General features: G+C 60.7%; 47 protein-coding genes. 27 read left to right on the forward strand and 20 right to left on the reverse strand.

Going from position 1 to position 45,993, the window contains the following annotated elements:
- The 14 genes from WC392_14450 to WC392_14515 form a co-directional block, all read right to left on the reverse strand.
- Nucleotides 1–154: biopolymer transporter ExbD (locus WC392_14450; protein ID MFA5243564.1), on the reverse strand; the 154-nt coding region annotated here is incomplete at its 3' end.
- Nucleotides 141–785 carry a MotA/TolQ/ExbB proton channel family protein gene (locus tag WC392_14455; protein ID MFA5243565.1) on the reverse strand — a complete coding sequence of 215 codons (645 nt, stop codon included), beginning with the start codon at nt 783–785 and terminating at the stop codon, nt 141–143. The genes WC392_14455 and WC392_14450, both read right to left, overlap by 14 nt.
- 46 nt (nt 786–831) lie before the next feature.
- Entirely contained in the window at nt 832–1,704 is an 873-nt protein-coding gene (locus WC392_14460; protein MFA5243566.1) for a hypothetical protein, read from the reverse strand.
- Between the two features lie 126 nt (nt 1,705–1,830).
- Complete coding sequence (locus tag WC392_14465) at nt 1,831–2,310, reverse strand: Spy/CpxP family protein refolding chaperone (GenBank protein ID MFA5243567.1); 480 nt, start codon at nt 2,308–2,310, stop codon at nt 1,831–1,833.
- Between the two features lie 304 nt (nt 2,311–2,614).
- Nucleotides 2,615–3,655: a virulence RhuM family protein gene (locus WC392_14470; GenBank protein MFA5243568.1), complete on the reverse strand. Its 1,041-nt coding sequence runs from the start codon at nt 3,653–3,655 to the stop codon at nt 2,615–2,617.
- 96 nt (nt 3,656–3,751) lie between these two features.
- Nucleotides 3,752–4,960, reverse strand: coding sequence for an ABC transporter permease (locus tag WC392_14475; GenBank protein ID MFA5243569.1), 1,209 nt, complete (start codon nt 4,958–4,960; stop codon nt 3,752–3,754).
- Nucleotides 4,960–5,676: an ABC transporter ATP-binding protein gene (locus tag WC392_14480; protein ID MFA5243570.1), complete on the reverse strand. Its 717-nt coding sequence runs from the start codon at nt 5,674–5,676 to the stop codon at nt 4,960–4,962. The genes WC392_14475 and WC392_14480 overlap by 1 nt, the downstream gene beginning before the upstream one ends.
- Entirely contained in the window at nt 5,673–6,965 is a 1,293-nt protein-coding gene (locus WC392_14485) for an efflux RND transporter periplasmic adaptor subunit (protein MFA5243571.1), read from the reverse strand. The genes WC392_14480 and WC392_14485 overlap by 4 nt, the downstream gene beginning before the upstream one ends.
- Nucleotides 6,962–8,401 (reverse strand): efflux transporter outer membrane subunit, encoded by a 1,440-nt coding sequence (locus WC392_14490; protein MFA5243572.1) that lies wholly within the window; start codon nt 8,399–8,401, stop codon nt 6,962–6,964. The genes WC392_14485 and WC392_14490 overlap by 4 nt, the downstream gene beginning before the upstream one ends.
- A 247-nt stretch (nt 8,402–8,648) precedes the next feature.
- Complete coding sequence (locus WC392_14495) at nt 8,649–10,262, reverse strand: efflux transporter outer membrane subunit (protein ID MFA5243573.1); 1,614 nt, start codon at nt 10,260–10,262, stop codon at nt 8,649–8,651.
- The gene (locus tag WC392_14500) at nt 10,255–13,380 is read right to left on the reverse strand and encodes an efflux RND transporter permease subunit (GenBank protein ID MFA5243574.1); all 3,126 of its coding nucleotides are present in this window, start codon (nt 13,378–13,380) and stop codon (nt 10,255–10,257) included. The genes WC392_14495 and WC392_14500 overlap by 8 nt, the downstream gene beginning before the upstream one ends.
- 156 nt (nt 13,381–13,536) lie before the next feature.
- A complete protein-coding gene (locus WC392_14505) occupies nt 13,537–14,643 on the reverse strand; it encodes an efflux RND transporter periplasmic adaptor subunit (GenBank protein ID MFA5243575.1) in 1,107 nt (368 codons plus the stop codon).
- A 227-nt stretch (nt 14,644–14,870) separates the two neighbouring features.
- Entirely contained in the window at nt 14,871–15,476 is a 606-nt protein-coding gene (locus tag WC392_14510; GenBank protein ID MFA5243576.1) for a TetR/AcrR family transcriptional regulator, read from the reverse strand.
- 353 nt (nt 15,477–15,829) lie between these two features.
- The gene (locus tag WC392_14515) at nt 15,830–16,540 is read right to left on the reverse strand and encodes an EF-hand domain-containing protein (protein MFA5243577.1); all 711 of its coding nucleotides are present in this window, start codon (nt 16,538–16,540) and stop codon (nt 15,830–15,832) included.
- A 343-nt stretch (nt 16,541–16,883) separates the two neighbouring features.
- Here WC392_14515 and WC392_14520 point away from each other — a divergent pair, with 343 nt between their 5' ends.
- Together WC392_14520 and WC392_14525 are read left to right on the forward strand one after the other, a co-directional pair.
- Nucleotides 16,884–17,570 carry a response regulator transcription factor gene (locus WC392_14520; protein MFA5243578.1) on the forward strand — a complete coding sequence of 229 codons (687 nt, stop codon included), beginning with the start codon at nt 16,884–16,886 and terminating at the stop codon, nt 17,568–17,570.
- A 2-nt stretch (nt 17,571–17,572) separates the two neighbouring features.
- Nucleotides 17,573–18,703, forward strand: a complete 1,131-nt coding sequence (locus WC392_14525) for an ATP-binding protein (GenBank protein ID MFA5243579.1) — start codon at nt 17,573–17,575, stop codon at nt 18,701–18,703.
- Here the strand turns inward: WC392_14525 and WC392_14530 are convergent.
- The 4 genes from WC392_14530 to WC392_14545 all read right to left on the reverse strand — a co-directional run bounded on the left by WC392_14530 (nt 18,687) and on the right by WC392_14545 (nt 21,906).
- On the reverse strand, nt 18,687–19,532 hold the full coding sequence (locus WC392_14530) for a DMT family transporter (GenBank protein MFA5243580.1): 846 nt from the start codon (nt 19,530–19,532) through the stop codon (nt 18,687–18,689). The genes WC392_14525 and WC392_14530 overlap by 17 nt on opposite strands.
- 168 nt (nt 19,533–19,700) lie before the next feature.
- A complete protein-coding gene (nadC, locus tag WC392_14535) occupies nt 19,701–20,534 on the reverse strand; it encodes a carboxylating nicotinate-nucleotide diphosphorylase (protein ID MFA5243581.1) in 834 nt (277 codons plus the stop codon).
- Nucleotides 20,535–20,638: 104 nt separating this feature from the next.
- Nucleotides 20,639–21,139 (reverse strand): TlpA disulfide reductase family protein, encoded by a 501-nt coding sequence (locus WC392_14540; GenBank protein ID MFA5243582.1) that lies wholly within the window; start codon nt 21,137–21,139, stop codon nt 20,639–20,641.
- On the reverse strand, nt 21,136–21,906 hold the full coding sequence (locus WC392_14545) for a hypothetical protein (GenBank protein MFA5243583.1): 771 nt from the start codon (nt 21,904–21,906) through the stop codon (nt 21,136–21,138). Before WC392_14545 ends, WC392_14540 begins: the two co-directional genes overlap by 4 nt.
- A 240-nt stretch (nt 21,907–22,146) precedes the next feature.
- On the opposite strand from WC392_14545, the gene WC392_14550 reads away from it, so the two are divergent.
- From WC392_14550 to clpB, 3 genes are all read left to right on the forward strand, one after another.
- On the forward strand, nt 22,147–22,365 hold the full coding sequence (locus WC392_14550; GenBank protein MFA5243584.1) for a hypothetical protein: 219 nt from the start codon (nt 22,147–22,149) through the stop codon (nt 22,363–22,365).
- Nucleotides 22,355–22,768 carry a PIN domain-containing protein gene (locus WC392_14555; protein ID MFA5243585.1) on the forward strand — a complete coding sequence of 138 codons (414 nt, stop codon included), beginning with the start codon at nt 22,355–22,357 and terminating at the stop codon, nt 22,766–22,768. The genes WC392_14550 and WC392_14555 overlap by 11 nt, the downstream gene beginning before the upstream one ends.
- A 109-nt stretch (nt 22,769–22,877) precedes the next feature.
- Nucleotides 22,878–25,460, forward strand: coding sequence for an ATP-dependent chaperone ClpB (clpB, locus tag WC392_14560; GenBank protein MFA5243586.1), 2,583 nt, complete (start codon nt 22,878–22,880; stop codon nt 25,458–25,460).
- A 133-nt stretch (nt 25,461–25,593) separates the two neighbouring features.
- Here the strand turns inward: clpB and WC392_14565 are convergent.
- Nucleotides 25,594–26,705, reverse strand: a protein-coding gene (locus WC392_14565; GenBank protein ID MFA5243587.1) for an IS3 family transposase whose coding sequence is annotated in 2 segments (ribosomal slippage) — nt 25,594–26,444 and nt 26,444–26,705 — 1,113 coding nt in all. Because the reading frame shifts where the segments join, the coding sequence is not laid out codon by codon here.
- 94 nt (nt 26,706–26,799) lie between these two features.
- Between WC392_14565 and WC392_14570 the strand changes: the two genes are divergently transcribed.
- From WC392_14570 to WC392_14590, 5 genes are all read left to right on the forward strand, one after another.
- On the forward strand, nt 26,800–27,006 hold the full coding sequence (locus WC392_14570) for a hypothetical protein (protein MFA5243588.1): 207 nt from the start codon (nt 26,800–26,802) through the stop codon (nt 27,004–27,006).
- Nucleotides 27,007–27,027: 21 nt separating this feature from the next.
- Nucleotides 27,028–28,044 (forward strand): hypothetical protein, encoded by a 1,017-nt coding sequence (locus WC392_14575; GenBank protein MFA5243589.1) that lies wholly within the window; start codon nt 27,028–27,030, stop codon nt 28,042–28,044.
- Nucleotides 28,045–28,250: 206 nt separating this feature from the next.
- Nucleotides 28,251–28,529: a hypothetical protein gene (locus tag WC392_14580; GenBank protein ID MFA5243590.1), complete on the forward strand. Its 279-nt coding sequence runs from the start codon at nt 28,251–28,253 to the stop codon at nt 28,527–28,529.
- A gap of 8 nt (nt 28,530–28,537) precedes the next feature.
- Nucleotides 28,538–28,957 carry a secondary thiamine-phosphate synthase enzyme YjbQ gene (locus WC392_14585; GenBank protein MFA5243591.1) on the forward strand — a complete coding sequence of 140 codons (420 nt, stop codon included), beginning with the start codon at nt 28,538–28,540 and terminating at the stop codon, nt 28,955–28,957.
- Nucleotides 28,958–28,962: 5 nt separating this feature from the next.
- Nucleotides 28,963–29,820 carry a TlpA disulfide reductase family protein gene (locus tag WC392_14590; protein ID MFA5243592.1) on the forward strand — a complete coding sequence of 286 codons (858 nt, stop codon included), beginning with the start codon at nt 28,963–28,965 and terminating at the stop codon, nt 29,818–29,820.
- Between the two features lie 57 nt (nt 29,821–29,877).
- Here WC392_14590 and WC392_14595 read toward each other — a convergent pair whose 3' ends face one another.
- On the reverse strand, nt 29,878–30,687 hold the full coding sequence (locus tag WC392_14595) for an inositol monophosphatase family protein (GenBank protein ID MFA5243593.1): 810 nt from the start codon (nt 30,685–30,687) through the stop codon (nt 29,878–29,880).
- A gap of 63 nt (nt 30,688–30,750) precedes the next feature.
- Here WC392_14595 and WC392_14600 point away from each other — a divergent pair, with 63 nt between their 5' ends.
- From WC392_14600 to WC392_14680, 17 genes are all read left to right on the forward strand, one after another.
- Nucleotides 30,751–31,479: an RNA methyltransferase gene (locus tag WC392_14600; protein MFA5243594.1), complete on the forward strand. Its 729-nt coding sequence runs from the start codon at nt 30,751–30,753 to the stop codon at nt 31,477–31,479.
- Between the two features lie 59 nt (nt 31,480–31,538).
- Nucleotides 31,539–32,291, forward strand: coding sequence for a serine O-acetyltransferase (gene cysE / locus WC392_14605; GenBank protein MFA5243595.1), 753 nt, complete (start codon nt 31,539–31,541; stop codon nt 32,289–32,291).
- A 56-nt stretch (nt 32,292–32,347) separates the two neighbouring features.
- Nucleotides 32,348–32,815 (forward strand): Fe-S cluster assembly transcription factor, encoded by a 468-nt coding sequence (locus WC392_14610; protein MFA5243596.1) that lies wholly within the window; start codon nt 32,348–32,350, stop codon nt 32,813–32,815.
- 2 nt (nt 32,816–32,817) lie between these two features.
- Entirely contained in the window at nt 32,818–33,966 is a 1,149-nt protein-coding gene (locus WC392_14615) for a cysteine desulfurase family protein (GenBank protein MFA5243597.1), read from the forward strand.
- Nucleotides 33,967–33,982: 16 nt separating this feature from the next.
- Nucleotides 33,983–35,191, forward strand: coding sequence for an IscS subfamily cysteine desulfurase (locus tag WC392_14620; GenBank protein MFA5243598.1), 1,209 nt, complete (start codon nt 33,983–33,985; stop codon nt 35,189–35,191).
- Nucleotides 35,192–35,277: 86 nt separating this feature from the next.
- Entirely contained in the window at nt 35,278–35,694 is a 417-nt protein-coding gene (gene iscU / locus WC392_14625) for a Fe-S cluster assembly scaffold IscU (GenBank protein ID MFA5243599.1), read from the forward strand.
- 2 nt (nt 35,695–35,696) lie between these two features.
- A complete protein-coding gene (gene iscA, locus WC392_14630) occupies nt 35,697–36,020 on the forward strand; it encodes an iron-sulfur cluster assembly protein IscA (protein ID MFA5243600.1) in 324 nt (107 codons plus the stop codon).
- A gap of 5 nt (nt 36,021–36,025) precedes the next feature.
- Nucleotides 36,026–36,559: a Fe-S protein assembly co-chaperone HscB gene (hscB, locus tag WC392_14635; GenBank protein ID MFA5243601.1), complete on the forward strand. Its 534-nt coding sequence runs from the start codon at nt 36,026–36,028 to the stop codon at nt 36,557–36,559.
- Between the two features lie 98 nt (nt 36,560–36,657).
- Complete coding sequence (gene hscA, locus WC392_14640; GenBank protein ID MFA5243602.1) at nt 36,658–38,520, forward strand: Fe-S protein assembly chaperone HscA; 1,863 nt, start codon at nt 36,658–36,660, stop codon at nt 38,518–38,520.
- Between the two features lie 107 nt (nt 38,521–38,627).
- Nucleotides 38,628–38,969: an ISC system 2Fe-2S type ferredoxin gene (gene fdx / locus WC392_14645; protein MFA5243603.1), complete on the forward strand. Its 342-nt coding sequence runs from the start codon at nt 38,628–38,630 to the stop codon at nt 38,967–38,969.
- 1 nt (nt 38,970) lies between these two features.
- Nucleotides 38,971–39,165 carry a Fe-S cluster assembly protein IscX gene (gene iscX / locus WC392_14650; protein ID MFA5243604.1) on the forward strand — a complete coding sequence of 65 codons (195 nt, stop codon included), beginning with the start codon at nt 38,971–38,973 and terminating at the stop codon, nt 39,163–39,165.
- 77 nt (nt 39,166–39,242) lie between these two features.
- A complete protein-coding gene (flhB, locus tag WC392_14655) occupies nt 39,243–40,385 on the forward strand; it encodes a flagellar biosynthesis protein FlhB (protein MFA5243605.1) in 1,143 nt (380 codons plus the stop codon).
- A 19-nt stretch (nt 40,386–40,404) separates the two neighbouring features.
- The gene (flhA, locus tag WC392_14660; GenBank protein ID MFA5243606.1) at nt 40,405–42,489 is read left to right on the forward strand and encodes a flagellar biosynthesis protein FlhA; all 2,085 of its coding nucleotides are present in this window, start codon (nt 40,405–40,407) and stop codon (nt 42,487–42,489) included.
- Nucleotides 42,486–43,844, forward strand: a complete 1,359-nt coding sequence (gene flhF / locus WC392_14665; protein ID MFA5243607.1) for a flagellar biosynthesis protein FlhF — start codon at nt 42,486–42,488, stop codon at nt 43,842–43,844. Before flhA ends, flhF begins: the two co-directional genes overlap by 4 nt.
- Nucleotides 43,837–44,733 carry a P-loop NTPase gene (locus tag WC392_14670; GenBank protein MFA5243608.1) on the forward strand — a complete coding sequence of 299 codons (897 nt, stop codon included), beginning with the start codon at nt 43,837–43,839 and terminating at the stop codon, nt 44,731–44,733. The genes flhF and WC392_14670 overlap by 8 nt, the downstream gene beginning before the upstream one ends.
- An 8-nt stretch (nt 44,734–44,741) precedes the next feature.
- Nucleotides 44,742–45,464 carry an RNA polymerase sigma factor FliA gene (locus tag WC392_14675; protein MFA5243609.1) on the forward strand — a complete coding sequence of 241 codons (723 nt, stop codon included), beginning with the start codon at nt 44,742–44,744 and terminating at the stop codon, nt 45,462–45,464.
- On the forward strand, nt 45,449–45,993 hold a 545-nt coding region (locus WC392_14680; protein MFA5243610.1), incomplete at its 3' end, for a flagellar motor protein. The genes WC392_14675 and WC392_14680, both read left to right, overlap by 16 nt.

Below are 45,993 nucleotides of genomic sequence, written 5' to 3' on the forward strand. Positions count from 1 at the left end.
CTTTTCCCTGCGGCAGGTTCACCTGTAGCGAGTCAAGATTCTGCATCGCCAGCGAGGACAGCATGAAGGTCGCCAGCAGGAAGAACATCACGTCGATCATCGGGATGATTTCGATGCGCCCCTTGCGGTACGCCCGGGGTTTACGCAGCTTCATGGGCGTTACCCTGGTCGAGGCGGATGTGGTCGATCAGGCGCGTGCCGAGGCGCTCCATTTCATCCATGGTCTGGGATTGCACGCGCGAGAAGTAATTGAAGCCGAACAGGGCAACCAGCGCGATCAGCAGACCGATGGCGGTTGCAATCAGCGCCTGGGCCACGCCGCCGGTCACCCCGGTGGGGTTCACGACCCCGCTGCCGCCGATGATCTTGAAGGCATCCATCATTCCGCCGATGGTGCCCATCAGCCCGAGCAGGGGCGCAGCGGTGACGATGGTTTCCAGCACCCACAGCCGGCGGGCCAGGGCGGTTTCGATCAGCTGGGCTTCGTCCGCCGCCCGCGATTCGGTCCACCAGGCGGGGTGGCGCCGGTTGGCAATCACCACCTCGAAAAAGCGCCTGAAATAATGGCGCTCATGCAGGCCGTAAAGCCGCTTCTCCAGCTCCTCCCAGGCAAAGCCGTAAGTCTCGGCCAGCCTGAGCAGGTCAAGCGGCAGGCGGGCGTAACGCCAGTAGATGAAGGCTTTCTCCAGCATGATGGCCAGGGCGATGACCGCCAGCAGCGATAGCGGCAGCATGATCATTCCGCCGAGCTGTATGGCGATCCAGGTTTCTTGCAGGTCTTGCATGGGTGTCTCCGAATTGGGGGGGGGCCGCTGCTGCTCGGGAAATTGACTATTGTACGGTGTTTGTTCCGGGCTTCACCCGGTCGTAAACAAGCTGGTAGGAGACCGCTTGTTTTTCCGGCAGGCTGACCGCCGTAATGATCATGAGCTGGCCGGTGCTGGCGTCGATCTGGTAGTTCTGAACCCGCCTTGAACCGCCGGGCATTGTGGATTCGACCACCAGCGCGGCGTTCTCCCAGCCCGCAATGCTCACCCGCTGCTGCAGGCCGCCGCTGGCGGAAACGCTGGCGCCGCGAAAATCGGTGAAAAGGCGCTGGCGCTGACCGTTCTCGTCGGTGATCAGCAGCATCGGATCCTCATGGCTGATGTCGAGTTTTTCCGCAGTGACCATCAGTGCTGACAGTTCCCCGGACGGCTTCTCGCCGCGCCCGCCCATGGCGTCCGGCGATCCGCGCCCCTGGCGTCCGCCACTCATGCCGCCACCCATGCCACCGCCACCCATGCCACCGCCACCCATGCCACCGCCACCCATGCCACCGCCACCCATGCCACCGCCACGTCCCCCTCCGCCCATGCCGGGTCCGCCGCCTTTGGCTTGTTGCAGCGTTTTCATGGCTTCCCTGATTTTTTCCTGCGGGTCATCGCTGGCCTTGGCGTTGAGCACCCACTGGCCGGAAAAATCCGGCCTGGATTGCGGGGCCGCGCCAAGCGTCATCGGGGCTGTAGTGGTGGAAGAGGCCAGCGACGGGCCTGCACCGGCGGCCAATGCCAGGCCGAGACAGAGCGCTGCCGCCGCGGCGCGTGCCGCCTCGTCGCCGAACAGCACCGCGCCGCCTTTCCTGATGGTCAGCTGGCCGAACCCGGCAGCGGCCAGTGAAATGGCCCAGACACGGATTCCACGGGCTTGAGTGGAAGTGTTCATGAAACTGCTCCTGTGTAGTGAGGTGAAATTCTGACAGGGGGATTGAGGGGGAGTACGTTGCGGCGTATTCATTCGACATGAATTTTCATGTCTTCATGAATGCGCCTCTTCAATTGGTGGAGAGTTTTACGGCATGTCCAGCGGCTGCTGGCGCGCCTGCAGCTCTTCCATCCGTTTGCGCTGCTCCGGCGTCAGCAGCAGGTAAACCTGGTGGCTGGCGCTGGCTTGCAGCTGCCCCATTCTTGCCATGGCCTGGGCGTTGGCGTCGGCGAGCGCCTTGGCTCTGGCTTCGCTGTATTCGTCTGACATGCCGAGCTGGCGCAGTTCCATCTGCGACTTGCGCATGGCCTTGGCCTGCTTGCGCATGGCGGGCGCCTGGGCCTGCATCAGGTCAAAAATCCTGTCGCGCTGGGCCTCGCTCAGCTTCAGGTCGCGCAGGAAAGGCGGCAGATGTTCCCCGCCGGGCATGCCGCGCTCGCCCATCATCTGCATCGGGCTGCCGCATCCCTCCGGGCCGCCCATCATGGGACGGGCGCCGGCGGCGAGGGGCAGGCCCAGCGCGACGCTGCTGGCGAGCATGAAATGGATCAGTGTGCGTTTGTTCATTTTGGACTCCTGGCTGAATTGGATCATTGGCAGGCCCTAGCCTGTTGCATGAAATTCTGACCGAAGCGTCCGTAAATCGGGGTTAGCGCCGTGTAAAGATGAGTAAAGGATTGAACGTCGAATATGGTGAGTCGAACCAACCCGACGCGATCCGGGTGGCGCGCTCAGGATCGCTCTCACACGTTGCCAGCCATGCATCGTGAAGCAACTCGATCAACGTCACCCAATCGCGGAAACCCCGGTCCTGCCAATGAGGGCTGATCGATGGCAAGTCGCAGTGTGACCGGTCACTGTACGGGTCGCGTTATTCATCATTGTTACCGGGCTTACGCTCAGCATCGGCCTGCTTGATCACCCTGTCGAAATCACTTTCAAATAGCCGGTCCTGCACGATGCGGTATTTTTCGAACTCGCTTTCTGCGTGGGCTTTGGCCATTTCAGAGGTCACCTTGCCGCCATCGCGCAAGACCTCACGGTCGGTGAACTCCAGAAAGGCATCCAGCCGTTTGGCCCAGTCTTCCATGGTCATCGGGATCTTGCGCTGGGCACGGTCTTCGGCCAGGTCGAGATATGCGTTGACGATGCGACCGAGGGATTCCAGCTCATCTTTATCGAGGTAGTTCTTGGCGACGGCCACGTCGGCCTTCAGTATCTTGCCGTCTGGCGCACGCTCCCATGAGGTTATGCCCATATGCGGCTTGTTGCTGTCGGCACGCTGCACGATCAATTCGGCCGCCGTGTGGCCGTGGATGGCGTAATGCAGCTTATTCTGCACCTTGGCGAAGAAGGCCTTGGTCGTCGGAGCATCCCGGTTGTAATCAACCGCCGTGGCGTAGATGTCGGTGATCTTCTGGTAGAACTTGCGCTCGGAAAGGCGAATCTCGCGGATTTCGGCCAGCAGGCGTTCGAAATAGTCCTCGCCCAGAAAGCTGCCGTTTTCCATGCGCTGCTTGTCCAGCACATAGCCTTTGATGGCGAACTCGCGCAGCACCCGGGTGGCCCATTGCCGGAACTGGGTAGCACGCACCGAGTTAACTCGGTAGCCTACCGAGATGATGGTGTCGAGGTTGTAGAACTGTGTCAGGTAGCTTTTTCCGTCGGCGGCAGTATTCCGGAATTTCCGGACAACTGAATCTTCGGCCAACTCTCCGCTGCCAAAGATGTTCTTCAGGTGCTCGCTGACCGTACGGACATCGACAGCAAAAAGCTCGGCCATCAGCTTCTGCGTCAGCCAGACGGTTTCGTCTTCGTAGCGGGCTTCGATGCTCTGCTCACCTGCCTGACCGGTAAAGATCAGAAACTCGGCAGTGCTGTTGTGGATCAGTTTTTTTTCGTCGCCGCTCATGGCGTAACTCCTCCGATGCATTTCGCCTTGATGAACCCAAAAACGGCCTAAATGGCTCAAAGCACAGGCCATGCAAGGCGGAAAGTATTTTATACGTTATTCGTGCCGCAGCGCTTCTATCGGGTCGAGCCGGGCTGCTCGCTGTGCCGGAAAATAGCCGAAAATCACCCCGATGGCGGCTGAAAAAAGGAAGGACAGCAGGTTGATGCCGGGGTTGAAGAGGAAGGGCACCTGCATCAGCTGCGCCAGCCCGATCGAGGCCAGGGTGGCCAGCGCGACGCCGACCAGACCGCCGAAGGAGGACAGCGCTACCGCTTCGATCAGGAATTGCAGCAGCACTTCCCGCTCCAGCGCGCCGATAGCGAGCCGGATGCCGATCTCGCGGGTGCGTTCGGTCACCGACACCAGCATGATGTTCATGATGCCGATGCCGCCCACCAGCAGGCTCACCGCCGCCACGGCGCCGAGCAGGCCGGTCATGATGCGGATGGTGCCGGAAAGGGTTTCGGCGATCTGCTTGGTGTCGAGAACGTTGAAATCGTCCTCCTCGTTGTCCGAAATCTTGCGCCGTTCGCGCATCAGCAGGTTGATCTGCTCGATCACTTTCGCCGTGGAGGCGCTGGCCTTCACCGAAATCATCAGCGTGCTCACGTCCTGGTTGCCGGTGAGGCGCCGCTGCACGGTGCGCAGGGGCATGATCACCGTGTCGTCCTGATCCATGCCCATCGCGCCCTGGCCTTTCGAAGCCAGCAGGCCGATGATCTCGCAGGAGAACTGCTTGATGCGGATCTCGTTGCCGAGCGGGTTCTGGTTGCCGAACAGCTCGCGCCGCACGGTCTCGCCGATGACGCACACGGATTTGCCTGCGCGCTCCTCGGCTTCGCTGAACACGCGCCCGGCGGCCAGTTTCCAGTTGCCGGTCTGGAAGTAGGCGTTGGTGCTGCCGTTGATAGTGGTGGACCAGTTCCTGGTGCCGTAAACCACGGTTACGCTGCGGCTGACGGCTGGCGCTACGGCATCCAGGCCGCTGATTTGGGCGCGAATGGCATCGGCATCGGCGATCTTGAAGCTGGGGGCGCCGGCGGAATCCCGCCCCGGCCCGAGCCGCTTGCCGGGGCGCACCATCAGCAGGTTGCTGCCGAGGCTGGATATCTGGTCCGACACCACCTTGGTGGCGCCGTTGCCCAGGGTCACCATGGTGATCACCGCGCTGACGCCGATGACGATGCCGAGGATGGTGAGAAAGGAGCGCATCAGGTTGCGCCGGATTTCGCGCAGGGCCAGCAGGAGCGTGTTCCACAGCATTAAATATTTCCCCCGTTGCGAGTGTCGCTGTCCACCCGGCCGTCCACGAAACGCACGATGCGATGGGCATACTGAGCCATTTCCGGCTCATGGGTCACCATCAGGATGGTGATGCCCTGGTCGCGGTTGAGCGCGGTCAGCAGTTCCATGATTTCGCGGCTGGTCTTGCTGTCCAGGTTTCCGGTGGGCTCGTCCGCCAGCAGGACGGCCGGTTTGGTGACGATGGCGCGGGCGACGGCGACCCGTTGTTGCTGGCCGCCGGAAAGCTCGGCCTGGGTATGGTGCTCCCAGCCTTTCAGGCCGACGGATGCCAGCGCGGCCCTGGCCGCCGCATGGCGTGCCGCCGCGCTTTCGCCGCGATAGAGCAGGGGCAGTTCCACGTTCTCCTGGGCCGAGGTGCGCGCCAGCAGGTTGAAGCCCTGAAACACGAAGCCGAGGTAATTGCGCCGCAGCAGGGCGCGCTGGTTGCGGCCCAGCTCCTCCACATGGACGCCGCGAAAGCGGTAGGCGCCGCTGCTGGGGGTGTCGAGGCAGCCGAGGATGTTCATCGCCGTGGATTTGCCCGACCCGCTCGGCCCCATGATGGCGACGAACTCGCCTTCCTGGATCGCCAGATCGATGCCGCTCAGGGCCTGGAACGCAACCTGGCCCTGACCGTAGGTCTTGGTGATGGCGCTCAGTTCGATGAGCGGGGCGGCTGTGTTGTCGCCACTCATTTCTGTGCGGCCACGCTTTCGGTGATGACCTGCATGCCCGGCTTCAGTTCGCCTCCGGTCACTTCGGTCTGGCGCCCGTTGCTTACCCCCACGCTGACCGGCACGGCCACGGGCTGGCCGGCGCGCAGCACCCACACCTGCTGCGTGCCGCTCATTGCCGCAGCCGGTTTTGCCGAAGCGCTGTCGGGCGGCTTGGGAAGCAGGCTGGAAACAAAACTGCCGTTCTTTTTATTGCCATTGCCGGATTGCTTGGGCGGAGTGAAGCGCAGCGCGGCATTCGGCACCAGCAGCACGTTTTCGCGCCGGGTGGTGGTGATCTCCGAGGTGGCCGTCATGCCAGGACGCAGGCTGAGGTCGTCGTTGCCCACCTTGAGGATGGTCTTGTAGGACACCACCCCGTCCTTGGTCTGCGAGCCATAGCCGACGCGGGTGATTGTCGCCGGATATTTTCGTCCCGCGTAGGCATCCACGTTGAAGGTGGCGGACTGGCCCGCGCGCACCTGGCCCACGTCGGCTTCGTCCACGTCCACCTGGAGCTCCATCTGCGCCAGGTTTTCGGCCAGGGTGAACAGCACCGGCGCCTGGAGGGAAGCGGCGACGGTCTGCCCCGGCTCCACCTTGCGCGCCAGCACCACGCCGTCGATGGGCGAGCGGATCGAGGCCTTGGCCAGGTTGGTCCGGTCGGATTTGAGCGTTGCCTGCGCCTGTGTCACCGCGGCGCGGGCGCTCGCCTCGCTGGCGACGGCCCGGTCAAGGACGGCCTGCGCCGTATCGAGCTCGGTTTTTGACGGCACCTTGCCGCCGGAGAGCTCGGCCACCTGGCGCAATCGTGCCAGGTTGGCGCGGGATTCCGCGACGGTCGCCCGCATCTGTTCCACCTGGGCTTCGGTGGAGACCAGCGCGGCTCCGGATTTGGCGACCTGGTCGTTGAGCTTGGACAGGTCGAGCCGGGCGAGGAGCTGGCCCTTCTGCACCCGGTCGTTGTCGTCCACCAGGACTGCTTCGATGGTGCCGGAAAGCTCGCTGCCCACGTCCACTTGGTTGGTGGGCTGCAGGTTGCCGGTGGCCGATACCGTGACGGTGAGATTGCCGCGCACTGCTTCCTCGCTGAGATATTGGGGGGCTGAAGCAGTGCTGCGGGCACGCAGGTAAAAGGCCCCGCCCGCCATGAGCAGGACCAGGACGGTGATCAGCCAGACGCGGCCGGAGAGGCCCAGAAAGCGCGCCGATTTTTCCGCCGCGACGATTTTGGCCAGCGGGTCTTTTTCATCGGTGGAAGTGTTGTTCATGATGTGCTGCCTTGCTGAATGGGTTGGTCTGTTTCACTGGCAACGGCCTGCCAGCCGCCGCCGAGTGCCTTGTAGAGCCGGATCAGGGCGGAAATGCTTTCCGCCTGCGTGGTTTTCAGGCTGTCCTGAACCGTGAGCAGGGTGCGCTCGGTGTCGAGCACTTTCTGGAAATCAATAATCCCGCTTGAATAGCGCTGGCGCGCCATGAGCACGGCGTTATGCGCCGCATCCGCGGCCTCGCGCAGGGCCTGTTCGCGCCTGCGGCTGCTGGCGAGGGATACCAGCGCGTTTTCCACCTCTTCCAGGGCGCCGAGCACGGTTTTTTCGTAGCTGACCAGGGCCTGTTCCTGGATGGCGTTCTGGATTGCGATGCGCTGGCGGATGCGGCCGCCGTCGAACAGGGTGGCGGCGACGCTGCCGAGCAGGGAGCGGGTGAGGCTGTCGCTGCCGCCCAGCGTGCCGAAGCTCAGCGCCTCCCAGCCGATCGAGCCCGAGAGCTGGAAGCCGGGATAGAGGGCCGCCGTCGCCTCCCCGATGCGGGCGGTTTCCGCCGCCAGCTTGCGTTCCGCGACGCGCACATCCGGGCGCTGGCGCAGGGTGTCGGCGGGGATGCCGATGGCGACATTGTCCGGCGCCGCCGGAATCGGGGCGGGCGCTGCCAGTTTGTCGTGCAGCGCGCCCGGCGCCTGCCCGAGGAGGATGGCGAGGCGGTGCTCCGCCTGGGCGAGTCCGGATTCCAGGCTGGGGATCTGGGCACGCGTCTGTTCCCGGTTGGTGCGTGCCTGCTCCACGTCAAGCGAACTGGTCAGCCCGGCCTGCGTGCGCCATCCGGTCAGCTCCAGGGTTTCGCTCTGGCTCGCCAGATTGGATTGGGCGATGGCAAGCCGCGCCTGGTAGGCGCGCAATTCCACGTAGTTGAGAGCCACTTCCGCCAGCAGCGAAACCCGGGTGCCGTGCAGGCTGGCCTCGCTGCCTTCCAGATCGGCCTGGGCCGCCTCCAGCGCGCGCCGGGTGCCGCCGAAGATGTCCGGCTCCCAGCCCGCGTCGAAGCCCGCGCTGTACAGCTCGCGCGTCAGGCCGGTGCCGGTTGCGGCGCTGGATTTGCTGCGGCTTTCGGATACGGAGGCAGTGACGGTAGGAAACTGGTTTGCGCCGGCAAGCCCGCGCCGGGCGCGTGCCTCGCGCAGCTTTGCCTGCGCGCTGCGAAGATCGGGGCTGGCCTGGAGTGACTGCTCGATGAGGCCGGACAGGAGCGGGTCGCCGAGCTGCAACCACCAGCGGGAGAGGTCCTGCGCCGCAGCGGCCTGTGCCGGGGCATTGTTCCAGTTCGCCGGAACCGGCAGTGCGGGCTCGGCATAGTCAGGCCCGACGGCGGCGCAGCCGCCCAGAGCGGCTAGAAGGATGGCTGGCAGGACAAGGCCCGCGTGTATTTTCATCCTTAAACCCTCGGTTCGATAACCACGGAGGGCACGGAGAAAGGCAGTTTGCAGAAATTCATAGTCTCACCCAACGGGTGAATGCCAAATATCATGCTATCTATTGTTTTTACTCCGTGTTCTCCGTGAACTCCGTGGTTAACTGCTTTTTCTAGGTTCATGACTGTTTTTGCCTGTTTATCTGTGCATGAAAGTCTGACAGAAGCGTCCGTAAATCGGGGTTAGCGCCGTGTAAAGATGAGTAAAGTCACCCCCCGCCGCCCAGCGCCTTGTAAAGCTGGGCGGCGGCGGCGAGCCGGGCGCGCCGGGTCTGTACCGTGGCTTGCTGGGCGGAAAAGGATTCGCGCTGCGCATCCAGCACTTCGAGGTGGCTGGAGATGCCTGCCTTGTAGCGGGCTTCCGCCAGGCGCAGGCGCTCGCTCTGGGCCTTTTCCGCGGCTTGCTGCGCGCGCAGTTGTTCGGCCAGATAGGCGCGGGCGGCGAGGAGATCGGCCACTTCGCGGAAAGCTTGCTGGATGGTCTTCTCGTATTCGGCCACGGCGATGACCTTGCGGGCCTCGGCGAGGTCCACCCCGGCGGCGCTGCGGCCCGCGTCGAACAGCGGCAGGCGCAACGACGGCTGGAAATTCCAGGCGCCGCTGCCGCTCTCGAACAGGCCGGAGAGCGCGCTGCTCGCCGTGCCCAGGCCGGCGGTCAGGGAAATGCGTGGCAGGAAGGCGGCGCGCGCGGCACCGATATTGGCGTTGGCGGCGATCAGGTTTTGCTCCGCCGCCAGCACGTCGGGGCGCTTGAGCAGCACTTCCGCCGGCAGGCCCGCTGCCAGATCGGGAACGATGTCCTGCGCCGCCAGCGTGCGCCCCTCCGGCAAGGCAGCCGGCTGCTGGCCGACCAGCAGGTCGAGCGCATTCGCGGCGGCGGCGCGCTGGCGCTCCAGGCTGGCAAGCTCCGCGCGCGCCGCTTCCAGGGCGCCATCCGTCGCGAGGAAGTCGAGGTCGCCAGCCAGCCCGACATCGCGCCGGCGGGCGATCATCATGCGGGTTTCCTCGCGTGTCTTGAGCGTTTCGCGCGTCAGGGCCGTACGCTCATCCATTTCCAACAAGGTCAGATAGGCGTTGGCGACATCGGCAATCAGCGAGAGTCGCAGGGCGCGCCGTGCCTCATCACTGGCAAGATAGCTGGCCAGCGCCGCCTGGTTGAGGCTCTTCACCCGGCCCCAGAAATCCAGCTCGAAAGACAGCAGCGAAAGTCCCACGTCGTAGCGGCGGCTGATGACGGCGTTGCCGCTGGAAGCGAGGTCGCCCGGGGTGCGCGCCGCCGTGCCGCTTGCCGCCGCATCCACGCCGGGGAAACGGTCGGCGCGCACGATGCCGAACTGGGCGCGGGCTTCCTCGACCCGCGCGACGGCGATGCGCATGTCACGGTTGTGGTCGAGCGCCGCCGCGATCAGGGCTTGCAGGCGCGGATCGGGAAAGAAGCTGCGCCAATCGAGCGCGTCGGACTGGCGCGTGCCTTCGGCCGGGGCGGCTTGCGGCCATTGCGCGGCCACCGGGGCTTCGGGGCGCTGGTAGTATGGGGTCAGGGAGCAGCCGGTGAGAAGGGCGCCGAGGAGCATGCAGCCCGCCACCTTCGTTTTTACCCCCTCTCCCCTTGCGGGAGAGGGCTGGGGAGAGGGGGACGCGGTCGATTTTCCGGCATTCCCGCCTGCGCCCCCTCTCCCCCGCCCCCTCTCCCGCAAGGGGAGAGGGGTGTGTGTATATTCGGAAGTATTGCCCACCGCCTCCTCCGCAGGTTCTCCCCCTGACCAGGAAGCCGCCGGGGGTGGGCAGGAAAATGAAGCATCAATAATTGAAGACTTACGCATGGTCGTTCTCCTGATGAACACGGGCATGGCCGGGGAAGATTTTCCGTACCACGACGAAAAACACCGGCACCAGGAATATCGCCAGGAAGGTGGCCGCGAGCATGCCGCCGATGACGCCGGTGCCGATGGCATGGCGGCTGTTGGCCCCGGCCCCGGTTGAAATCGCCAGCGGCAGCACGCCGAGGATGAAGGCGAATGAGGTCATCAGGATCGGCCTGAAACGCAGGCGGCAGGCTTCCAGGGTGGCCTCGACCAGCCCCATGCCTTTCTCCTGCAGGTCGCGGGCGAATTCGATGATCAGAATGGCGTTCTTGCTGGACAATCCAATGATGGCGATGAGGCCGACCTTGAAATAGACGTCGTTGGGCAATTCGCGCAAGGTCACCGCCAGGGTTGCGCCGAAGATGCCGAGCGGCACTACCAGAAGCACGGCAAAGGGAATCGACCAGCTTTCATACAGCGCGGCCAGCGCGAGGAAAACCACCAGCAGCGACAGGGCGAACAGGAAGGGCGCCTGGCTGCCGGAGAGCTTTTCCTCGAAAGAGGTGCCTGCCCATTCGAAGCCTGAACCCGGCGGCAGCTTTTTGGCCAGTTCCTCCATGGTCTGCATTGCCTCGCCGGTGCTGTGGCCGGGTGCGGGCATGCCGGCGATTTTCATGGCGGGCAGGCCGTTGAAGCGGTCCAGTTTGGGCGAACCGACGATCCAGCGCGGCGTGACCAGTTCGGCCAGCGGCACCATTCCCCCGGCCTTGTTCCTGACCGACAGGCGCAGGAGCATCTCCGGCGTGGTGCGCAAATCCGCCTCGGCCTGCATCTGCACGCGCAGGATCCGGCCCTGGCGCTCGAAGTCGTTGATGTAGGCGACCCCCAGGGTGGATTGCAGGGTTTCGTTGAGGTCGGCAATGGAAACGCCGAGGGATTCAGCCTTGCGCCGGTCGATGTCGAGCAGCAGCTGCGGCCCGGCCTCCTGACCTTCCGGCCGCACCCCGGCCAGGTTCGGGTCCTGCCCGGCCATCCCCAGCGCCATGTTGCGCGCCTCCAATAGCTTCTCACGGCCAAGACCGGCGCGGTCCTGCAGGCGGAAGTCGAAGCCGCCGGTGGAGGCAAGTTCCGGAATAGGCGGCGGATTAACGGCAAAAATCATCGCCTGCTTGATCTGGAAAAACGCCATGTTGGCGCGCTGCACCAGCGCGGTGGAGGAATGCTCCGGGCCCTTGCGCTCGTCCCAGTCCTTGAGCCGCACGAAAGCGAGGGCGGCGTTCTGGCCGCGACCGAAAAAGGAGAAGCCGACCACGCCAACGACCTTGGCCACTTCCGGCTGTTTGAGGTAATACTGCTCGACTTGCTTGAGCACCTCGATGGTGCGCTCCTGCGAGGCGCCCGGCGGCAGTTGCACCATGTTGATGAAGTAGCCCTGGTCCTCGTCGGGCAGGAAACTGCCGGGCAGGTTCATGAACAGCCAGCCGGTGGCGCCGATGATGGCGGCGTAAAGCACCAGGTAGCGCCCGGTTTTTCCGATCGCGCGCGCAACCCAGGATTGATAGCCCAGCGTGGTGCGGTCGAAGAAGCGGTTGAACCAGCCGAAGAAGCCCGTGCTGGGGCGATATTCCTTGCCCGGTTCATGCTTGAGCAGCGTCGCGCACAGGGCCGGCGTCAGCGTCAGCGCCATCAGGGCAGAGAACAGCATGGTGAGGATCAGGGTGACGGCGAACTGGCGGTAGATGACGCCGACCGAACCGCCAAAGAAGATCATCGGCGCGAACACCGCCGACAGCACCAGGGTGATGCCGATGATGGCGTTGAAGATCTGGTCCATCGCCTTGCGCGCAGCTTCCCGGGGCGCCAGCCCTTCCGAACGCATGATGCGCTCCACGGCCTCCACCACCACGATGGCGTCATCCACCACGATGCCGATGGCCAGCACCATGGCGAACAGGGTGAGCACGTTGATCGAGTAGCCGAAGACATAGAGCCCGGCAAGCGCGCCGGTCAGGGCGACCGGCACGACGATGGTGGGAATCAGGGTGGCGCGGAAATTCTCCAGGAACAGAAACATCACCAGGAACACCAGCACCACCGCCTCCGCCAGGGTCAGCAACACTTCCTTGATGGAAATGTCGACGAAGCGGGAGGTGTCGTAGGGCACGTCCCAGGTCACGCCCTTGGGAAAGTAGGGCGCCATCTCGGTCATTTTGGCGCGCACTGCCTTGACCACATCCAGCGCATTGCCGTTGGGCGCGACGCGGATGGCGATGGCTGCGGTCGGCTGTCCGTTGAGGCGGGCGAAGATGTTGTAGTCCTGCGAACCGAGTTCCACCCTGGCAACGTCCTTCACCCGCAGGGCGGAGCCGTCAGGCTGGGTGCGGATGAGAATATTGCCGAACTCCTCGGGCGTCGACAACCGGCTGCGCGTGACGATTACCGCGTTCAGTTGCTGGCCTGCTGCTGCCGGCGCCTGTCCCAGTTCGCCGGTGGCGAGTTCCACGTTCTGGGCGCGCACCGCGCGGGTCACGTCGGCGGGTGAAAGGTTGTAGGCCTGGAGCTTCTCCGGCTGGAGCCAGAGGCGCATCGAATACTCGGTGCCGAACAGGAGCGCCTCGCCCACGCCCTTGACGCGCCGCAGCGGGTCAAGCACGCTGGCAGCGGCGAAACTGCCGAGATCGACGGCCTTCAGGCTGTTGTCCGGCGAGTGCAGGGCGACGAACATCACGTAGTTGCGCGAGGGTTTGGTGACCGATACCCCGACCCGCCGCACGTCGTCGGGCAGGCGTGCCTCAATGCGTTTGTAGCGGTTCTGCGCTTCCACCGAGGCGATGTCGATATTGGTGCCGGGCTCGAAGGTCAGGGTCACCGTGCCCGTGCCCAGTTCCGAGGCCGACTCCATGTAGAGCAGGTGTTCGATGCCGTTCATCTCCTGCTCGATCAGGGTGGTGACCGTATCCTCGACCACCTTGGCCGAGGCGCCCGGATAGACGATGTTGAAGGCGATGGAAGGAGGGGCGACCGCCGGATACTGGGACAGCGGCAGCCCCCTGATGGCGAGGCCGCCGGCGAGCATGATCGCCAGGGCGATGACCCAGGCGAAGACCGGACGGTCGATGAAGAATTTGGCGAACATGGCGAACCTTTTACCCTTAAAACCTACAGTTATTAACCACGGAGAACACGGAGGGCACGGAGGATGATGATCCTGTGCCTCTTAAACTGACTCACCCGGTTCTTTGTTTTTACTCCGTGTTCTCCGTGAACTCCGTGGTTAACTTGTTTTTCCAGCTTATTTATTTTGCCCAGCCGGTAGCGGCACGGCTTTGACCGCTGTGCCGGGACGCGCCTTCTGCAGGCCGTTGACGATCACCTGCTCACCGCCCTTCAGGCCTTCGGCGATGACGAAATCGCCGCCGCTCATGCCGCCGGTTTTCACCGGCCTGGGCGCCGCCTTGCCTTCGCTGTCCACGATCATGACGATCTGTCCCTGCGGACTCGGCAGCACGGCGCGTTGCGGCACCCGGATAGCCTGGTCGAGCAGGGCTTCCGGGAAGCGGATGCGCACGAAGGCGCCGGGAAGCAGTTCATGCCCGGGGTTGGGAAACACGGCGCGCAGGGAAACGCTGCCGGTGGCCGGATCGACCGCAAGGTCCGAGAACATCAGCTTGCCCGGTTGCGGATAGAGGCTGCCGTCTTCCAGCACTATTTCCACCCTGGCCTGTTCAGCCATCTTGAGCTTGCCCGCCTTCACGGCCTGCCTGAGCCGCAGCAGATCGGCGCCGGGCTGGGTAAAGTTGGCGTAGATGGGGTCAACCTGTTCGATGGTGGCGAGATGGGTCGCGTCGCCCCTGCTCACCAGCGCTCCCTCGGTCGCCAGGGCGCGGCCGATGCGGCCGGAAATCGGCGCAGGCACGGCGGTGTTCTCCTGGTCGATGCGGGCGCGTGTCAGCGCCACTTCGGCCTGTTTCACTTTTGCCTCGGCCAGATCGGCTTCCTGCTGGCTCACCGCCTTGATTTCGAGCAGCGGCCGGTAGCGCTCCAGAGTCAGGCGGGCGACCGCCAGGTCCGCCCTGGCCGCATCGAAAGACGCCTGGTAATTGCGCGGGTCGATGCGAAACAGGGTGGCGCCTTCCTTGACGTCGGTGCCTTCGGCAAACAGGCGCTTTTCCAGAATGCCATCCACCTGCGCCCGCACCTGCGCGGTGCGAAAGGCCTGCAAGCGGCCCGGCAGCTCCTGGGTGAGGGTGGCCGAACCCGGCGTGACGGTGATGACATCGACTTCCGGCGGCGGCATGGCCGGACCGCCGGGGCCAGCGGCGGGCTTTTGGCCGCCCCCCTTACCGCAGCCCGCAAGCGCGACCGTCAGCAGGAGCATCAGCAGAATATTTCGGTTCATGTTCGGTTCCTTGTTAGCGTAATAAACGGCACAGTCATAAGCCTTTATGTAGGTTGGGTTAGCAGCTTTATCGCGTAACCCAACAAACCTGAATTTCAAAAACTTTTTGTTGAAGGAATCTTGGGTTTGTTGGGTTACGGCGCAAAAAAGCCGCGCCTAACCCAACCTACATTCCTGTGTAATCTGTTGAGAGCGACTCCATGTTTAAATTAATTTCACCTGATCAGTTATTGATTTGGATCATAAGCGCGCAGAAAGCAATCCACAATTTTACCGATTCGTGATTCTTCCATAGCTTCAGGCAGCGGGGTGTTGCCGCTGATGCGGCGAAAATGGTCGATGTTGTTGAGCATGCCCAGCAGCATCTCGGCGGCAAAGCGCGGGTCGTCCTGGCGCAGCTTGCCGGTTGCCATGGCCCGGCCAATAAAATCCGCCAGCCGTGCGGCGGTCAGTTCCGGGCCCTTGTCGAAGTACGCCTGGGCCAGGGAAGGGAAGCGGGCCGCTTCGGCCATGAGGGTGCGAAACATGGCCAGCCCCTCGGCGCCATGTACCTTCTGGCGGAAGGTCGTGCCAAAGCGGAGCAGGGTGGTGCGCACGTCATCCGTCTGGCCATCCAGGGAAACTGCGATGGCATCTGAAATCAGACCGGCTGACTCGCTGAACAGTTCATCCTTGCTCGGGAAATGGTTGTACAGCGTCTGTTTTGCCACCCCGGCGCGGGCTGCGATGCCATCCACGCTGGCCCGGTAACCTTCTTCCATGAAGGCTTCCCTGGCCGCATGGATCAGGCGGGTGCGGGTTTCGCTGGCGACGCTGTCCTCGGCAGGGGACATGGTTTTCCTTTTAACCTATAAAAAGCAGTTAACCACGGAGAACACGGAGTAAAAACAATAGATTGCATGATGTTTGGCAATCACCCGTTGGGTGAGGCCTTAAATGACCGCAAACTGCCTTTGCGAGTTGGGCGACAAGTCGCCCATCCCTGCCTACCCCGCTTCTCCGTGTTCTCCGTGTCCTCCGTGGTTATCGAACTGAGGTTTTTAGGTTTAAGTTAATATGGACTGGACAGTCTAGTCTACTAAATTCTGGAAATCAACTGCGTCGATGATGCGGGTATCGCACCATGATTTTAAGAGGGCGAAAAAAAGGCCGGAGTTTCCCGGCCTTTGCTGGTGGAGAGAGGGATTTATGCCGAAACGGACAGGGTTCCTGTCGTGGAATCCTGGCTCGAATCCTGGCTTGTGTCGCCATAGGCTCTCACCAGCTGCATGATGTTCATCATCACCTGTTCCTCGCTGCTTGCGCTGCCGGATGCGCCACCTGCCTGGGTGGACTGATTGTAGGCAATGGCTTCCTGTGCGCTGACTTTTCCATCCCCATTCGAATCCGCCTCGTCGAAATTGCTGATCAGATTCGTCAGGGCGCTATTCTCAGAGCCTGTTTCATTTGCCATGCTGGTGAGCTGATCCTGGGTGAGGCCTTCGCTGCCACCCATGCCACCCATGCCACCCATGCCACCCATGCCACCCATGCCACCCATGCCACCCATGCCACCCATGCCACCCATGCCACCCATGCCACCCATGCCACCTTTTCCGCTCATGCGCATGCTGTTGAACTGGCTGTCGAGTTGCTCCGCCATCTTGGTCAGGCTGTCGGACATCTCCTGTTCGGTGATTTTGCCGTCGCCATCGCCGTCCAGTTTCTTGAAGACCTCGTCGACACTGGCCGAGTTGCCGGAACCCGAAATCTGGTCGAAGGCGGATTGCAAATCGCTTTTTTCGATATAGCCCTGGTTCTTGCTGTCCAGTTTCGAAAACATCTTGCTTGCCATTTGTGACGGATCGGGGCGCTGCATCATTGATGCAACCGAGCTATTGCCAATACTGCTTACCATGATTAACTCCTTTGTTTTGCCAGTTGTAAAAATTGCGCGGGGTGCGCTTAACGGCCCTCGCACAACGCTTCCATGCAATATATCGGCCAGATTAGCCCAGACTTGGCGCCGGTTGGTGTAAAGCGAGGTAAAGTTGTGTTAAGACTTTCCGGATTTTCGGGGCGGATTTGGCGGAATGTCTTGGAAAAATGCCTGGATTGCGAGATTTTTCCGGCCGGGGAGGACGGGCGGCAATTTTTGCCGGTGAGCGTAAATTAATGTAAATCCGGCTGCCTGGTACTGTCCCCGGTGGCGGTGCTTCGCTATCATCGCTGCATTCCTTTCTATGGCGATGCGCATTGCAATGTCCAAGATTTTGCTGGTGGATGATGATATCGAGCTGGTCGAGATGCTCAAGGAGTACCTGGAGCAGGAAGGGTTCGACGTGACGGCGGTTCATGACGGCGAGGCGGGCGTCTCGGAAGCCTTGTCCGGCCAGTATGCGATTGCGGTGCTGGATGTGATGATGCCGCGTATGGGCGGCGTTGAAGCCTTGCGGCGCATCCGCCTGAAAAGCACCATGCCGGTGATCATGCTCACCGCACGGGGCGACGATACGGATCGCATCGTCGGGCTCGAACTCGGTGCCGATGATTACGTGCCCAAACCCTGCACGCCACGGGAACTGACGGCCCGTATTCGCGCCATCCTGCGACGCACCCAGGGCGCTCAGGCTGAAAACGAACCCGTCCTGTTGACGGTCGGGGCTTTGAGCTTATGGCCGGGGCAGCGCCGTGTCGAGTGGGCAGGGGAAACGCTGGATCTGACCAGCACGGAATTCAACCTGCTGGAGGTGCTGACCCGCGAGGCTGGCCGGACAGTCAGCAAAAATACCCTCTCCGAACAGGGGCTGGGGCGCCCGCTGGCCCGCTTCGACCGCAGCATCGACGTGCATCTGAGCAGCATCCGCCACAAGCTGGGCACGCTGGCGGATGGCCGCTCCTGCATCCAGACCGTGTACCGTCTGGGCTACCAGCTGATAAAGGAGTAGAGATGGGCCGGCTGTTCTGGAAATTCTTCTTTTTTATCTGGCTGGCGCAGTTGTCGGCCATTCTGGCGACCAGTGCTACTTTCTGGCTGGCTCACCGCGCTGAGAATGAAAGGCTGGTGAGCCTGGACCAGGGCCAGCCCGCCAGCCCGGAATTTTGGCCGGAAGGCCGTCTGCCTCCTCCTGGCAAGCACCCACATCCGCCCGGACCACCTCGTCCGGGATATCCTTTTGTCCCCATCGTGCCGCTGATTGCGACGCTGCTGGCCAGCCTGGTTTTTGCGGCATTGCTGGCCTGGTATTTCTCGAAGCCGATTCGCAGCCTGCGTTCGGCTTTCGAGAGCATGGTCGGCGGCAAGCTGGAAACCCGCCTTGGCCCCGCCATGGGCAAACGTCGCGACGAACTGGCCGATCTTGGCCACAATTTCGACCGCATGGCCAGCCACCTGAACGATCTGATCGACAGCCAGCGGCGCTTGCTGCACGACGTTTCACATGAATTGCGCTCTCCTCTGGCCCGCCTGCAGGCAGCGATTGGCCTGGCGCGCCAGCAGCCGGAAAAGCTGGAGTCCTCGCTGGAGCGCATCGAGCGCGAAAGCGTGCGCATGGACAAGCTGGTGGGGGAACTGCTGACCCTTTCCCGTCTTGAAGCCGGCGTGATGGGCGCGATGGAGGAGGAGATCAACGTGGCTGAACTGCTCGCGGGTGTGGCGGCGGATGCCCGCTTCGAGGCGGAAACGAGCGGACGCGTGGTGGAATTTTCCGGTTGCGGCGAGGTGATTGTCAGGGGCGAGGCCGAATTACTGCATCGCGCGCTGGAGAATGTGGTGCGCAATGCGCTGAGGCATACCCCGGAAGGCGGAAAAGTGTTGCTGGAAGCTCATCTGGGCGCAAATATGAACGACTTGCGGCTTGCTGTTTCAGATCAGGGGCCCGGGGTTTCAGAACAGGAGCTGAGTGCCATTTTCGAGCCGTTTTATCGTGGTGGGGGCGCGCAATCCACCGCTGGACACGGCCTCGGGCTGGCGATCGCGCGGCGGGTCGTGGAGGCGCATGGCGGTTCGGTGCGCGCTTCCAATCGTTCCACTGGCGGCCTGTGCGTCGAAATTGTTTTGCCTGTCAAACAGGCAGTTTAGGCGCTGCGCGCAGAACGATAACGCCGCTCAGGACGATCAGGGCAATTCCCAGCCAGCTGCCGAGGGGCAGGATTTCCCCCCACAGCAGAATGCCCCAAAGGCTGGCGAAAATCACCGTGACATAGGCCAGGCTGCCGACCACCAGCGTATTGCCGATGCGGTAGGCGCGGGTCATGGCGAGCTGCGCCAGTGTTGCCGTGGTGCCCATGCCGGCAAGAAGGAGAAGGTTGCGCAGCGTGACCGCATGGAAGGTGTGAAACGCCATCCAGAGGCCGCCGCCCAGCGTCGAAACCAGGGTGAAATAGAACACCACCAGCCACTCCGGCTCGCCCATCGCGCCCAGCTGCTTGACATTGAGATAGGCGATGCCGGCAAGAAAGCCGGAGGCCAGGCCCATCAGCCCGGCCGTGATCTGGTCGGCATGCAGGGTGGGGCGCAGCAGCAGCGCTACGCCGATAAATCCCGTGATGGTGGCGATAATGAGCAGCAGACCGGGTTTTTCCTTGAGAATGAGCACGGCGAACAGGGCCAGGAACAGCGGCGAGGTGTAATTGAGCGTGATGGCGGTGGCCAGCGGCAGGGCGCTGATGGCGTAAAAAAACAGCATCAGGGCGAAGAAGCCGGACAGGCCGCGCCACAGGTGCATTTTCCAGTGCGGCGTGGCAATCGGGAAACCCTGTGCCTTGATGATGAGGTAGATCACCACCAGACCGAACAGGGAACGGTAAAACACCAGCTCCGCGCTGGAGAAGTACGCCGAACCAAGTTTGACGAACACCCCCATGACGCTGAACAGGATGCCGGCGACGATCATCCAGGATGAGGTCATGTTTGATTATCCAGAATTAACCACGGGGTACACGGGGAGCACGGGGAATACCAGTGTGTCATGTGGATTTTCGGCGCCTCACCGGCTGGCTGATGGATAGTCATGCTGCCAACCCTTGTTCTTCCCCCTTGCTCCCCGTGTGCCCCGTGGTTCAATAGCGTTTTTAGCTTACAGAACAACGCGCATGGACAGGTCGACGGCCTTGATGTCCTTCGTCAGGCTGCCGATCGAGATGCGGTCCACGCCTGTCTCGGCAATGGCGCGCACGCTTTCCAGGGTGATGCCGCCGGAGGCTTCCAGCGCGGCGCGTCTGGCGGTGGTGAGGACTGCCTGCCGCATGCCGGCGAGGCTGAAATTGTCGAGCAGAATGAGCCTGGCGCCTGCCGCCAGCGCCTGTTCGAGCTCATCCTGATTTTCCACTTCGATCTGCACGGATACGCCAGCGGGCGCGGCGCGGTGAGCCTGCGCCAGCACGGCGGCAATGCCGCCCGCGGCGAGGATATGATTTTCCTTGATCAGGATGCCGTCGAACAGCCCGGTGCGCTGGTTCTCGCCGCCGCCAACCCTGACCGCGTATTTCTGCGCCAGCCTCAGGCCGGGCAGGGTCTTGCGGGTGTCCATGATCACCGCGCCAGTGCCGGAGATGGCATCCACATAGCAGCGCGTGGCGCTGGCGGTGGCCGACAGGGTTTGCAGGAAATTCAGCGCCGGGCGCTCGGCGGAGAGCAGGGCGCGGGCCTTGCCCGCGATATCGCACAGGGTCTGGTTCGGCGCCACGCTGGCGCCGTCCTGTGCCAGCCATTGAATCTGAACCTCCGGGTCGAGGCGGCGGAAACAGGCCTCGAACCAGGCGCAGCCGCACAGCACGGCAGCCTCGCGGCTGATGACCGTGGCGCGGGCAGTTGCGCCGGCGGGGATGAGCCCGGCAGTCAGGTCGCCAGCACCGATGTCCTCGGCCAGGGCGGTTTCGACGTTCCTTGCGATTGCTGCTGCCAACTCCATGTCTTTTGCCTGTGAATGTCCAATCCAGAAAGGCCGATTGTACCCAAGGATAAAGATCCGATGTTGGCTGTGGCAGCCAGATCAGGTTGAAACTTCCTGCGGCTTTACCTGGCGGGCAGCAGTTCGCTGATCGCCTTCACGTATTCCGGCTCATCCCACTCCGCGCCGCCCTGCAGGGTTTGGCGGATATTGCCTTGAGGGTCCACCAGGAAAGTGGACGGTGCGACGAATACCTTCCAGGCGCCCACGCCATTGCCTTCCTCGTCCATCAGTACCGTGAAGTTGATGTTCATTTTCTTGACGAACTCGCTTACGTCCTTGTTTGTTTCACCCATGTTCACCGCCAGGATGGCAAAGGGCTTGCCGGCCATTTTCTTTTCCAGGCGCTGCATGGCGGGCATTTCCTTGAGGCAGGGCGGGCACCAGGTGGCCCAGAATTGCACCATGACCACCTTGCCGCGATAATCTTCCAGCTTGTGGGTCTTGCCGTTGATGTCCTTCAGGACCAGAGGCGGCGTCGCGGCGCCTTTCCAGGGTTTGAGTTCGCTGGCTTGAACGGACGGGAGCAGAAAAAGGCAAAACAGGCCGAGAAGCAGTTTTTTCATGGTTTTATTTCCAGTTGGTTGAGCGCGTCCAGCACCAGTTCCGGCAGTTTTTCCGCCATGGCGTTTTCCTCTGGCGTGGCATCAGGGCGGACATAAAAGTGGCTGCGCACCCTGGGCAGGATTTTGCTCTCGACCTTCGTGCCGCCACGGGCGAATTCCACCTTGAGGTGCTCCAGCCACCAGCGGCCTGGCGACAACTGTCCCTGGTAGATGAAAAGCGGCAGCCGGGTCTGGGTGACGATGGGGTGATATTGTGCTTCCACGCCGGGCGCAGGGGCGATGGAGTAGAGATCGGGATAGAACAGCAGCGCACCGGCGAGGGCACTCCGGCCCTGCGCGGTTGCTTCGTCCTGCCAGGCCCTGGCGCCGCGCAGGATCGGGGTGGCGCCATGGCCGGCAGTGACAAGCACAATTTTTTTGCCACTCAATTTGATCGCATGAGCGATGATTTCCCTGATTTCATCCGCTGGGATCTGCTCCAGGCTGCTTGGCAGGATGGGCAGAAAATGGGCGTCGAGCATGTCCGGAAACCAGGTTTCATAGCCATGGGAAGCGAGTTTCCCGGCGGTGCGGGCTTCGTTGCTGCTGTGCCCCTCGTCGCACACGAACCACAGCAGCAGGGTATTGCCCCGGGCCGGATAGGTGCGCAGCGGAACCTCGGTACCGGCGGAGAGCGTGAGATAAGCGGGGGGCGCTGCGCAGGCCGCGCCCAGCCACATCAGCAGCGCCAGCCCTACGCCAGCCAGGGATAGTCCTCGTTTTGCCACGTTCTTTCCCGTTTACCTTGTCTGGGCAGAAGTTTACTGCAATCGGCGGAGGGTTGTTATGGCACGGATGGACTATCGCGATGACATCGCACACTTGATCAGAGCTTCCATAAAGCGTCTTCCTGGTGCTCTGGAAAGGCGCGGGGTCAATAGGGGTAGGTGAGTTTCATGCAAATCAGCTTTCTGGCAGGATATTATTTCCTGGGTCTATAATGACCAAATGCACCAAGGAGAATGAGCATGGGATACAGCGATGTTATCGCCCGCGAGGCTGAAACTCTTCCTGCCGAGAAGCAGGCGGAGGTGCTCGATTTTATTGCCTTCCTGAAACAGCGGCAGGTGCATCCCATAACCTTGTCCGTGCCCAAAACGGTTGACGAAATCGAAGCTTTTTTCCACAGTTTCAATGTTGATGTGAGCGGGTACACCTTCGACCGGGAAGAGGCGAATGCCCGCTAAGGCATTCATTGATACCAATGTCGTTATCTATGCCCTTGGCCCGGCTTCGACAAAAACAACCCTCGCCGCCCCGCTCTTTGCCGGCAACCCATGTATTTCAACTCAGGTACTTTCCGAAACGGCCAACGTAGCCGCCCGGCGCTTGGCGCTTCCGGTTCCGGATATCCGCACGCTGGTTTCTACGCTGGAAGCAATGTGCCGCGTGGAAATCATCACGCCGACAACAATCCATATCGCGCTCGATCTGATGGCGCGCTACGGATTTTCCTGGTACGACAGCCTTATCGTGGCCACTGCGCTTGTAGCGGGATGCGACACCCTTTACACGGAAGACTTGCAGCATGGTCAGATTATCGAAAGCCGCTTGACCGTGATAAATCCTTTCCTCGTCGCGCCGCGCTAGCCTTCCGGTAGCCACAGGCTGCTGTTCTGGTTCTTGGGCGCCCGGTTTTGCTTGAAATTGTCAGACCCTCCCCAAAGTAAGGTTTAGTTCAATCACGAGGGACAAAGCCATGCGTTTCGACAAGCTCACCACCAAATTCCAGCAGGCGATCAACGACGCGCAAAGCCTGGCGGTCGGACAGGACAACCAGTTCATTGAGCCGCAGCACTTGTTGCTGGCGCTGTTGCAACAGGAGGAAGGCGGTACCGCGTCGCTGTTACAGCGCGCCGGGGCCAATGTCGGCGGCTTGCTGCCCGCCCTGCAGAAAGCGCTGGAGCGCCTGCCCAGGGTGGAAGGCCATGGCGGCGAGGTGAGCATTTCGCGCGATCTCAACAACCTGCTCAACCTGACCGACAAGGACGCGCAGAAGCGCGGCGACCAGTTCATCGCCAGCGAACTGTTCCTGCTGGCGGCAGCCCAGGACAAGGGCGAGACCGGGCGCCTGCTGCGCGAGAACGGGGTTGACAAGGCCCATCTGGAACAAGCCATCAACGCGGTACGCGGAGGGGAAAACGTGGACAATCAGGAAGCCGAAGGCCAGCGCGAGGCGCTGAAGAAATACACACTCGATCTTACCGAGCGCGCCCGCCTGGGCAAGCTCGACCCAGTAATCGGGCGCGACGACGAGATCCGCCGCGCAATTCAAGTCTTGCAGCGCCGCACCAAGAACAATCCGGTGCTGATCGGCGAGCCGGGCGTGGGCAAGACCGCCATCGTGGAGGGCCTGGCGCAGCGCATCGTCAACGGTGAAGTGCCGGAAACCCTGAAGAACAAGCGCGTGCTGGTGCTGGACATGGCCGGTCTGCTGGCCGGCGCCAAGTACCGCGGCGAGTTCGAGGAGCGGCTGAAGTCGGTGCTGAAGGAGGTGGGGCAGGACGAAGGCCGCATCATCCTGTTCATCGATGAACTGCACACCATGGTCGGCGCCGGCAAGGCGGAAGGCGCGATGGATGCCGGCAACATGCTCAAGCCCGCCCTGGCGCGCGGCGAGCTGCACTGCATCGGCGCCACCACGCTGGACGAGTATCGCAAATATGTCGAGAAGGATGCCGCGCTGGAACGCCGCTTCCAGAAAGTGCTGGTGAACGAGCCGAGCGTGGAAGACACCATCGCCATCCTGCGCGGCCTGCAGGAGAAGTACGAACTGCACCACGGCGTGGACATCACCGACCCGGCCATCATCGCAGCCGCTGAACTGTCGCACCGTTACATCACCGATCGCTTCCTGCCCGACAAGGCCATCGACCTGATCGACGAGGCGGCTTCGCGCATCAGGATGGAAATCGATTCCAAGCCGGAAGTGATGGACAAACTCGACCGCCGCCTGATCCAGCTCAAGATCGAGCGCGAGGCGGTGAAGAAGGAGAAGGACGAGGCTTCGAAGAAACGCCTGGGCCTGCTCGACGAGGAGATCGTCAAGCTGCAGCGCGAGTACAACGACCTGGAAGAAGTGTGGAAGGCCGAGAAAGCCCAGGTTCAGGGAAGCCAGCATATCAAGGAAGAGCTAGACCGGCTCAAGGTTGAAATGGAAGCCGCGCATCGTCGCGGCGATTGGCAGAAAGTTTCCGAGCTGCAGTATGGCAAAATCCCGCAACTCGAAGCGCAGTTGAAGCACGCCGACACGGCCGATGCCGAGCAGACCAGAACCCATTGGCTGCTGCGTACCCAGGTGGGCGCGGAGGAAATCGCCGAAGTCGTCTCACGTGCCACCGGGATTCCGGTTTCCAAGATGATGGAGGGCGAGCGCGACAAATTGCTGCAAATGGAAGGCAAGCTGCACGAGCGCGTGGTCGGCCAGGACGAGGCTGTCAGCCTGGTGGCGGATGCCATTCGTCGTTCTCGTTCCGGATTGGCGGACCCCAACCGGCCTTATGGCTCCTTCCTGTTCCTGGGGCCGACCGGCGTCGGAAAAACCGAGTTGTGCAAGGCGCTGGCTGGGTTCCTGTTTGACTCGGAAGATCACCTGATCCGCGTCGACATGTCCGAATTCATGGAAAAACACAGCGTTTCACGCCTCATCGGCGCGCCACCCGGATATGTGGGCTATGAAGAAGGCGGTCATCTCACCGAAGCGGTGCGGCGCAAGCCCTATTCCGTCATTCTGCTCGACGAGGTGGAGAAAGCACATCCCGACGTGTTCAACGTGCTGTTGCAGGTGCTTGACGACGGCCGCATGACCGATGGCCAGGGGCGTACCGTGGATTTCAAGAACACCGTGATCGTGATGACTTCCAACCTCGGTTCGCAGAATATCCAGGCCATGGCGGGCGAACCCTACGCAGCCATCAAGGCCTCGGTGATGGAGGATGTGAAAACCTATTTCCGCCCCGAATTCATCAACCGCATCGACGAAGTGGTTGTGTTCCACGCCCTGGGCGAGGCGCATATCAAGTCCATTGCGCGCATCCAGTTGCAGTACCTGGAAAAACGGCTGGCCGCCATGGAGATGGGACTGGAAGTGAGCGAAGCAGCGCTGTCCGAGCTGGCAAGCGCCGGATTTGACCCGGTGTTTGGTGCGAGACCCTTGAAGCGGGCGATCCAGTCCAGTCTGGAGAACGCGCTGGCCAAGGAAATCCTGGCCGGTCATTTCGCCGCCAGGGACACCATCAGGGTGGATTGCCGAGATGGGGTGTTCAGCTTCGACAAGTCATAAGATCCGCTGTTTGCTGGAAAACCGGGCACGGAAACATGCCCGGTTTTTTTACGTCCAGAGTTTGTCTCCGGCTCACTTCAGGAACGTACACGGGCGTACTTTCCTGACCTCAGTAGATACTGTAGCCTCCTCGCTATTCCGTACCAGGCAGAAGTAGAGGGTTGGGGTATTGTTGCATACGATAAGCGACTGGCGGAATCCTCCCCAAAGACTCATGGGGCCGTTCATGGTTGTAGCGGTGCATCCAGTCCTCTGTCAGTTTCCTGACTTCGAGCAGTGACTCGAACACATAGCAATCCAGCACCTCGGTTCGATAGGAGCGGTTGAAGCGCTCGATATAGGCGTTCTGGGTCGGCTTGCCGGGCTGGGTAAACATGAGTTCCACTCCATTGTCTGCAGCCCACTGGGCCAGCGTCTGGCTGACCAGTTCCGGGCCGTTATCCAGACGAATCCGCCGCGGTTTGCCTCTGAGTTCCATCAACTCATTCAAGGCCCGCACCACACGCCCTGCCGGCAGGCTGGTGTCGATTTCGATGCGCAGGGCTTCACGGTTGAATTCGTCGAGTACGTTGAAGGTTCTGAAGCGCCGTCCATTCCACAAGGCGTCGGCCATGAAGTCGCAACTCCAGGTGTCGTTCGGCGTGCCGCCGGCGACCAAGGGTTGCTTGATTCGTTCTGGCAGTCGTTTCTTGCCCCGGCGAGGCAGGTTGAGCTTGAGTTGGCAGTACACACGCCACAGCACCGTCTTGCCCCAAGGCAAGGATCGGAATCGAAAGCTGTCATACAGCAAGCCAAAGCCGTGCCGTGGATTGACTGCCAGATAGGCTTGCATGGCATCAATAATTGCCCCGTCGTCGCGTGGCACTGGCCGGTAGTGCAGAACCGAACGTGCCAGGCGTACGGCTTGGCAGGCCCGGCGCTCCGACAAGCCGTGATCATCCATCAAGGCGCGTGCCAATTCCGCTTTGCGCGACGGGGCTAGAGCTTTCGGCTGACAACATCCTGCAGGGCGTTGTGCACCAGCGCCAGATCCGCATACATCTTCTTGAGCCGGACATTCTCGGCCTGCAGATTTTTAAGCTGCCGAAGGTGCGATACATCCATGCCGGCGTAGGCTGACTTCCACTTATAGTAGGTGGCATCAGAAATGCCATATTTGCGGCAGGTCTCGTTCACCTTGGCGCCAATTTCAACCTCTTTGAGGATGGTGACGATCTGTTGCTCGCTGAATCTCGATTTCTTCATGTAGAGCTTCCTTTCTGGGGGAAAACTCTACTTCAAATTGGTACGGTTTGGCGAGGAGGCTACAATACAGCCTCGCCAGCATCGGAAAAGCTGGATGTCGTACTCACAGCCAGTGAAAAATACATCATTAAGCGAAGTGTTCTTCCGGCGCTACGCGCGTATTGTGAATTTTCGGGTCGGCGATCAATGTCCGGACAGGCAAATCTCATGGCAGCTCGATCCGCGACCCACCGCTATTCGCGGCATCCAGTCCCGCCGCGGTCTTGCACTGGCGGCCGTCATCACGCCGCACTTCGCATAATTTATTGCAAGGAGAAATGAAATGAAAATGAAATTCAGAGCAGCATTGATTTCAGTTGCGTTAGTGGCTGGAATAGTGTCAGGCGCGGCGTATTCAGGCAATTTGCTCAAAGCCAACGGCGTTAGCACGGAAGCCGACGCCATCTTGTATTACCAGACCATCGACCCAGCCAACCAGAGGTTGACCCAGGCTGCCTGGAGAGACCTTAATGGCTTTAATGATCCCGGTAATGAAGTCGTTGTGGCAGGGGGGCATTTAAACACCTCTGATCTCGGATTCTGGCGAAGAATCGAGATGGTCATCGACAAGCGTCCCGGAAATGTGGGGAATGTTGCGTATACCACTTTCAACTTCGAGAGCGAGCAGGATGCGTTCCTTAACGTAAACGCAAAGTCCATCGTGAATATGGAATACTCCCCTGGCCCGAATGGCGACCGTATCACCAAGTTCTACATCTACGATGCCGCTGGCAATCGCAAGAACAGCACTTTCTTTGATCCTGACGTGGCCACGAGAGAAGAACTGTTCTTGCCAAACGGCTGCGCTTCCTGCCACGGTGGTGGGAACAAGGACTTTGCAACCCGTGGCGGCAAGACCGGCGGCGGATTTCTTGCGTTTGACTTCAACGTTTTCGGGTACGGAGCGCTGACATCCCGGGCAGATAATGAAGCCAATGTGAAGAAGCTTAATAAAGGGGTGCTAATGACAAAACCGCCCAGCGCCGTGAAAAGTCTGATAAGCGGGCTCTACGGCGGCACTAAACTGCCGTTGGCCACGCAGAACTCGGCTTACATGCCAAGCGACTGGGCTGGCGAGCCAGCACTCTGGAAGGTCGTTGTAACAGATTGTCAGGGCTGCCATACCCTGTCCGAAACTGAAGTACGGAACCTCGAGTACTGGAAAGATAACGTCGGGTCATTCCGTGAGGAAGTTCTCAAAAAGAAACTCATGCCGAATTCGCCTTATGCAAACAGGCGTTTCTGGAATACGAACAATCATCAGATCGTGGAGGATGCACTCAAACGCTTCCGCCCGTGATCAGTGATCTGAATTAGTCACTGTTCATATCACGGCTCTGTGCCAGGTGTCACTAAACAGGCGGTTGCTCCGGCAGCCGCCTGTTTTCTTTTCCAGGGTTTATGGAGCGGCTGGGCTGCGTAGCGCGTCCAGGGTTTAACTTGCCAATAAATGCCTGCGGAGTATGATTTTCCTCTCTCCGATCACCCGCAAGAAAAAGAGCAAATATGCTGTTGCTGGGACTTGAACTTGAAACAGGCGGCGCCTTCACTGCTCCGCCGGAAACGAATTTCATCACCAAAATCGGCCTGGTGCTCTGGGATACCGAATTTGTGCAGCCGGTCGATTTCCTTTCCCCGCTCTTCAAGCCCAATCGCCCGGCCGGCATTCGCACCCAGTGCGACGTCGATTGCCCGCGCAATTGCGCGAGCTGCAACCTGATTTGCCTGGCCGGCTTCCACGGCATGGTGAATCCATTCCGCCGCCGCTCGCCGTTTCCAGGATAATGCCCGGCATGCGGCAACGTTCTGAAATTCTGACCCTCGAATCCGCCGGTCGCGGCCTTTATGCCTTTACCGAGCGGGTGGCGCGCTGGGTGGGACAGTCCGGTTTTTCGGACGGCCTGCTGACCCTGTTTGTCCAGCATACTTCCGCCAGCCTCCTGATCCAGGAAAATTACGATCCCGATGTGCAGGCTGATCTGGAGCGCTTTTTCGCCAGACTGGTGAAGGATGGCGACCCTCTTTTCGCGCACAGCCTGGAAGGCCCGGACGACATGCCGGCGCATGTGCGCGCTGCGCTGACCCAGACCCATCTCTCCATTCCAGTGCGGCAGGGTGTAATGATGCTGGGGTCGTGGCAGGGCATCTATTTGTACGAACATCGTTATCAGCCGCAGCAGCGCAGGGTGGCGATCCATTTGATCGGGGAATGAATTTGGTGATCAGGAAAAATTTTCTGCGTTTGCTGTTTGCATTGCTGGGCATCCTGAGTGTGGATGCCGCCCTGGCAGCAGCGTTGAATGACGTGAACGCCGTGCCTCATCTCAATGCCGCCGGGCGCGATGGTTACCTGGCTTTCCTGCAGGCCGGTCAGCATCGTGCCTTTGCCATCGCGCCAGGCGGCGCCTGGGCCTGGAAGGACGGTGAAGTGACGGCGGACATGGCTGCCGATGCGGCGTTGCAGTCCTGTCAGAACAGCACGGCTCAAACCTGCGTGCTCTATGCGTTGGACGATCGGGTGGTATTCGATGCGAAAGACTGGAGCACCTTGTGGCGGCCTTACCGGAACCGGGCCGCGGCCGCAAAAGCCAGCACAGGCAAGGCACGCGGCGAGCGTTTTTTCGATCTTGCCGTCAAATCGCCATCCGGCAAGGCCATGAAGCTCTCTGATTTGCGCGGCAAGGTCCTGCTGCTGCATTTCTGGGGAACCTGGTGCCCGCCGTGCCGCAATGAAATGCCTGAATTGCAGAAGCTGCACCAGGCACTGGGCGGATCATCCGGCATCCAGATGGTGTTGTTGCAGATGCGCGAGGACCATGGCACTGCCAGCCTGTGGATGGATGCGCAAGGCTTCAAGCTGCCGCTATTCGATTCCGGCGTGGCGGATGCCGGTTCGGATACCTTGACCCTGGCCAATGGCAAGCAGATTCGCGACCGCGAACTGGCCCGGGTGTTTCCCACCACCTATGTGCTGGACAAGCACGGAATGGTGGTATTTTCCCATGTTGGACCGGTATCGGGCTGGCTGCAATATCTGCCTTTTTTACGTGATGTGGCAGCGAAGTCCGGCAAATAGGGAGGAGTGATTCCCGGCGCCGAAAATGAAGCCGGGCGCCGGTCGGGCGGGTTTGTATTATTTTGCAGCCGGCGTTTTGAGTTCCGGCGTCAGGTGTGGCGCGATCACTTGAAGCAGTTGCCCGAAAACTTTCGGGTTGCCTGCGATGATGTTGCCGCTTGCGAGGTAATTCTCGTTGCCTTCGAAGTCGCCTACCAGGCCACCGGCTTCCTGCACCAGCAGGCAGCCCGCAGCGATATCCCAGGGCTTCAGGCCAATCTCGAAAAAGCCGTCAAAACGGCCTGCGGCGGTATAAGCCAGATCGAGTGCGGCCGAGCCCGGACGGCGCAGCCCGGCGGTTTTCTGGATGAGGTCGCGGAACATGCCCATGTAGGCATCGATATGGGCGAAGTTGGTATAGGGGAAACCGGTGCCGATCAGCGCGTTTTTGAGATGTGTTTCCTTGGTAACGCGCAGGCGGCGATCGTTGAGGTAGGCGCCGCGGCCCTTGGTGGCGGTAAAGAGATCGTTTCGGACCGGGTCGTAGATCACCGCCTGGTTCAGAACGCCTTTATGAAGCAGGGCGATAGATACCGCATATTGCGGAAAGCTGTGGAGGAAGTTGGTGGTGCCATCGAGCGGATCGATAATCCACTGGTATTCGGATTCGCCGCGAACACCGCTTTCTTCTGCTAAAATTTCGTGGCTCGGATAGGCTTCCAGCAGGATTTCAATTATCGCGTCTTCTGCGGCGCGATCCACTTCGCTGACAAAATCATTGTGGTTTTTGCTTTTGACCGTCAGTTTGTCGATGTCGAGAGAGGCGCGGTTGATGATGTTGCCGGCGCGGCGCGCGGCCTTGACCGCGATGGTGAGCATGGGATGCATAGTGGTTTCGATGACTTTTAATGAACAGGAATTTGGCGCTATTTTACATGGGAAAGACCAGTTTTGAGTAACTCCGTGCTGGACAACATTCGTGTCGTGCTGAGTCACCCCAGTCACCCCGGCAATATCGGCGCGGCGGCGCGGGCCATGAAGACCATGGGACTGCACAATCTTTTTCTGGTGAACCCCAGGCAATTTCCCGATGCGATGGCCGATGCGATGGCCTCCGGCGCGAATGACGTGTTGCAGAATGCCGTGGTCTGCTCCAGCCTGGAGCCTGCCTTGCAGGGCGCGGTGCTGGTAGTGGGGCTGACCGCGCGGCACCGCGACCTGTCGCATACCATGTTGACCTTGCGTCAGGCGGCGCCGCAAATACTGGAACGGGCAGGCGAAGCGCCAGTGGCGCTGCTGTTTGGGACGGAGATGTCCGGGCTGTCCAACACCGAACTGGAAAAATGCCAGCTGCTGATTACCATCCCGGTCAATCCCGAATACAGTTCACTCAATCTGGCTGCCGCGGTACAAGTGGTGAGTTATGAGTTGCGCACCTGCGGTATCGTGACGGAGCCCATATCAAAAGACTTTCCCCCGGCCGCTTTCGAGGATGTGGAGCGGCTCTATGAGCATCTGGAGCGCACCCTGATCGAGATTGATTTTCTTGATCCCCTGGATCCGCGGCGCCTGATGACGAGATTGCGGCGCCTGTTTGCCCGCGCCGGGATGGAAAAGGAAGAAGTAAATATACTGCGGGGAATTTTGACGAAGGCCTGTCGAGGGCGGGTCCCCAAGTAAATAGTTGACTAAATCACTTGGTTATAGAATAATGCGATCATTGTATCCTTTTAGACATCATGTTCAAACATCTGCGTGAAGATATTGCAGTGGTGTTCGACCGCGACCCCGCTGCCCGCTCCCGTTGGGAGGTGTTGACCTCCTACCCCGGCGTGCATGCCGTTCTATTTCATCGCCTGACACATCGTTTGTGGGGGTGGCGGCTTTTCTGGCTGGCGCGGTTTACCGCGCATTTCGCACGCTGGATAACGGGTATCGAAATTCACCCTGGCGCCAGGATTGGACGGCGCGTGTTCATCGACCATGGCATGGGCGTGGTGATCGGGGAAACGGCAGAACTGGGCGATGATGTCACGCTGTATCACGGCGTCACCCTGGGCGGTACCTCATGGAAAAAAGGCAAGCGCCATCCCACGCTCGGCAAGGGCGTGGTGATCGGCGCCGGAGCCAAGGTTCTGGGTCCGATCCACATTGGCGATGGCGCCAAGATCGGCTCGAATGCGGTGGTGGTAAAGGACGTCCCAGCGGGTGCCACGGCGGTGGGTATCCCGGCACGCATTCTGGATGGCGAACAGGCCGAAAAGCGGGAAAGCCAGGCCACAATAATGGGGTTTTCCGCCTATGCCATCAGCGAGGACATGAATGATCCCATGGTCAAGGCGGTGCATAGCCTGCTGGATCATACGGTGATAACCGACCATCGTATCCAGCAGATACTGGATCATCTCTCTCGTCTTGGGGTGGAAATCAGCGATGCTGAAAAGGATACGGAAAAGTTCGATGTCAGTTATTTGAATAAAATAGTTGACTAAAATGGTATGGTTTAATATAGTGTTTGCAAGATGTACCCATTACAAAGAGGCTAAACATGCGTTTGACCACCAAAGGACGTTTTGCGGTAACGGCGATGATTGATCTGGCCATGCGTCATGGCGAGGGGCCGGTCACCCTGGCCGGGATCAGCGATCGGCAACGAATTTCCTTGTCATATCTGGAGCAGCTTTTCGGCAAGCTGAGACGTTACGGCCTGGTTGAGAGCGTGCGCGGTCCGGGTGGCGGTTATTGTCTGGCCATGGGGCTGGAAGGGATTACCGTGGCGGATATTATCCAGGCGGTGGATGAGCCGATTGACGCTACCAAGTGTGGCGGTTTGGGCAATTGCCACGATGATCTTCCCTGTATGACGCATGATCTGTGGACCAATCTCAATGTGAAAATTTTCGATTATCTGCAATCCGTGAATCTGGCCCAGCTGGTCGCTTCGCAACAGGGAAGCAAGCATCAGACACATTTGGATCATCGTTTCAAGCATGGCGAGGCGGCGCTTCTGTCGTGATCATGGCCCAGGGGTATTTCGATCACAATGCCACTACGCCCCTCGACGAGAGTGTGCTGGCGCGAATGATGCCCTACATGCAGGAGCAGTTCGGTAATCCCTCTAGCCGTCATGGCTTTGGCCGGGCAGCGCGCCAGGCGGTTGATGAGGCGCGCGAGCGGGTGGCGGACGCGGTGGGCGCACACCCCTCACAGATAATTTTTACCAGCGGTGGCACCGAGGCAAATAACCTGGCCATTCGCGGGATGGCGGCAGCGCTGCCGCCATCCCAGGTGATATGGGGCAGCATCGAGCATCCCTGTGTGGCGAAGCCGTGCCAGAGCCTGAAGGCACAGGGCTGGATGTCGCGCCCGCTGGAGGCGGATGCTGCTGGCCGGTTTGACATGAATGATCTAGCTCGGGCATTGGAGTCGACGACGGGCCTGGTCAGCGTGATGCTGGTCAATAACGAGACCGGCGTGTTGCAGGATGTGGCTGAAGTGGCAAAACAGGCGCGTGCGGCGGGTGCCCGGGTGCACACTGATGCAGTGCAGGCACTGGGCAAGGTCAGGCTGGATTTCGCGGAACTTGGCGTGCATGCCATGAGCCTGTCGTCGCACAAGGTTTATGGGCCGAAAGGCGTTGGCGCGCTGGTGCTCGACAAGCGCGTCGAATTGATGCCCCAGATGACCGGGGGCGGGCATGAAAAAGGTTTGCGTGCCGGCACCGAGAATGTGCCGGGTATTGTCGGCTTTGCCGCAGCCTGTGAGCTGGCGCTCGGGCGCATGGAGCTGGATGCGGAACGGCTTGGCCGGATGAGAGACGAGCTTGAGGCGGGTGTTGCGGTTCTGGGTGGCGTGATATTCGGTGCCAGGGCACAGCGTCTCGCAAATACCAGTTATTTTGCCTTTCCTGGCATCGAAGGAGAAACGTTGTTGATTGCGCTGGATCGCGCGGGCTTTGCGGTGGCCAGCGGCTCGGCCTGCGCCAGCGGCAGTTCCGAGCCAAGCCCAGTTCTGCTGGCCATGGGCGTCGAGCCGGAGCTGGCCAAAGGCGCGATCCGGGTGAGCCTGGGGCGTGGCAACAACATGCAGCAGACAGAATCATTTATCAGGGTCTTGCAGGTGGAGTTGGAGCGTTTGCGAGCCCTGTCAGCCGTAGCAGTCATGTGACTTTTTGGAGAATGTAATGAAGTTGCCGATTTACCTGGATTATTCCGCAACGACGCCGGTGGACCCCCGCGTGGCGGAACAAATGATCCCCTACCTGACCGAGAAATTCGGTAATCCGGCCAGCCGCTCCCACGCTTTTGGCTGGGAGGCCGACGAAGCGGTGGAGAACGCCCGCAAGCAGGTGGCCGGGCTGGTTAATGCCGACCCCAAGGAAATTGTCTGGACCTCCGGCGCGACTGAATCCAACAACCTCGCCATCAAGGGCGCAGCGCACTTCTACTCGGGCAAGGGCAAGCACCTCATCACCGTGGCCACCGAGCACAAGGCGGTGCTGGACACCTGCCGCGAGCTGGAGCGCCAGGGCTACGAGGTGACTTACCTCATTCCCGAATCCAATGGCCTGATTGATCTGGATAAATTCACCGCGGCGATCCGCCCCGATACCATTCTGGCCTCGGTGATGTACGTCAACAACGAAATCGGCGTGATCCAGGATATTCCCGCACTGGGCGAAATCTGCCGCAGCAAGGGTGTGATCTTCCACGTGGATTCCGCTCAGGCCAGCGGCAAGGTGGTAATCGACCTGCAAAAGCTGAAAGTGGACCTGATGTCCTTTTCCGCGCACAAAATATACGGCCCCAAGGGCATCGGCGCCCTGTATGTGCGCCGCAAGCCGCGTATCCGCCTCGAAGCGCAGATGCACGGCGGCGGCCACGAGCGCGGTATGCGCTCCGGCACGCTCCCCACCCACCAGATCGTGGGCATGGGCGAAGCATTCCGCATTGCGAAGGAAGAAATGGCGGCGGAAAACGAGCGCACACGCATGCTGCGCGACCGTCTCTACAATGGCCTCAAGGAAATCGAGGAGGTGTATATCAACGGCGACATGGACAACCGCGTGCCGCATAATCTCAATATCAGCTTCAGTTTCGTCGAGGGCGAATCGCTCATCATGGCGATCAAGGATCTCGCGGTATCGAGCGGCTCGGCCTGCACTTCCGCCAGCCTGGAGCCTTCCTATGTGCTGAAATCCCTGGGGCACAGCGACGAGCTGGCGCACAGCTCGATCCGCTTCTCCATCGGCCGTTTCACCACCGAGGAAGAAATCGACTACGCGATACAGCTGCTCAGGAACAAGATCGGCAAGCTGCGCGAACTCTCGCCGCTGTGGGAAATGTTCAAGGACGGCATCGATTTGAATACCGTGCAGTGGGCGGCACATTGATTAACTGGTGAGGCGTGAGGGGGTAGGGGTGAGGGGGAAACTCCTCGCCTCACCCCTCACCCCTCTCCCCTAACCGGAGATTTACTATGGCATACAGCGAAAAAGTACTGGATCACTACGAAAATCCGCGCAACGTCGGCTCTTTCGCCAAAGAGGAAGAAGGCGTGGCGACCGGCATGGTCGGCGCGCCGGCATGCGGCGACGTGATGAAGCTGCAGATCCGGGTCAACAAGGATGGCGTGATCGAGGACGCCAAGTTCAAGACCTATGGCTGCGGTTCGGCTATCGCATCGAGTTCCCTGGTGACCGAATGGGTCAAGGGCAAGACGCTGGATCAGGCGCTGGACATCAAGAATACCCAGATCGCCGAAGAGCTGGCTCTGCCCCCGGTGAAGATTCACTGCTCGATCCTGGCTGAAGACGCAATCAAGGCCGCCGTGGCCGACTACAAGGCCAAGCATGGCGAAAACGTGGTGACCGATGCCTGCAAGGGAGCGTGCTGATCATGGGTATCACAATGACCGAACAGGCTGCCAGACACGTCAGCAATTTCCTGGCCAAACGCGGCAAGGGTGTGGGTCTGCGCCTCGGCGTGCGCACTTCGGGTTGCTCCGGCATGGCTTACACGATTGAATTCGCCGACGAAATCGGTGCTGATGATTTGCAGTTCGACAGCCACGGCGTGAAAGTGCTGATCGATGCCAAGAGCCTGCCCTATCTGGATGGCACCGAACTGGACTACACCCGCGAAGGGCTGAGCGAGGGCTTCAAGTTCAACAACCCCAACGTCAAGAACGCTTGCGGTTGCGGCGAGAGCTTTAACGTATAACTCTGATGCACTTCGATTTCAGCAAAAACCATTTCGAGCTGTTCGGCCTGGCATCCGCGTTCCACATCGACATGGAGCGCCTGGACCTGGCCTACCGCGAAATCCAGACACTGGTCCATCCCGACAAATTCGCCCACCTGGGCGAGCAGGAAAAGCGCCTGTCGATGCAGTGGGCGACGCATGTCAACGAAGCCTATCAGACCCTGAAAAAGCCGCTCTCCCGTGCGCGCTACCTGTTGCATCTGCATGGCGTGGATACGCAGGAGGAAAGCAACACCGCCATGCCGGCGGAATTCCTCATGGCCCAGATGGAGTGGCGCGAGGCCATCATGGAGGCCAGGGAGGCGCAGGATGTCGCGGACATGGAGCAATTGCACAACCGCCTGCGCGCGGAAATGCGTGCACAGCATCAGGAACTGGGATGCCTGCTGGACGAGCAGGCGGACTACCAGGGGGCATCCGGACTGGTGCGCAAGCTGAAATTCATGGAAAAGCTGGGCGAGGAAATTGATGGCGCCCTGGAGTTGATGGAAGCTTAACCCCCCTCAGTCCCCCCTTATCAGGGGGGAAGCCGCTTTTCTCCTCCCCTGACAAGGGGAGGCCGGGAGGGGTTGGGGTCTGTTTAAAAAGGATTTTCATGGCATTACTGCAAATCGCCGAACCCGGCATGAGCGCCGCGCCCCACCAGCACCGGTTGGCGGTGGGCATAGACCTGGGTACCACCAATTCGCTGGTGGCCACGGTGCGCAGCGCGCTTGCCGTGGTGCTGAACGATGAAAATGGCCGTTCCCTGCTGCCGTCGGTGGTGCGTTATCGCGCCGATGGCGTGGAGGTCGGCTGTCATGCCATGCACGCGCAGGCGACGGACCCGCAAAATACCATTGTTTCGGTGAAGCGTTTCATGGGGCGCGGCCTGTCTGATATCGCCGATGCGGCGCACATGCCCTACCATTTTGTGGACGAGCCCGGGATGGTGCAAATCAGCACGGTTGCCGGGGTTAAAAGCCCGGTGGAGGTGTCTGCCGAAATCCTCAAGGTGCTGCGCCAGCGCGCGGAAAAATCCCTGGGCGGCGAACTGGTGGGCGCCGTCATCACCGTGCCGGCCTATTTCGACGAAGCCCAGCGCCAGGCCACCAAGGATGCGGCCCGGCTGGCAGGTATCAACGTGCTGCGCCTGCTCAACGAACCGACTGCCGCCGCCGTGGCCTATGGCCTCGACAATGGCTCAGAGGGCGTGTTCGCGGTGTTCGATCTGGGTGGCGGCACTTTCGATATTTCCATTCTCAAGCTTTCCCGCGGCGTGTTCGAGGTGCTATCCACCAATGGTGATTCCGCCCTGGGTGGAGATGACTTCGACCATCGGATTTATTGCTGGATACTTGAACAGGCCAGCCTTTCAGGATTGAACCACAGGGATGTCCGCTTGCTGCAGACCCATGCCCGCGCGGCCAAGGAAGTCCTGACCGAGCACGAGGAAGCGACGATTACCGCCGTGCTTTCCACGGGCGAGACGGTGGATCTGACCCTGAACACGGAAATATTTGCCAGCATCACCAAAAGCCTGGTCAGCAAGACCCTGGCGCCGACCCGCAAGGCCCTGCGCGATGCCGGGCTGTCGGTCGATGATATCAAGGGCGTGGTCATGGTCGGCGGCTCCACCCGCATGCCGATCATTCAGCACGCCGTGGGTGATTTTTTTGCCCAGGAACCGCTCAATAACCTTGACCCGGACAAGGTGGTGGCGCTGGGTGCCGCGATCCAGGCCAATGTGCTGGCAGGCAACCGGAGCGAAGACGACTGGCTGCTGCTGGACGTGATTCCGCTGTCGCTGGGCCTGGAAACCATGGGTGGCCTGGTGGAGAAAGTCATTCAGCGCAATTCCACCATCCCCGTGGCGCGCGCGCAGGAATTCACGACTTACAAGGACGGCCAGACCGCCATGAGCATCCACGTGGTGCAGGGCGAGCGCGAACTGGTCAGCGACTGCCGCTCGCTGGCGAAATTCGAGCTGCGCGGCATTCCTCCCATGGTGGCCGGGGCGGCGCGCATCCGCGTCACCTTCCAGGTCGATGCCGATGGCCTGCTCTCGGTCACGGCGCGCGAGCAGAGCACCGGCGTGGAGTCCTCGGTAACGGTCAAGCCTTCCTATGGCTTGAGTGACGAACAGATCACCGGGATGCTGCAAGCCTCGCTCACGTATGCCAGGGACGACATGCTGGCTCGCACCTTGCAGGAGGCACGGGTGGAAGGTGGCCGCCTGATCGAGGCGGTGGAAGCGGCGCTGGAAGAGGATTCTCATCTGCTGAAAGCGGGCGAGGGCGACAAAATCGCCGCCATGATCGAGCAGTTGCGCGCGGCCATAGCCGGCGACGACCACCGCCGCGTGACCCAGGCGGTGGAAACCCTCAACCACGCCACCGAATCCTTCGCCGCGCGGCGCATGGACGCCAGTGTCAACAAGGCCCTGACAGGGCACAAGCTGGAAGAACTGGAATCCTGAATGAGCTAAACCACGGAGCACACGGAGATCACGGAGAATGACGATCTTGCTTTTTTCTCTGTGATCTCCGTGTGCTCCGTGGTTATTAAAAAATGTGAGAATTAAACATGCCCCAACTGATCGTACTGCCCCACGTAGAACTGTGCCCCGAGGGCGCGGTGATCGAAGCCAAACCCGGTGTGTCCATCTGCGATACGCTGCTCGAAAATGGTATTGAAATCGAGCATGCCTGCGAGAAATCCTGCGCCTGCACCACCTGCCACGTGATCGTGCGCGAGGGACTGGAATCCCTCAACGAAGCCGAGGAACTGGAAGAAGACATGCTCGACAAGGCCTGGGGCCTGGAGCCGAACTCGCGCCTGTCCTGCCAGACCATCGTGGACGCTCAGGATCTGGTGATCGAGATCCCCAAGTACACCATCAACATGGTCAAGGAAGGGCATCACTAACATGAAGTGGACCGATGTGCACCAGATTGCCGAGGCGCTGTATGACAGCCAGCCCGATACCGATCCCCAGTACGTGCGCTTCACCGACTTGCACCAGTGGGTGACGCAACTGGACGGATTCAGCGACGACCCCAACCGCTCCAACGAAAAAATTCTCGAAGCCATCCAGATGGCATGGATGGAAGAAGCCGAATAAGCGCTTCATGATCGACGGGTAAGCCCATTTCGGCAGGTTTCATGCCATGTTAAACTTCTGCTCCAAAGAGGGTGGAAATGGCTGAAGACAGCGATCTTGAACGTACAGAACCCGCGTCGTCGCGGCGGATAGAGCAGGCAAGGGAGAAGGGCCAGGTCGCGCGCTCGCGCGAGCTGACCACGGTTGCCATCCTGCTCGCTGCGGGCGGCGGCCTGATTTTCATGGGGGGGGGCATGATGGAGCATCTGCGCTCCATGATGCGAAATAGCCTGACGCTGGACCGGGCTGTCATTTTCAATCCAGGTCAGATGCTGCAACAACTGCATCTGCATTCGCTGGATATCTTGCTGACTATTCTCCCTTTTCTTGGTTTGTTGATGGTCGTCACCGTGGCTTCATCCGTGGTGATTTCCGGCTGGCTGTTTTCGGCCCAGGCACTGGAACCGGATTTTTCTCGCCTCAATCCCCTGAAAGGGGTCACCCGCATCATTTCCTGGTCCGGCATGGCGGAAATGGTCAAGGCCATTGCCAAAACCGCACTCATTGGCGGTGTGGCCTTGTGGGTGGTGTGGCAGGACGTGAATGAAATCCTGTCGCTGGTGGCTGAGCCACTCGATTCCGGACTCCCTCATGCGGCTCGCATGGTGGGTTTCACTTTCATGGCGGTGTCCGGATCCATGCTGTTGATTGTCGCGATCGATGTTCCTTTTCAGTTGTGGAATCATGCAAAGCAACTGCGTATGACCAAGGAAGATGTGCGGCAGGAATCCAAGGAAACCGAGGGCGATCCGCATGTCAAGGCGCGGATTCGCCAGCTTCAGCGTGAATCGGCGCGGCGCCGCATGATGTCCGAGGTGCCCAAGGCCGACGTGATCGTTACCAACCCGACCCACTATGCAGTGGCTCTGCGCTATCAGGAAGGCAAGATGGGCGCGCCACAGGTGGTGGCCAAGGGTGCTGCGCTGCTGGCGCAACGCATTCGTGAGCTGGGCGAGGAAAACCGGGTGCCCATTCTGGAAGCGCCGCCACTGGCCCGCGCCCTCTACCGGCACGCAGAACTGGGTCAGGAAATCCCCGCCAAGCTGTATACTGCGGTGGCGGAGGTGCTGGCTTATATCTACCAGCTACGCCGCTACCGCACTTATGGCGGTACCGCGCCCGAAACGCCGCGCGAGTTGCCGGTGCCGCCGGAACTGGATTTTGTAAGGGAAGCAGTTTGATTCAATCAGAGGTTGCTAAATGAATGCCCGGGTGGACGCTCCGCCCCTGCTAAACCGCCGTGGCCTGAAAGGCCTGGTGGGGCCGGTTCTTATCATCCTGATTCTGGCGATGATGGTTTTGCCATTGCCGCCGTTTCTGCTCGATCTGCTGTTCACTTTCAATATTGCCATCGCGATGATCGTGATGCTGGTCAGCCTGTATACCCAGAAACCGCTGGAGTTCGCGGTATTTCCCACCGTACTGCTGGTCACCACCTTGCTGCGCCTTTCCCTCAACGTGGCTTCGACCCGCATCGTGCTGCTGGAAGGGCATACCGGGCCGGATGCCGCGGGCAAGGTGATCGAGGCTTTCGGGCATTTCCTGGTGGGCGGCAATTACACCGTCGGCATCGTGGTGTTCATTATCCTGGTGGTGATCAATTTTGTGGTGATTACCAAGGGCGCGGGACGTATCGCCGAGGTCAGCGCGCGCTTCACCCTGGATGCGATGCCCGGCAAGCAAATGGCCATCGACGCCGACCTCAATGCCGGGCTGATCGGCGAGGAAGAGGCCCGCAAGCGGCGCACCGAGATTTCCCAGGAAGCGGATTTTTTCGGCTCCATGGATGGTGCCAGCAAGTTCGTGCGCGGCGATGCCGTGGCCGGTATCCTGATCCTGTTCATCAACGTCATCGGTGGCCTGCTGGTGGGCATTTTCCAGCACAACCTCGATTTTGCCACCGCCGCCAACAACTACACCCTGCTCGCCATTGGTGACGGCCTGGTGGCGCAGATCCCGGCGCTGATCATTTCCACTGCCGCCGGCATGGTGGTGAGCCGCGTGGCAACCGATGAAGATGTCGGGCAGCAGTTGATCGGCCAGCTCTTCAACAAGCCAGCCGTACTGTACATCACCGCTTCTATTCTGGGCTTGCTTGGGGTGATTCCGGGTATGCCGCATGTCGCATTTTTTATTCTGGCCGGCGCTCTGGCGGGCACGGCTTACTATATTGAGCAAAAGGCCCGGGCCCCCGAAATTTCCGCCCTGCCTCCACCGGAAGCCGTCCAGCCGCCGGAAATGCAGGAAGTGAGCTGGAACGATGTGATGCCGGTGGATGCGCTCGGGCTGGAAGTCGGCTATCGCCTGATTTCCCTGGTGGATCGAACACAGGACGGCGAGCTTTTACGCCGGATTCGCGGCATCCGCAAGAAATTCGCGCAGGATATGGGCTTTCTGGTGCCGCCCGTGCATATACGCGATAATCTCGAGTTGCGCCCCAGTGCTTACCGCATCAGTCTGAAAGGCGTCGAGATCGGACAGGGTGAGGCTTACGCTGGCATGTATCTGGCGATCAACCCCGGCCGGGTGCTAGGCAACCTGCCAGGCACAACGACGACCGATCCGGCATTCGGCCTGCCGGCGGTATGGATTGAAGCCAATCTGCGCGACCAGGCTCAAACCTTCGGCTATACGGTGGTGGATTCCAGCACGGTGGTGGCGACCCATCTCTCCAATATCATCCAGACGCATTCCGCAGAACTGCTGGGGCGGGAAGAGACGCAGCAATTGCTGGATCACCTCGCCAAGGAATCCCCCAAACTGGTGGAGGAACTGGTGCCCAAACTACTGCCTCTGGGCGTGGTGCAGAAAGTGCTGCAGAATCTGCTCGATGAAGGCGTGCACATCCGTGACATGCGAACCATCATCGATACCCTGGCCGATCATGCCGGCCGCAGCCAGGATGCGGCCGACCTGACCGCAGCGGTTCGCGTCGCGCTGGGCCGTGCTATCATGCAGCAAATTTACCCGGGAGCCGCAGAGTTGCAGGTGATGACCCTCGAGCCCGATCTCGAACAGATCATGATGCATGCCGCCCAGGGCATGGGCGAAGGTTTGGGACTGGAGCCCGGATTGGCGGAAAATCTGGTGCAGCAAACTGCCAAAGCGGTGCAGCAGCAGGAACAGATGGGCCTGCCCGCCGTGCTGCTCGTGCCTGCGGCGTTGCGTCCGTTGCTATCGCGCTTCCTGCGTCGCGTGGCGCCTCAGCTTAAAGTGGTTTCCCACGCTGAAATTCCTGATTCCAAAAATATTCGCGTGACTGCCGTGCTGGGTGCCAGAGCATGAATGTAAAAAAATTCCGCGCTGCCAATACCCGTGAGGCCTTGCGCCAGGTCAGGGATGCCCTGGGCGCGGATGCCATCATTCTTTCCAACCGCTCTGCGGATGGCATGATTGAAATCATGGCCGTGGCCAATATGGATGTGGCCTCCCTCGCTACGCCCGCGCTGGCTGCGGCACCGGTAATCAGCCAGCCGCGCAAGCCGCAAAGCCAGCCGCCGCGTCATGAACCCCCCTTGAGTCCGGCCAGCCAGGAGCCGCGTCCGCTCAAAAGGGAAGATATCAGCGTACTGCAACGCATCCGCCAGGAAGCCATGCTGGACGCGGTTTCCCCCGTTGCCGCGCAGCATGTCAAACCCCAGGCCGCGCTGCCTGCCGCACCTAATGCCATGGATGGCGTGGTGCAGGAAATGATGCATGAAATTCGCTCCCTGCGCGGCATGCTGGAGGGGCAGTTGGCAGGCCTGGCGTGGGGTGAGTTGCAGCGCAGCGACCCGATCAAGGTGGAGGTGCTGCGCCACATGCTGGCCGTGGGGTTCAGCCCCGCTCTGTCGCGCCAACTGCTGGAAAAGCTGCCGCCCGGTGGTGACTTCAATCGCGGCATGAAATGGGTCAAGGCCGCACTCGTACATAATCTGCGCGTGGTCAAGGATGGCGGCGACATAATAGACCGTGGCGGCGTCTATGCTCTGGTTGGCCCGACCGGGGTCGGCAAGACCACCACCGTGGCCAAGCTCGCGGCGCGTTGCCGCCTCAAGCATGGCGCCAACAAGCTGGCCTTGTTGACGACCGATAGCTACCGGATCGGTGCGCACGAGCAGTTGCGGATTTATGGAAAAATTCTCGGCGTGCCAGTGTATGCGGTCAAGGATGAAGCCGATTTGCAGTTTACGCTCGCTGATCTGCAGAACAAGCATCTGGTGCTGATCGATACCGTGGGCATGAGCCAGCGCGACCGCCGGCTGGAAGAACAGGTGGCCCTGCTGACCGGCGGCGGCCGCAGCGTCAAGCGACTGCTTCTGATCGGCGCCAACGCGCAGGGCAGCACGCTGGAAGATGTAGTGCGTGCCTACAAGGGCTCTGGAATGGATGGTTGCATCCTGACCAAGGTGGATGAGGCGATCAGTTTTGGTGGTGCGCTCGATGTCATTATCCGCCATCAATTGCCGCTGAATTACATCACCAATGGACAGCGCGTCCCTGAAGACCTGCACCTGGCGAATGCCTCATATCTGGTGGACCGGGCCTTCCGCCCACCCGAAACGCATGCATCGTTCAGTCTGGAAGAAGGGGAATTCCCTCTGGTGATGGCCGGCGTCAGCGACGAGAGCGCATCCGGCGCGGGGACGCTGCGTGGCTGAAGTCATGCAGGATCAGGCCGCGGGATTACGCCGCTTGCTGTCCGGTGATTTCGTGCGCATTGTGACGCTTACCAGTGGCAGGCGCGGGGTGGGTAAAACCACAGCCTTGATCAATCTGGCGGCTGCGCTGGCCAAACGCGGCAAGCAGGTGATGGTGCTGGATGAGCATCAGGGCGCGCATAGCGTGGTTGGCATGCTGGGCCTTACCCCTTACTACGACCTCGGCCATGTCGTCAGGCGCGAACGCAGCCTGGAGCAGGTCATGTTGTCAGGCCCGGAAGGCATCATGGTGGTTCCCGCCGGCCAGGGCGTGCAATCCCTTGCGGTCCTTGGAGCGGAAGAGCAGGTCTCGCTGGTGCATGCTTTTGGCCAGCTTTCGCTGCCGGTCGATGTGGTGCTGGTCGATGCCGTGGCGGGCGTGGCAAGCCATGTCCTGCCGCTCAGCCTGGCGGCTCAGGAGCTGGTGCTGGTGGTGGATCCCCGGCCGGCTTCGATGACCGATGCCTATGCCCTGATCAAGGTGCTGAATCAGGGCTTCGCACGGCGCAGTTTTCATATTATTGTGAACCGGGTGGCCAGCCCTGAAGAGGGTGAGGCAGTGTTCAGCAATGTGGCCTCCGTGGCGAGCCGCTTTCTCAAGGTGTCGCTGGATTACATGGGATGCGTGCCGCTTGACGAGAAACTGCATCGCGCCACCCAGTTGGGTCGCTCGGCAGTGGACGCTTTCCCTGCAACCGCGGCGGCCCAGACATTTCGCGATCTGGCGGAAGCGGTCGATCAGTGGCCGTATCCCGATGGTGAAGGAGGGCAACTGGAGTCTTTCATGCAGCGTCTGATTCAGACCAGCCGTGCGGCGGCGGGTGAATCCGGCTTGCCGGGACGGGTTTGAGCGGCAATATGTATCAGGCTAACGGCAAACTGCAGAGCAACGATCAGTATGTGGCGCAGTATGCGCCGCTGGTCAAGCGCATCGCGCACCATCTGGCGGCAAAATTGCCGCCCAGCGTTCAGGTTGACGACCTGATTCAGGCCGGACTGATTGGCCTGCTGGACGCGATTGGCCACTATGACGCGACACAGGGCGCGCAGTTCGAAACTTATGCCAGCCAGCGTATTCGCGGTGCCATGCTGGATGAGTTGCGCGAGGCTGACTGGGCGCCACGTTCGTCGCGCAAGAGCATGCGCACCATCGAGGCCGCAATCAGCAAACTCGAGCAGCAACTGGGGCGATCTCCGGGTGAGCAGGAACTGGCCAGGGAGTTGCATGTGCCGCTGGAGGAGTACCAGCAGATGTTGCTGGATGCGCGTGGTCATCAGTTGGTGCATTATGAGGATTGCCGGTCCGAAGGCGAGGATGACTTTTTCGAGCGCCATGCGGCTGATGGGCGGCCCGGTCCTCTCGGGCAAATCGAGGATGGCGCATTTCGTGCCGCGCTGGTGGAGGCGATCAAGGATCTGCCGGAACGCGAGCAGTTGATGATGAGCCTGTATTACGAAGAGGAGTTGAACTTGAAGGAAATCGGTGCAGTACTGGGCGTGACCGAATCTCGTGTCAGTCAGCTCCATAGCCAGGCAGTCGCACGTCTGCGCAGCCGGCTCAAGGATTGGTTGAACCGCTGATGCGTGGCGGCGTGGACCTGATCAGTATTGCCGGCCTGCTGCTGGGCCTGGCTGCCATTGTTGGCGGGCAGATTCTTGAAGGTGGGAATGTTGCGTCCCTGATACAGGTTACGGCATTTTTCATCGTGATTGGCGGCACCATGGGTGCTGTCATGCTGCAAAGCTCGCTGCCTGTTTTTCTCAACGGAATGAGGTTGCTCAAATGGGTAATTGTGCCGCCTCAGGCGCACCCCGCAGAACTGATCGAGGAGCTTCTTGGCTGGAGCCAGATTGCCCGTAAAGGCGGCCTGTTGGCGCTGGAACCGCTGATCGATGCCTTGTCCGACCCTTTCAAGCGCAAAGGTCTGCAGATGCTGGTTGACGGCGCGGAACCGGATAAAATCCGCGAAGCCCTGGAGGTGGAAATCAATACCTATGAGGAACACCAGCGCCAGGCCGCGAAGGTATGGGAATCGGCTGGTGGTTACGCGCCCACTATCGGTATTCTGGGCGCGGTGATGGGGCTGATTCACGTGATGGAGAACCTGTC

The organism is Sulfuricella sp., assembly GCA_041651995.1.
Lineage (GTDB): Bacteria > Pseudomonadota > Gammaproteobacteria > Burkholderiales > Sulfuricellaceae > Sulfurimicrobium.

Bases quoted from the DNA above. Each gene is read 5' to 3' on its own strand.
- WC392_14550 (MFA5243584.1), top strand. From the start codon at position 22,147: ATGGGATACAGCGATGTTATCGCCCGCGAGGCTGAAACTCTTCCTGCC.
- WC392_14465 (MFA5243567.1), bottom strand. From the start codon at position 2,310: ATGAACAAACGCACACTGATCCATTTCATGCTCGCCAGCAGCGTCGCG.
- WC392_14495 (MFA5243573.1), bottom strand. From the start codon at position 10,262: ATGCGTAAGTCTTCAATTATTGATGCTTCATTTTCCTGCCCACCCCCG.
- hscA (MFA5243602.1), top strand. From the start codon at position 36,658: ATGGCATTACTGCAAATCGCCGAACCCGGCATGAGCGCCGCGCCCCAC.
- WC392_14540 (MFA5243582.1), bottom strand. From the start codon at position 21,139: ATGAAAAAACTGCTTCTCGGCCTGTTTTGCCTTTTTCTGCTCCCGTCC.
- WC392_14525 (MFA5243579.1), top strand. From the start codon at position 17,573: ATGGGCCGGCTGTTCTGGAAATTCTTCTTTTTTATCTGGCTGGCGCAG.
- WC392_14610 (MFA5243596.1), top strand. From the start codon at position 32,348: ATGCGTTTGACCACCAAAGGACGTTTTGCGGTAACGGCGATGATTGAT.
- fdx (MFA5243603.1), top strand. From the start codon at position 38,628: ATGCCCCAACTGATCGTACTGCCCCACGTAGAACTGTGCCCCGAGGGC.
- iscX (MFA5243604.1), top strand. From the start codon at position 38,971: ATGAAGTGGACCGATGTGCACCAGATTGCCGAGGCGCTGTATGACAGC.
- WC392_14500 (MFA5243574.1), bottom strand. From the start codon at position 13,380: ATGTTCGCCAAATTCTTCATCGACCGTCCGGTCTTCGCCTGGGTCATC.
- WC392_14620 (MFA5243598.1), top strand. From the start codon at position 33,983: ATGAAGTTGCCGATTTACCTGGATTATTCCGCAACGACGCCGGTGGAC.
- WC392_14505 (MFA5243575.1), bottom strand. From the start codon at position 14,643: ATGAACCGAAATATTCTGCTGATGCTCCTGCTGACGGTCGCGCTTGCG.
- WC392_14515 (MFA5243577.1), bottom strand. From the start codon at position 16,540: ATGGTAAGCAGTATTGGCAATAGCTCGGTTGCATCAATGATGCAGCGC.
- WC392_14510 (MFA5243576.1), bottom strand. From the start codon at position 15,476: ATGTCCCCTGCCGAGGACAGCGTCGCCAGCGAAACCCGCACCCGCCTG.
- WC392_14555 (MFA5243585.1), top strand. From the start codon at position 22,355: ATGCCCGCTAAGGCATTCATTGATACCAATGTCGTTATCTATGCCCTT.
- cysE (MFA5243595.1), top strand. From the start codon at position 31,539: ATGTTCAAACATCTGCGTGAAGATATTGCAGTGGTGTTCGACCGCGAC.
- hscB (MFA5243601.1), top strand. From the start codon at position 36,026: ATGCACTTCGATTTCAGCAAAAACCATTTCGAGCTGTTCGGCCTGGCA.
- WC392_14490 (MFA5243572.1), bottom strand. From the start codon at position 8,401: ATGAAAATACACGCGGGCCTTGTCCTGCCAGCCATCCTTCTAGCCGCT.
- WC392_14580 (MFA5243590.1), top strand. From the start codon at position 28,251: ATGCTGTTGCTGGGACTTGAACTTGAAACAGGCGGCGCCTTCACTGCT.
- WC392_14595 (MFA5243593.1), bottom strand. From the start codon at position 30,687: ATGCATCCCATGCTCACCATCGCGGTCAAGGCCGCGCGCCGCGCCGGC.
- WC392_14585 (MFA5243591.1), top strand. From the start codon at position 28,538: ATGCGGCAACGTTCTGAAATTCTGACCCTCGAATCCGCCGGTCGCGGC.
- WC392_14470 (MFA5243568.1), bottom strand. From the start codon at position 3,655: ATGAGCGGCGACGAAAAAAAACTGATCCACAACAGCACTGCCGAGTTT.
- WC392_14575 (MFA5243589.1), top strand. From the start codon at position 27,028: ATGAAAATGAAATTCAGAGCAGCATTGATTTCAGTTGCGTTAGTGGCT.
- WC392_14475 (MFA5243569.1), bottom strand. From the start codon at position 4,960: ATGCTGTGGAACACGCTCCTGCTGGCCCTGCGCGAAATCCGGCGCAAC.
- flhF (MFA5243607.1), top strand. From the start codon at position 42,486: ATGAATGTAAAAAAATTCCGCGCTGCCAATACCCGTGAGGCCTTGCGC.
- flhA (MFA5243606.1), top strand. From the start codon at position 40,405: ATGAATGCCCGGGTGGACGCTCCGCCCCTGCTAAACCGCCGTGGCCTG.
- WC392_14455 (MFA5243565.1), bottom strand. From the start codon at position 785: ATGCAAGACCTGCAAGAAACCTGGATCGCCATACAGCTCGGCGGAATG.
- WC392_14570 (MFA5243588.1), top strand. From the start codon at position 26,800: ATGTCGTACTCACAGCCAGTGAAAAATACATCATTAAGCGAAGTGTTC.
- WC392_14485 (MFA5243571.1), bottom strand. From the start codon at position 6,965: ATGAACAACACTTCCACCGATGAAAAAGACCCGCTGGCCAAAATCGTC.
- nadC (MFA5243581.1), bottom strand. From the start codon at position 20,534: ATGGAGTTGGCAGCAGCAATCGCAAGGAACGTCGAAACCGCCCTGGCC.
- iscU (MFA5243599.1), top strand. From the start codon at position 35,278: ATGGCATACAGCGAAAAAGTACTGGATCACTACGAAAATCCGCGCAAC.
- WC392_14675 (MFA5243609.1), top strand. From the start codon at position 44,742: ATGTATCAGGCTAACGGCAAACTGCAGAGCAACGATCAGTATGTGGCG.
- WC392_14520 (MFA5243578.1), top strand. From the start codon at position 16,884: ATGTCCAAGATTTTGCTGGTGGATGATGATATCGAGCTGGTCGAGATG.
- WC392_14460 (MFA5243566.1), bottom strand. From the start codon at position 1,704: ATGAACACTTCCACTCAAGCCCGTGGAATCCGTGTCTGGGCCATTTCA.
- flhB (MFA5243605.1), top strand. From the start codon at position 39,243: ATGGCTGAAGACAGCGATCTTGAACGTACAGAACCCGCGTCGTCGCGG.
- clpB (MFA5243586.1), top strand. From the start codon at position 22,878: ATGCGTTTCGACAAGCTCACCACCAAATTCCAGCAGGCGATCAACGAC.
- iscA (MFA5243600.1), top strand. From the start codon at position 35,697: ATGGGTATCACAATGACCGAACAGGCTGCCAGACACGTCAGCAATTTC.
- WC392_14615 (MFA5243597.1), top strand. From the start codon at position 32,818: ATGGCCCAGGGGTATTTCGATCACAATGCCACTACGCCCCTCGACGAG.
- WC392_14480 (MFA5243570.1), bottom strand. From the start codon at position 5,676: ATGAGTGGCGACAACACAGCCGCCCCGCTCATCGAACTGAGCGCCATC.
- WC392_14530 (MFA5243580.1), bottom strand. From the start codon at position 19,532: ATGACCTCATCCTGGATGATCGTCGCCGGCATCCTGTTCAGCGTCATG.